This is a genomic window from Pseudomonas sp. SCT, assembly GCF_003864275.1.
Classification (GTDB): domain Bacteria; phylum Pseudomonadota; class Gammaproteobacteria; order Pseudomonadales; family Pseudomonadaceae; genus Stutzerimonas; species Stutzerimonas stutzeri_AE.
In genome coordinates, this window is record NZ_BDJA01000011.1 from 1 (window position 1) to 57,671 (window position 57,671).

Sequence of the window (57,671 nt, forward strand, 5' to 3'; positions counted from 1 at the left end):
CAGAACCAAGGCAGCAGCCTCGCGTTTGAACTCGGCGGAAAACGTACGTCGTTGCTTGCTCATCGAACACCTCTTGATGGCGAGGATTTTCGCCTAAATCGGTGTCCGGGATCAGTAGACCACTACAAGCAGGGATCAGCGTCGTTGGACTCGGTGTTCATGGATTGAGAGCAACGGCTGCCACAAACGCCCTAGAACATGAATCCGATATCGCCAAGGTGCAGCAGTGGCTGGGGCACGCCAATATCAGCACGACAAAAATCTATGATCGTCGCGGATCACGCCCAGAGGACTCGCCAACTTTTAAGGTGCGTTATTGAGTGTCGTGCATAGATGATGTTGGCGGAGCATTGGGGCCTCAAAAGGCGATACGTTCAGCGGACCATTTAATTGGCATGTAGCAGGCGAGCCGTTTGCGGGTCATATGCAAAATCGGTAATCGACCCATCCCGAATGCGCTCAACCGCTTCATCGATCACATGCAGGGGCACCAAGAACCACTCCTTTGGTTTAACCGGGTGACCGAAACGGTCTTCGATGCTCAAGTCCAGCTGCGCCGCACCGAACAGGCGGTGAAAGATGTTTTCCAGCCTAGTACGGTTCAGGTTGTGCAGCTTGTAGGTGGCCACCACTTCCACATCGGCCAGGAGGTAGGTGGCGTCTTTCGCCGCTGCAGCAATGCGTGTCTCTACCTTGCCGCCGGTTACGCCGATCTTGTGGATCAGCTCGCGGTGCTCGGCTACGAAGGGGTGGTTGGACTGGCTGCGCAGTACATAGATAGTGCCGCTCTCTATGTCGTCTGGCTCGGCGCTGTCGCTGAACAGTGGGCCGGAATCTACTTTGATAAGCCGAGATCCGGCACGCCCCTCACTGTCCTTGTAGAGCGCCCGCTGTAAGGATCGTAGTAACAGATCGCTTTCCGTCTCATTGGAGTAGATAACGCGCAAACGCCCATTGGTCTCCGCATTCGGCGTTTTGTAGGTTTCTCCGACTTCGGCGACGTAGGCAATGAGCCCGCTCAGAATGAAGAAGTCTCCAGCCTCAATACTGGCATTCTTGCCAAAAGGCTTGGTCACCCAGCGTTTTTGCTTCAGGCCTGCTTCCACTTCATCAAACAGCGGCTTGAACTTCTCGAAGTCCTTACATGGGTTCCGAGCGGCAATTTCTTCTGCCGCCTTGATTGCTGCGCTGGAGCGCACATGCCGCAGCACGGTGATATCGTCCTGGCTGGCGGGCTCGCTGCCGATGCCCAGCTCGGCGAGCAAGGCGTCTTCATCCAGGTCATCCACATTAACCGTGGCGACGGCAGCACCTGACAGTAGGTCGTGACTATCCAAGCCGGCCAGTAGGGTTTGTGCCTCCGGCAGCCTGCGCAGCTGATCCAGGCGTACGGCATACAAGCGTTCGAAGATGTCGCGGTCTTCGCCATGCAGTGGGGCGCGGCCGTGGGCCTGATAGAAGCGCTGAATGTCCTCGAAGCCAGCGATGATGCGTTCTTCGCGAGGGGTTCGAGTGGCTGTCTTGAGCGTGGGGACTTCTACCCCCAGCGCATCTAGCAGGTCGTCATCGTTCATTTCAGCCATTGGCGGATTCCCCCTGCGCCGCTTTGGCTTGGGCGCGGTAGCGAGCCAACGCTGCTACGCCTTCGGCCATACGCTTTTCCCAGGCATCGGCGGAGTTGATATCGGGCAGGCGGCCACGCTCGTTTTTGAACTGCAGGGCACGCTTGGCCAGCTCTCGCGCCTCATCTTCGGGGATGCTCACCTTCTTGGCTGCAATGCTGGCCTGCACCTGGCGCAGAGATTTTTCATCCATCGCCTTCGCCAGCACCGCATAGGCGGCATCGAAGGGGTTGATCCGGTCTATCAGGTCAATATCCAGTTCGCGCACGTTAACGAACTTGCGCACGCCATCCAGCAATGCCGTGCTGCCCTGCACGTTGTCGCTACCGTTAGCATCGACCTGCGCCAGTGCCAGCTTGGCCTGCTGGGTAATGTTCATGGCGGCGATGGCGTGTTGGCGAATGGCTTCCTGGTCAACGTCGCTCAAGTCCGGGTAACGCTCGCGCACGATCTTGCCCATGCGCAGTTGGGTCAGCTCTTCCGGCAAGGTGTTTTCCTTGTCGAACAGGCCGCGCTCCAGCACGGTTTTATCCTGCAGGAAGCTGGTCACCACTTCGTTCAAGTCTTCTTTGCAGATGCGCGTGGCTTCTGTGCTTTGCGGTGTGGTCAGTCCGTTGATCTCGACATGGAACTGGCCCGTGGTTTCATTCACACCCAGGTTGGTGCCACCCGGCTGATACCCGTCCGGCCCGTAATTGAAACCTTCTTTCTTTCCGGCATCTTTCGGGGTGAACTCATAGCGCGGGGCCAGCACCTGTTCCATCAGCAAGCTGGCGGAAATGGCCTTGAGCATATCGTTCACCGCCTCGGCAACGGCAGCTTGATCGGCCATAGGCTCGGCGATCAGGTTGGTGAAGCGCGAACGCTCCTTGCCCTCGGCGTCGCGGGTGGCTCGGCCAATGATCTGCACGATTTCGGTCAGGCTCGAACGGTAGCCGATAGTCAGCGCGTGCTCGCACCAGATCCAGTCAAAGCCTTCCTTCGCCATGCCTAACGCGATGATCACATCCACGTTGTCGCGATTGTTCTTCTGAGTCGGGTCTTTCAGCGCGCCGAGCACTTTGGAGCGTCTGGCCGCGTCGCTGTCATCCACCAGGTCGGCCACTTTCAGCGTACGGCCGTCTTTGGCCTTGATCAGGTGAAAGCCGGTGGCCGGGTCGACACCCTGCCAATCGCCCAGCGAACTCATGATCTCGTTGACCTCGCGCTCCTTGTCTTTGAGGCTCTCGCGGGCATTTACGTTGGGGATATGGACGATGGTTTTCAGCGCCGGGTCCAGCACCTTGGCCACCGCATCCACGTATCTCCCGGTGTAAAAGAAGTAGCCAATATCCAGCGACTTGAGCCAGCGATAGCCGTTGAGCTGCTCGTAGTAGGTGTATGTCACCGTCTCAAACTTGTTCTCTTCCGACGGGGCCAGCACGGCCTCGCTGTCACCACGGAAGTAGGAGCCGGTCATGGCCACCAGGTGCACTTTGTCGCGGTTGATAAACGCACTCAGCTGACTGCCCAGCTTGTTATCCGGGTTGGCGGAAACGTGGTGAAATTCATCTATGGCAATCAGGCGGTTATCGAAGGCGTCGATGCCCAACTCTTCCACGGCAAAGCGGAAGGTGGCGTGGGTGCAGACCAGCACCTTGTCACCACTGCTCAGGAAGGCGCGCACGGCGTCCACTTTTGACTTGGCCACCCGCGGCTCATCGATGCCTGGGGCATTACACAGGTTCCACTGTGGGGCCACCTGCCAGTCCCAATAGAAGCCATACTGGCTCAGTGGTTCATCGGCAAAGCTGCCGCCAATGGAGCGTTCTGGCACCACGACAATGGCCTGCTGCAGGCCCTGATTATTCAGCTTATCCAGCGCGATAAACATCAGGGCGCGGGATTTTCCCGATGCCGGGGGCGATTTGATCAGCAGGTACTGCTCGCCGCGTTTGGCATAGGCGCGCTCCTGCATGGTACGCATGCCCAGCTCATTGGCCTTGCTGGATGCCCCGGTGTGCGCTGTAGCAATGGATACCGACGGCACCGTGTAGCTATTGGTTGGGTTGGTCTGTTCTGTCATGGCGATTCACTGCTCATCGGTGAGCTAGCGTCCTTAATTCGTCCAACAGCCTGCTGGAAAAATGGGGTTTCTAGCGAATATATGCACGTCTCATAGGCTGTCACAGCCTGCTGAGCAATTGGCTCAGGGCTTCTCCACCCGATGTTTGATGCTGTGTTCGAGCTGCTCAATTTCCTTGAGGTCGTCAGTATCGGCTTGCGCACGTTCGGCCTCCTTTCGCTGCTGGTCAAACAGCTCATAGCGCTCATGAGCAACTCGCTCCATTCGTTCTCGGCTGACCGCCCCAGCGCCCTCAAGAATGGGTTGGTCATTAAACGCCAGCATCTTGTCCACATTGTTGCGCCAGAACGCCAGGCTCAAGTCTTGGCGCTGCTTGACCCGCAGCTCGGCCTGTTCCAGGAAGATCACCACCAGGCGATTGAGGGTGTCGATTTCATCGGCCGTAAGGTAATTCTTGGCGATGATCACATCCTGCTTACGCACGCGTGAACCGCTCCAGGTGGTCAACGCCATATTCGGCTCACTGGGGTTGGCGCGTTTGACCACCAACTCAGCAGCGGTGTGGCCGGTTGTGGCGTAAAGCAGCTTGTTCTGCACCTCGGCAAAGAACAAGGCGGTTTCCTGCTCGTGTGCCCGATAGTCGGTACTCAGGGCAAACAGCTCGCGAACCTTCTGATAGAAGCGTTTTTCCGAGGCACGAATATCGCGGATGCGTGCCAGCAGCTCGTCGAAGTAATCCCAGCCAGCGGGGTTCTTGAGGCGCTCGTCATCCAGCACAAAGCCTTTGAGCAAAAACTCTTTGAGATGAGCGCTGGCCCACTGGCGGAACTGGATGCCGCGCGGGGAACGCACGCGGTAGCCGATGGCCAGGATCAGGTCGAGGTTGTACTGGATCAGCTTACGGCGTACCTGGCGTCCGCCCTCGGCTTGAACTGTCAAGGATTCCTTGACAGTTGCTAGCGGGCTCAACTCGCCGTCCTCGAAGATGTTCTTCGCGTGCAGCGAGACATTCTGCTTGGTGGTGTTGAACAGCTCGGCAAGCTCCTGCTGGCTCAACCAGACGCTGTCGCCCTCTACCCGCAGATGCAGTCGGGTCTGGCCATCCTCCGAAGAGTAGAGAATCAGCTCACTCATGCCTTTTCCCCCCGTGGCTTTTTCGGCGCGGCCTTCGCTGTATCTGCTGTCATCTTGGTGTAGAGGTCAAACAGCTTTTCCAGTCGTTCGGTATCGTTTCTAAAACGACGACCGATATAGATACGCTCCAGCACCTCATCGTTGCGCTCATGGGCGTGGCGCAAGTTCTCTGGCATGGTGTCCGGGTCGTACAGGTCGGCAATGGTGGCAGGAAAATGGGTTTCGCGGGCCAGCAGGATTTCCTCAGCGCACCGGGTAAGATCGGCCTTGTTCTGTTCGGTGAGTAGCGGTACGGGGAAAGTGTTCCAGCCGAGGGTATTGGAGTAACGGTAGTCCGTTTTGATCTTGCCGCAAACTGTAGCGATCCAAATCAAATGCAGGCGCGAGGCGAGCAGGGCCAAATTCAAGAGCGATGCGTCATAAATCGCAAATGCTGCATTCGAAACTATGCTTCCCCTCGGCAGCAAACCAACTGGCAGGAATTGGCGTGACTCGCTGGAGTGAATGGGTACGATGATGGACTGATTGCCCGGCGAACCCTGTATTTGGCGGAACCTATGCGGGAACTTGCTGGCCGGCCTCGTCTCCTTAGCTTTGCTTTCCAGACGAAAATCCCTGACTCGGTCAAATCGTTCCTGCAAGTTGTCTATCGAAGCAGCCCTCTCTAGTTCCGAATCTTCGACCCATACACAAACCCTCGGTTTGCCACCGATAAATTCCTGTGAGCCATAGAACGGACGCAGGAACGGTACAGCCAGCGGCTCAGCTGTTGCTAGCTCACGCGCGTCATCCACAGACATCAGCAGGTTCCCGCCATCAACTGGCTTATTCCCCCAATACATCACGGAAACATCAAATAAGGGCTTAGTCTCAGCATCGATATAGATGTCCGGCCCAGACACAAGATAGGCATTGATATTGGAGATGGTTGCCTGCGTAACTTCACCGCTACCACTCAAGGAAAACAAGCGGGCATTCTTTTCATTTGATGTTGAAAGACCAATGACGGCAACGGTTACGCCAGCATTATTAGCAGCCAAGTTCTGCCACTTGAACGATGTGTGCGCAAAGAAAATCTTCGAGCCATCTTTCAGAAGTAGAGGCCAAAACATTGGAACCAACTGGCCTTGACAAATAGAATTTGTCGTGACGAAAGCCACCTTTGCCAGTTGCCCACGCATGAAACGATGAGCTTTCCAAAACCATGCCATCACATAGTCAAATGACTTCCAATAATCACTCTTCCCGTCAAATAGGGTGCGAAGATCATCTTTCTGCGAATCGGACTGCGAACTCAAGCCTGCATAGGGTGGGTTGCCGCAGATGTACGTTTCACCCCCTTCATTCTCAAAGTCGATTTCCGCCTGATCCAGCGGCGTGCCGAATAAATCGTCGGCTAGCACCTTCACGCCTGTGCCGGTAGGTGGGCAGATGCTCAGCCAGTCCAGCCGCAGCGCGTTGCCGCAGACAATCCAGTTTTGCGAGTCCAGTGGCAGGAACTCAGCCAGCGCATCCTGTTGACCGCGATACAGCACGTCGCATTGGAACTCGGCAATGATCAGCGCCAGGCGCGCAATCTCGGCCGGGAAGTCGCGCAGCTCGATGCCGCGAAAATTGGTCAGCGGTATTTCCGATTTATTGTGGGACTCGCCGCGGCGACGATTGATCTCTGCCTCAATCTCGCGCATTTGCTTGTAAGCGATGACCAGAAAATTGCCGGAGCCGCAGGCCGGGTCGAATACGCGGATATGTGCCATGCGTTTGCGCAGATTAAGCAGTTTGGCCTTGTTGTCGGCTGCTGCGTCCAATTGTGCGCGCAGGTCATCCAAAAACAGTGGATTTAGCACCTTGAGGATGTTGGGCACGCTGGTGTAGTGCATGCCCAGTGCGCCGCGCTCTTCATCATCGGCCACGGCCTGGATCATGCTGCCGAAGATATCTGGGTTGATTTTTTGCCAGTTCAGATTGCCGGCGTGCAGCAGGTAAGTGCGAGCCATGCGGGTGAAGCACGGTACGTCAGTGCTACCAGAGAACAAGCCGCCATTCACATACGGGAATTTGTTGGCCCAGCCAGGCAAGCGCGGTTCGGCACTGGCACGCTCGGCCAGCTTGATGTTCATGGCGCGGAATATTTCCGACAGCACCTGGGCAGTATTGGAGCCGTCGCGCTCGCTGTACTGCTCAACAGTGGTGGTAAACAGCCCATCGCCAGTGAAGATGTCGGTGTCTTCAGCAAAAAAGCAGAACACTAACCGAGACATAAAGTGGTTCATGTCATGGCGGCGTTCGGCCTTGGCCCAGTCCGGATTCTCGTTCAGCAGTTCGACATACAGCTTGTTCAGGCGGCTGGTGGCGCGCACGTCGATGGGGTTGTCCTTGATCTCCTTAATGGTGGAGATACCGGCCAGCGGTAGCAGGAAACCGAAGTGGTTGGGAAAGTCAGGGTAGTCGCAGGTGATGGTTTCACCCGTGATCAGCTCTTCGGCCTCCAGCGTTTGCCCGTCTGTGGCAAGGATGAACTTGGCTTTGGCTTTGGTGGTGGCCGGGCTGGCGCGCAAAGCCTTGAGTGTGTCGCCTACGGTGCCAGGCTCGCAGGTGGCGATATGAATATTGCTGCGCAGTAGTACGCCGCCCGGTACGTCCGAGGCGTTGTTGTTGCCGGCGCGCAGGCGCTTGAGCGCGGTTTCCTTGTTGCCGAATGCGGCCAGGAAAGTGAACGGAAACTCCGCCGCGTTAAAGGGCTCTAGGGCCAGGTCAGAAATGGCGGACTCAATTTCTACTGCATTCATGGCTTACCACTGTTCAGATCGCGTTTGCGCGAGAGCGACTTTAGCCGCTGAGTTTTTTCGGTGAGGATCACTGCTGGGTTGGCACATGAGCTGTATTGGCTAGGCTTCAACATCAGACTACGTCGCTGTTACAGCTGCACCGTCGGCTCAAGAGTCAGTGACCAAGCAATCGACCATCACATAGTGGCGGTATGATAAGGGAGGCGCCGACTTAATGCGAAAAACAAGGGTTGAGGTCCTGAGCGAACGAGACAGGTCGTCATCTTCCTGGTTGGGTAAAGGCCTGCATGACATCTCGCGTTTCCGGTTGTTCTATAAAGATTTTTTCTCTCTCTCTTTAGTAGCTCAGGGTGAGCTGGGTTTAGCCTCTATTGGGCGCTGAGAGAGCCCCTTCAGGTGCGCACACAGCTCAGAGTGATCCGTATCACTCTGAGCTGTGTATAACTTCATTGCGACCGGTTGAGATGTTTGCGTAGCGTTTTAGCGATGCTGGGGTTAAGTTGGTCCAGGTTGATGCTTCGGGTGTCCTCGATCTGAGAATTACCTCCGGCTAGGTTGATTTGTATATTTAGACGCTCGATGTTCAGGATCTGAGTGCCTGCGAAATCGCCGGTGAGCATTGTCTTTTTGAGCTCGGAAACGGCATGTTGAGTACGGCTTGGCACGTAGTCCCAGGTTGCTAGGTCGGCCTCAGTGATCTGGACCTTTTCGCGTAGGGTGTAGTGATTGGATCGACCGGTTTTTGTCTTTGTGATGAGGCCTGCAGCTTGGAGCACTCCCAGCGCACGTTTGACCTGTGCTGGGCTGACACCGGATTTTTCAGCGATCAGGTCGATGCCCGGATACGCTATGCCGGAGTGATAATTGGCATGGGCCTTAATCACGGCATAAACCGTAAACGCGTAGGGTCCGATTCGGGCCACCTCACCGTGATCGACCATTGCTTTGAACAAATGAAACCACTGGGTCTGCGCGCGCAGTGGGGATGGTGGGTTAGTCATTGTTATGCCCCCCACGCAGCTGTACGCGCGGCCGACTCAGGATCCAGGCAGATATTTCGGTGCTGAGCCAGCCGACTGACCTGCTGCTGCCCAGATCATATGGCGCGGGGAACCTGCCAGAGGCAATATCACGGTAAATGGTGGAACGTTTTTTGCCCGTGGCCTTTTCCACCTCGGGTAAACGCAAAAAACGGAGTTCCTCAACCTCAGGTGCGGTACGTTGTGCCATTTTTCAGTACTCAAACGGTTGCGCCGCAGCGTCCTCATGGCTGCGATACGTAATGTTTTAGGGATGTAGAAGGTGTCCTCCCGGCTGCAGAACAGCAAAATTTTCAGGAGAACTTATTTTGAGGATTTTTTATCCGGCTCAGCTATGAGCTGACGCGGGGGGAGCCTGGCGCACCTGCGGAGAGGCTGAGCAAAACTCTGTTAGCAGGATGTAGGCGCAACAATGCCTAGGATGTCCTGCGCTATGTTGGAGTCCACTGCTGGGGGAGCTAATTGAACTCAATTAACCGCCTAATGCGGTATTTATGCCGTGACGTCCAATGAACGCCCGTGGGATTTTTATAGCATCATCATGCTGCGATGTGCAACCCCCCAACCTGGGAGGCCGTTGTCGCTGGTCGAGGCGCCGATTCAGGCCTTTATTGCATCCAGGTAATCCGACCAACGCTGCATCATGTCGCGGCGTTCAGGCAGAAACGAGGTTCGGTCGTACGCTCGTCCCAGCGGGTTTTTGACTGTGTGTGCCAGTTGGTGCTCCAGAAGGTCGGGGCGAAACCCCAGCACCTCTGCGCCGATGGTTCTGGCTGTCGCTCGAAAGCCGTGCCCTGTCATCTCGTCGCTGCCGATGTCCATACGGCGTAGGGCGCTGAGGACTGCATTATTGGACATCGGCCTATCACCGCCCCGGGCTGATGGGAAAACATAACGGTGCTTGCCAGTCAGTGGTTGCAGTTCGCGTAGCACGGAAACCGCCTGCCGGCTGAGTGGAACCAGATGATCTGGTCGATCCAGCCTGGTGGTCGTGAGGCCTTTCATTTTATGCCCGGGAATGATCCATTCGCCGCCATCCAGGTTGAGTTCAGACCATTCCATGTGTCGTAGGTCGCCAGGTCTGCAGAATAGAAGAGGTGCCAGTTTTAGCGCACAGCAAACAGGCAAAGTACCTGTGTAGTTATCCAAGGCTTTTAGCAATTCGCCGAGTTTTTCTGGATCGGTCACAGCTGAAAAGTGTTTTACCCTCTTGGCTGGGAGCGTGCGCGACAGATTCCCAATCTGGTTGGGTGGTGTGATGCCTGCAGCCTCGGCAAATTCGAAAATCTGTTTGTAGATCTGCGCTACACGGCGCGCCGTCTCTGATGCGCCGCGCTTGATGATACGTTGAAGATTTTCGACCAGCATGGGGGTGCTGATGCTGCTAATCGGAAGTTTCCCCAGCCAAGGGTAAGCATTGAGTTCAAGGCGCTGCCTAACCGTGCGGGTGTACTCCGGGTCCCAAGAACCCTCCCGAATAGTGAGCCATTGCGTCGCGACCGATTCGAAGGTGTGTTGGTGGTCGAGCTGGCTGACCACCTTGGCCATACGCCGTTGCAGTGAAGGGTCTTGACCGCCGGCAAGCTGGGCACGAGCGTCATCGCGTTTTCGTCGAGCTTCCTGCAAGCCGACCTCGGGGTAAACGCCAAGAGCTAGGCGTTTTTCCTTTCCCAGAAAACGGTACTTCAATCGCCAATAACGGCCTCCGTTGGGCTGTACTTCCAAGTACAGGCCCTGTTCGTCATACAGGCGGTATGGCTTGTCCTGAGGCTTGGCGTTGCGACAGTTGGTGTCTTTCAGGGGCATTGGGGGCACATCCTCTCCGAGCGAGCTGAAGAGTGTTTTATGCCCCCATATATGCCCCCGTCAACTGTGGGATGCCCCGGGATTACGTGGGATGATATGGGTAATAAAAAAGCCGTAAAGCTTTGATTTCTCTATGCTTTACGGCTTTTCTGGGTCTTCCTGGGAAGACAAATTGGTGGAGCCGGGGGGATTTGAACCCCCGTCCGCCAGCTCTCCGCTATCGGTTCTACATGCTTAGCCAGATCTACTGAGTTAACTCCGCGCCGCCCGATTGGCAGGGTGCTTGGAGCGAGCTGTATGAGTTTTAGCCGTTACGTCTACAGCGAACTTGGCGGCGATCCTGTTCTGTCTGACAGTCATTTCGGGTTTACAGGCATCCCCTAGTGACCGCTGGAGCCGAAGCTACCAGATGAAGGTTAGGCGGCTAGCGCGTACCCTTCGTAGTTGTCGTCGTTGGCAACTATAGGTTTGCAACAGTTTATTTACGAGTTCTGTTACCAACTCGGCATGCCCCTCAAGTTTTGTTACCGGCGTCGAATCCTAATCGGCCCCTGGTGACGCTTGTGGTGCTGGGGCGGGAGTGTACGGCGATCCTTTCGGGATGTCGATCACTTTTTAATCATGCTGGTTAAAAAATATACAGGCAACTGCGGCAGGATCGCTCGCACGATCCCGCCGCCTTGACTCAGTTGCCGGCGCCGGAGCCGGAGCCTGCGGTGCCGCCGCTACCGGAGCTGCCAGGGCCTTTCAGCTCTTGCAGGGCTTTGGTTGAGTGAGCGATGCAGGCCTCGGTATCGCCGGACTGTTGAGCTTGGCGTGCCTGCTGGACGTATTCCTCGACTTTGCTCTTGGCCGGCTCACCCAGGGTCGCGGTGTTGGTGGCCATGTTGTCATCGATTTCCTGCAGGTTGGTCTGGCACAGGTCGTTCTGGGCGAAGACGGCGGGGCTGGCGAGCAGTACCGCGGATGCGAGCAATGCGTGAACTTTCATGGTGGGTCCTCCAGTCTTGTGGACTTCCCGGGCCTGCCTGATAACTGCTGAAACGGCGGCGCCGAGTCGAATCGAACCCGTCAGGGGCTCTAAAATTCCGACTGCGATTGCGCGTGAGCGTTCATCGAAGCGACACAAACGAAACGGCCCCGCTCCGCTGAACAGGGCCATAACGCCTGTGCTAGAGCGTTGGCGTCGCTGTTTTACTGCGGGTTACGCGATCCACCAGGTAGACCAGTCCGTGATAGTCGATCTCGCCATGGCGGGACAAACCAATCTCGCAGGTGCGGCTGGTGGAGATGCCTTCATCGCATATCTGCACCGCATCTTTAAGGCTGCGCAGGGCGTGACTGTTGAGTTCCGGCGTGGTGAAGCCTTTGTCACCGGCGAAACCGCAGCAATGAATGCCCTCCGGAACCACGACTTCCTTGGCGCAGCGGCGGGCGATATCGATCAGTGCCTGTGCTTCCCCAAGGTGCTGGGTGCTGCAGGTGACGTGCACGGCAATCGCTTTTTCCTGCGGCACGAAGTCCAGCTTGTCGAGCAGGTGCGTGCGGATGAAGCGCACCGGATCGTACATGTCGAGGCGCTGATCGGTCAGGCCCTGGACCAGGCGCAGGGTGCAGGGGCTGGTGTCGCAGTAGATCGGGTCGAGCCCGCCGCGACTGGCTTTGAGCAGCGCGTCGAGCATCTCCTGGCGCTTGCGTTCGCCCTGTTCGGCATAGCCCTTGGAGGCGAACGGCTGGCCGCAGCACAGATCGTTCAGCTGCTCGGGGAAGATCACCTGGTAGCCGGCCTTTTCCAGCAGGCTGCGGGTCTTGTCCAGTAGCGGCTCCTGCTCTTGGTCGCGTGCGGCCGGCGCCATTGCTCGGGAAACGCAGGCGGCCAGGTAGACCACGCGCGGACGCTCATCCTGAGCGGTGGGCTTGGGCAGATGCAGGCGTTGCAGCGGCTGCGGCGTGGCTGGGGTCCATTGCGGCACGCGGCCCTTGCTGGCGTTGGTCATGGTCGCGGACAGCTTGGCCAGGCGCTTGGTGCCAAGAATGATGTGCGCGCCATTGGCGGCATGCAGCATGAAACGGGTGCCCTGCACGGCTGTGGCGAAATGGTCGGCCAGCCAGTTGGCGGCGCCGGTTTTGCTCGCTTCACGCCCGCGCAGTTTACGTACCAGGTCGCCGGTGTTGATGCCCACCGGACAGCGCTGGGCGCAGAGGCCGGTGGCGGCGCAGGTTTCGACGCCGTGGTAGTGGTAGAGGCGCTCGATCTCGGTGGTATCGACACCGGCGCGCTTGCGTGCCTGGATGTCGCGCCAGATGACGATGCGCTGGCGTGGGGTGAGGGTCAGGCCGTTGGACGGGCAGACCGGCTCGCAGAAACCGCACTCGATGCACTTGTCGACGATCTCGTCGGCAGCCGGCATCGGCTTGAGGTTCTTCAGGTGGATGTCCGGGTCTTCGGAGAGCACCACGTCCGGGTTGAGGATGCCGGTGGGGTCGAGCAGGCGCTTGATCTTCCACATCAGCGCGTAGGCTTCGCTGCCCCATTCCAACTCGACGAAGGGCGCCATGTTGCGCCCGGTGCCGTGCTCGGCCTTGAGCGCGCCGCCGAATTCGACTGCGACCAGCTGCGCCACTTCGCCCATGAAGGCTTCGTAACGGGCGACCTGCGCCGGATCATCGAAGCCCTGGGTGAAGACGAAGTGCAGGTTGCCCTCCAGCGCGTGGCCGAAGAGGATCGCCTCGTCGTAGCGATGCTTGTCGAGCAGCTCGATCAGCCGATTGACGCCCTCTGCCAGGCGCTCGACGGGGAAGGTCACGTCCTCGATGATCACCGTGGTGCCGGTCTGGCGCACGGCGCCGACCGCCGGGAAGGTGTCCTTGCGGATCTTCCACAGCTGGTTGTAGATCAGCGGGTCTTCGCTGAAGTCGACCTGCTTCTCCACCGGGAAATGCGCGATGGACGTCATGATCAGGTTGATCTGCTCGTGCAGCAGCGACTGGCTGGCGGCGCGCGATTCGATCAACAGTGCGCAGGCGGTCGGTGACAGTTCCTTCACCCACTCGGGCATGCCGGCCTTGTGCTCGACCGAGCGCAGGCTGCGACGGTCGAGCAGCTCCACGGCGGACACCGGTTGCTGCTTGAGCACCGGTACGGCGAGGCAGCAGGTTTCCACGTCGGGAAACACCACCAGCGCGCTGGCCTTGTGCGGATGGTCCGGCACGGTGTCGTAGGTCACCGCGCTGATGAAGCCCAGCGTGCCTTCGGAACCGACCATCAGGTGGTTGAGGATATCCAGCGGCTCGTCATAGTCGACTAGCGCATTGAGCGAGAAACCGGTGGTGTTCTTCAGGCGGTACTTGTGACGGATCTTCGCCGCGAGTTCGGCGTTGGCGCGGGTCTCGCGCCCTAGTTCGGCCAATTGATCGAGCAGTGCTGCGTGGCTCTGGCGGAAGGCGGCGACGCTGGCGGCATCTTCGCTGTCGACCACGGTGCCATCGGCCAGTACGACACGCAGCCCGGCGAGGGTCTTGTACGTGTTCTGCGCAGTGCCGCAGCACATGCCGCTGGAGTTGTTGGCAACGATGCCGCCGATCTTCGCTGCGTTGATCGAGGCCGGATCAGGACCGATCTTGCGCTGAAACGGCGCGAGTACGGCGTTGGCGTTGGCGCCAATGACGCCGGGTTGCAGGCGGATCTGCTCACCGCCGTTGCGAATCTCGCGGCCGTTCCAGTTGTCGCCGAGCACGATCAGCACCGAGTCGCTGATCGCCTGGCCGGACAGGCTGGTGCCCGCGGCGCGGAAGGTCACCGGGACGTTTTCCGCATGGGCCAGTTTTAGCAGCGCGATCACCTCGGCTTCGGATTCGACGCGCACCACCAGTTTGGGAATCAGCCGGTAAAAGCTGGCGTCGGTGCCGAAGGCGAGGGTGGAGAGCGGATCGTCGAAGCGCCGCTCGACCGGAATCAGGCGCTCGACTTCGCGGAGGAACTCGCCCGGCAGCGGCGCGCGTTCGAGCTGCGCGGCCGCGTTCATGCGTCCTCCAGGATCAGCAGGATCAGATCCTTCGGCCCGTGGGCGCCGTAGGCCAGCACTTGCTCGATGTCGGCGGTTTTCGACGGGCCGGAGACCAGCAGCGCATTGGTCGGCATGCCGGCGGCCCACTGGAACTTCTGCTGGATCTCGTAGAAGTTGTCGTGGATCTCACTGGCCTTGAGGATGGCGAAGTGCACCGGCGGCACCAGGCTCATCAGGCGCGGCTCCTCGCGGGTCGGCCACATGATCAGGCTGCCGGTGGAGGCGATGGCGCCGAGGGTGCCGGTGAGGCTCGCCGGGGTGTCGTTGAACAGCTCGTCCTTCCAGTCCTCGACCGGGCGGTCGTAGGCCTTCAGCGTCGGCAGGCCCTCGCGGCCGGCGCAATGCGCGGTGAAGCGCTGGCCGTACGGCGTGGTCGGGGCGATCAGCAGGCTCGGCAGCTGGCGGTCGTGCAGCAGCTGTTCGAGCAGGGCGGGCCAGCCGGCGTCCGTGGTCAGGTGGATCTCGGTGTGCACCGCTTCCATCAGCTGGCGCAGGCGGGCGATACGCTGCTCGGGCGCGTAGCTCCAGGGTTGGGTGACCAGCGATACGTCGTAGTCATCGACGATAGGCGTGGTGCCCTCCAGGCTTTTCTTCAGCTTGGCGAGGATATTGGCCTTGGCGCTCATCGCTTGCCCTCCAGGTGCTCGCGGGCCAGCTCGTGCAGCGAGCGGGCGGCAGGTTTCGGTGCGCTGTGGTTCTGCGTCCAGGGGCCGATGTTCGATGGCGTCAGACCGCGCAGGCGTGTGGCGAAGAAGCCGAACACGCGGTACAGCGTCGGGCTGGTGTTGAGCAGGCGCCAGCCGGCCCACATCAGTCGTTCTTTCTTCGAGTATTTGCTGCCCTGGCCGCGCATGACCTTGTGCGGATCGTCCGGTGCCTTGATGTTCTCCTCACGCAGGCGCCGCAGGATGGACGGGATCGGGATCTTCACCGGGCAGACTTCGCCGCAGGCGCCGCACAGCGACGAAGCGCTGGGGTGATCCGGCACCTTGTCCAGGCCGACCATGTGCGGCGTGATGATCTTGCCGATCGGTCCCGGGTAGACCTCGCCGTAGGTGTGGCCGCCGACGCGGGTGTACACCGGGCAGTGGTTCATGCAGGCGCCGCAGCGGATGCAGTTCAGCGTCTGGCGCAGCTCGCTGTCGGCGAAAGCCTGGCTGCGGCCGTTGTCCAGCAGGATCAAATGCACTTCCTGCGGGCCGTCGAGCTCGTCGGCCTTGCGCGGGCTGGAGATCATGTTGACGTAGGTGGTGATCGGCTGGCCCAGTGCCGAGCGGGTCAGCAGCGAGAGCAGCGGGACCACGTCACGCAGGTTCTCGACTACCTTCTCGATGCCGGTGACAGCGATATGTACCGGCGGCACGCCGGTGGACATGCGCCCGTTACCCTCGTTTTCCACAAGCAACAGGGTGCCGGTCTCAGCCACCGCGAAGTTCACGCCGGAGACGCCGATATCGGCCTCGAAGAACTTCTGGCGCAGGGTGCGGCGGCCGATCTGAATGAGTTGGTCGACGTCCTTGGTGTACTCCACGCCGAGTTTCTCGTGGAACAGGGACGCGACCTGGCCGGCGTTCTTGTGGATTGCCGGCATGATGATATGGGAAGGCTTTTCGTGGTCGAGCTGGACGATGTACTCGCCCATGTCCGATTCCAGGCATTCGATGCCATGGCCTTCGAGGAAATGGTTCATCTCCATCTCTTCGCTGACCATCGATTTGCCCTTGATCACTTGGCGCGCCTCATGAGCGCGGGCGATCTCGAGGACGATGTTGTTCGCCTCTTCAACCGTCTCCGCCCAGTGCACGTTCACACCGTTACGGGTCAGGTTGGTTTCCAGCCGCTCGAGCAGTTCGGGCAGCTTGGACAGTGCGCGGGCGCGGATACGGTTGCCCATCTCGCGCAGCCGCTCGCGTTCGTCGGCATCGCTGAAGGCCACGGCGCGCTTGGTCATCAGCGAGTCCATGGCGGTGCGGAAGTTGCGCCGCAGCTGGTCGTCCTTCAGGGACTTGCGCGCGCGGGCGCGGAAGTCCGGGTCACCGGCGTTCTCGATCTGTATCGCGGGAATACGCTGTTCGGCGTTCATCGGGCACCTCCGGTGCGTTGCCAGAGGAAGCTCGCCAGATGCTGGCCGCGCAGGGCTTCACGCTGCTTTTCCAGCGAACCATTGATGTTCATCAGGCAGCCGCAGTCGGCGCTGATCACCTGATGCGCGCCGGATTCCTTCAGTGCGCGGGTCTTGTCCAGCACCATGGCGCCGGAGATATCGGGCATGCGCACGCTGAAGGTGCCGCCGAAGCCGCAGCATTCGCTTTCGTGGTCGTGCTCGACGCGCTCGACCTGGCCCAGCTGGGCAAGCAGGGCGCGGCCGTGCAGGTGGGTGTTCATTTCGCGGCGGGCCGAGCAGGAGGTATGCAGGGCAACCTTGGTCGGCGTGCCGGCGTCCTTGAATTCGACCTTGCAGACATTGAGCAGGAACTCGGCCAGCTCGAAGGTGCGCTCGGCCAAGGCCTGCGCCTTCTTCAGCGTGGCCGGGTCGTCCTTGAACAGGTCCAGATAATGGTGGCGCAGCATGCCGGCGCAGGAGCCGGACGGCACCACCACTGGCCAGTCGTTGGCGAACAGGTCCAGTTGCGCGCGTGCGACGTTGCGGGCCTCGTCGGTGTAGCCGCTGGTGTAGGCCGGCTGACCGCAGCAGGTCTGGCCCTGCGGGTAGTGCACGGTCAATCCATCGCGTTCGAGCAGGCGGATGGCATCCAGGCCGGCCTCGGGATAGAACAGGTCGACCACGCAGGTACCGAACAGATAAACCTGGCTTGGCTTGGCGGGGTATTCGCGCGGCTTTGGCAGCGGCGGCGCGACGCGGGTAGCGTTCGGCGCAGCATCGTAGAAGAGTTCGCTCATCGGCTTGGTCTCCGGGTTGGCCCGGTTATCCGCAAATGCGGTTTCTGGAATGCAACCGTGCCCCCAAGCGGGGGCACGATTCCTGTTTCTTACACTCCGACCAGTGGGTCGGTCACGCCTAGCACGTAGATGGCGATCAGGCCGATCACCCCCGTGAACAGCACGTAGTACAGCGTAGGCCATATGGTCTTGCGCAGCGTGGAGCCTTCACGACCGAGCAGGCCGACGGTGGCGGAAGCAGCCACCACGTTGTGGATCGCAACCATGTTGCCTGCAGCAGCGCCAACCGCTTGGGTGGCAACTACCATCGCTCCGGAAATTCCGAGCGACTGGGCAACACCAAACTGGAACTGGCTGAACATCATGTTGCTGACTGTGTTGGAGCCGGCGAGGAACGCACCCAGTGCACCGACAGCTGGCGCCAGCAGCGGGTAGATGCTGCCGACGCTATCGGCGACGTAGCGCGCCATGACGATCGGCATGCTGGCCAGCTCGGCACCGTTGACGCCGGAGTTGATCAGGATGCGCACCATCGGCACGGTGAACAGCAGTACGAATCCGGCGCTGAGCAGTACGCCGCTGGATTCCTTCACCGCCGCCTTGAGCTCGGAAACGCGCATGCCATGCAGGAAGAAGGTAATCAGCACCACCATGACGAGGATGCCGCCCGGCAGGTACAGCGGCTCGATGCCCGCATTGATACCGGTTTCGCCGAGGATGTTGGCAAAGGCGATGGATACCGATTTCAGCGCAGCGGTGACCTGCGGGAACACCCGGCTGATCACCAGGATCGCACCGACCAGCACGTAGGGCAGCCAGGCACGGAAGGCGCTCATCGGGCGGGCGGCCATCTCGTCCAGCTTCATTTCGATGGTGCCCAGCCACTCGGCCGGCCATTCCTTGGCGTCGGCGAAGTCCCAGGTGGTCTTCGGCGTCAGGAACTTGAAGCGGGCAGCGGTGGTGACGATCGCCAGGCCAACCAGACCACCCAGCAGCGACGGGAATTCCGGGCCGAGGAAGATGCCAGTGGCCGCGTAGGGCAGGGTGAATGCCAGGCCGGCGAAGATCGCGAACGGCAGCACCTCGAAGCCGGCTTTCCAGCTCTTCTCCTTGCCAAAGAAGCGGGTCAGCATCAGCACCATGATCAGCGGCATCACGGTGCCGACGATGGCATGGGTGATCGCCACGCTGCTGGTGATCTGCTGCAGGTAAGCGTTCCAGCTGGAACCCTGCGCGACCAGTTGCGCGCCGATGGTGGCGGTATCCAAGCCGCTATTGATGCCAACGACGATCGGCGTACCGACCGCACCGAAGGACACCGGCGTGCTTTGTACCAGCATGCCGAGCAGGACTGCGGCCATCGCCGGGAAGCCAACCGCAACCAGCAGCGGCGCGGCGATGGCGGCCGGAGTGCCGAAGCCGGAGGCGCCTTCGATGAAGCAGCCGAACAGCCAGGCGATGATGATGGCCTGGATACGGCGGTCAGGGCTGATGGTGGTGAAGCCAGCGCGAATGGCGGTAATGCCGCCCGAATGCTTGAGGGTGTTCAGCAGCAGGATCGCGCCGAAGATGATCCACAACAGACCAAGGGTAATTACCAGGCCTTGCAACGTCGAGGCGATGATGCGGTTGACGCTCATGTCCCAGACGAACAGCCCGATTGCTGCGGTGAACAGGAAGACCAGCGGCATGGCGCGGCTGGCGGGCCAGCGCAGGCCGATCAGCATGATTGCTGCGAGCAGAATGGGTGTGAAGGCGAATAGTGCGAGCAGTCCGTTGGACATGTCAGGCTTCCCCTGCGGTTCGGTTCAGATGGGGCCCTGAGCGGACCGTGGAGTTGTTGTTGTGCGCAGATCTCATGCTGAGTCCTCTTATTTTTAGACCACTCTGTAAAGTGGTAAGACCAATTAACAGAAGGGAATGGCCAGCGTAAGAGCTGTGTATAGGGGCGTCAATTAGCTAGCTATAGACTTTGGTCGCAACAGCCGCACTTGTGCGGATGCGCGGTCATGGCTAGCATTTCTCGATTGGTAAGACCATTTGGGGGCTGCTATGGATGTGGGCATGGTGCGGCAGCGGCGGCTAGCAGACGACATCGTCGCGCAGCTGGAAACCATGATTCTCGAGGGCACGCTCAAGGCCGGTGAGCGTCTCCCTGCCGAGCGCGCCCTGGCTGAAAGCTTCGGGGTTTCCCGGCCTTCACTGCGTGAAGCGATTCAGAAACTGGCGGCCAAGGGCTTGCTGGTCAGTCGGCATGGCGGGGGCACGTTCGTTGCCGAGTCGCTGGGCTCCACGTTCAGCGATCCGTTGCTGCACTTGCTGGAAAACAACAGCGATGCGCAGCGCGACTTACTGGAGTTTCGTCACACGCTCGAAGGCAGCTGTGCTTATTACGCGGCCTTGCGTGCAACCGAGGTGGACCAGAAGCGCCTCACCGAAGCCTTCGTGGCGTTGCAGGATTGCTATACCCGAGAAGGCAAGGTGAGCCGAGCGGAGGAGGGCGCAGCCGATGCCCAGTTCCACCTGGCCATTGCCGAAGCCAGCCACAACGCGGTGCTGCTGCACACCATTCGTGGTCTGTTCGATCTGCTCAAGCGCAACGTGGTGACCAACATCGGCGGCATGTACGCCCTGCGTGACGAAACGCGGGACATGCTGATGAGTCAGCATCGCGAGTTGTACGAGGCGATCATGGCCAGGCGGGCAGTGGAAGCGCGCGAGGTGATTCACCGGCACATCAATTATGTGCAGGAAGTGCTGGCCGAAGGTCAGCAGGAAGCCCAGCGGCTGGCGCGTGCGCAGCGTCGGCAGGGTGAAAGGATACAGAAGGAAGGTTGAGAGCGGAGCCGGCATTGGCTGCCGGCTCGGTATTAGCTTGGGCTGATCAGCCCAAGAGTCGGGTGCAGCTCAGTCGTCTTTGCCCTTGGTACGCATGGCGCGCTGAATCTCCCGATCGGAATCACGTTCCTTCTCGGTGTGGCGCTTGTCGTACTCCTTTTTGCCTTTGCCGAGGGCGATCTCGCACTTGATCATGTGCTTCTTCCAGTACAGCGAAAGCGCCACGCAGGCGTAGCCCTTCTGCTGCACGGCACCGAACAGCTTGCCCAGCTCGCGCTTGTTCAGCAGCAGCTTGCGGGTGCGGGTCGGGTCGGCGATGACGTGAGTGCTGGCGCTGGTCAGTGGCGTGATGTGCGCGCCCATCAACCAGGCTTCGCCATCCTTGAGCAGGACGTAGCTGTCCACCAGCTGTGCCTTGCCGGCACGCATGCTCTTCACTTCCCAGCCGGCCAGGACGAGGCCTGCCTCGAATTTCTGTTCGATGAAGTAATCGTGTAGCGCTTTCTTGTTCAGCGCGATGGTCCCGGGGGACTGTTTCTTCTGTTTGGCCATAGGGGGCGCATTATAGGGAGTCCCGTTGCGGCTGGCGACAGCCCTCGACAGTGGCGGCGCCAGAAACTTGAGGGGCGGCCGTTAATCCCCGACAATGTGCGCGCTTTGCCGCCGCCTTGACTCTTCATGACGTCAATTGTGCGGTTGCGGGCTGGCTGCGTCGGATGCTTTCGATCGGCGCGCAATGAAATGACGACGTAGAAGGTCCGCATGACGACGCACATTCAACGTTCCGCGCTGCTGCCGTATCCCGCGCAGGCGCTGTTCGACATGGTCAATGATGTAGCCAGCTATCCGCAGTTCCTGCCCTGGTGTTCTGCGACCGAGGTGCTTTCCAGTAGCGAGACCGAAATGCACGCCAGCATGACGGTGGCGAAGGCTGGGTTGAGTCAGCGCTTCATGACGCGTAACGCGCTGGAGTTCGGCAAGCGGATCGAGATGACGCTTGAGGAAGGCCCATTTAGCCATCTACATGGCATCTGGGAGTTCAAGGCGCTGGGTGAAAAGGCCTGCAAGATCAGCCTGGACCTGACCTTCGATTACGCCGGGCCGCTGGTCAAGGCGACGCTCGGGCCGCTGTTCAACCAGGCCGCCAACACCTTGGTCGATGCCTTCTGCGAACGGGCGAAGCAGCTTTATGGATAAGCCATCGATTGCGGTCGAAGTGGTCTATGCGTTGGCGGACAAACAGAAGCTGCTGCAGATGACTGTGCCCGCCGGCACTACCGTGCGCGAGGCCGCCTTGCGCTCGGGGCTGGACGCGCATTTCCCCGGTCTCGACCTGGGCAGTGCGCCGCTCGGGATCTTTGGCAAGGCGGTGCCCAGGCCTGAGGAAAGAGTGCTGGAGGAGGGTGAGCGAGTCGAGATCTACCGGCCTCTGATTGCGGACCCGAAAGAGGTGCGCAAGCAACGGGCGGCGAAGGCTGCGAAGAACAAGGCCGATGATGCGTAACAGGTAGATACAAAAACGCCCGGGCTAGCCGGGCGTTTGTTTATTCGGTTTCCAGAGGTTCCGGAATCGGCACCGGGACCGGTTCGGCCTGGTCCACTTCACGCTGAATCTGCTCCAGTAGCGATCCCGGCGCGGGGCGCTCTTCGGGCTGGCGTGGTACAGCGGCTGGAGTCGTGCTGGTGCCCTGCGGCTGGCGGCCAAGGATCTGCTCGTCACGGCTCACGCCGGGCATGAAGTCACCGGCCAGACCGGCCAGTTGATCATTCGCGTTGAATACCAGGCTGACGCGTTCCTGCTGGCGCTGGCTGCCGCCGGGCTGGATGCTGTACAGGTAGTCCCAGCGGTTGGCGTGGAAGGTGTCGGTGATCAGCGGGTTGCCCATGATAAACCGCACCTGCTGGCGGGTCATTCCGGGGCGCAACTGGTCTATCATGTCCTGCGTGACGACATTGCCCTGTTGAATGTCGACCTTGTAAACCCCGGGAAATGAACAACCGGCGAGTGCGAACAGACCCACGAGGGTGAGGCTGGTCAGCATGAGCTTGGTGTTTTGCATCGGTGGGTGACTTCCACTATCTTGGCTGGGCAAAGAACCCGGATCATACCCGTATTGAAGGAGGCTGCGAAACAGCAGCAGCGAGAAAGCCAACCATGGTCGAAAATAGCGAACTACGTAAAGCTGGGCTCAAGGTAACTCTGCCGCGGGTGAAGATCCTGCAGATGCTGGACACTACCGATCGCCGTCACATGAGTGCCGAAGACGTCTACAAGGCGTTGATGGAAGCGGGTGAGGATGTCGGTCTGGCGACGGTCTATCGCGTGCTGACCCAGTTCGAGGCGGCCGGCCTGGTAGTTCGGCACAACTTCGATGGTGGTCATGCCGTCTTCGAGCTTGCCGACAGCGGGCACCATGACCACATGGTCTGCGTCGACAGTGGTGATGTCATCGAGTTCTTCGATCCCGAGATCGAAAAATTGCAGAAAGAGATCGTCAAGCGCCACGGCTACGAACTGGTTGATCACAACCTTGTGCTCTACGTGCGCAAGAGGGACTGATCTCCCGTGCATGAAAAAGGCGGCCGCGGCCGCCTTTTTTGTGCCTGTCAGCCGGGCTCAAGCCTGGGCGGAGGTGACCATCTGCCGTGCATGCGCCAGCGATTGTTCGGTAAGGTCGACGCCGCCGAGCATTCGGGCGATCTCCTCGACACGGCCGTTCTGATCCAGTTCGGCGACGGCCGTGCGGGTTTCATCTGCCCCGCGAGCCTTGTGCACGAACAGGTGGTGATGCCCTTGGGCGGCGACCTGCGGTAGGTGGGTTACGGTCAGTACCTGTCCGCGTTCGCCGAGGCGGCGCAGCAGTTGCCCAACGATCTCCGCGGTGGGGCCGCCGATGCCAACGTCGACTTCGTCGAATACCAGCGTCGGTACGTGAGACGTCTGAGCGGTGATGACCTGGATCGCCAGGCTGATGCGTGATAACTCACCGCCCGAGGCGACCTTGGCTAGCGGTCGCAGTGGCTGGCCTGGGTTTGCGCTGACCAGAAACTCCACCTGTTCGAACCCGTAGGGCATCAGTTCGCCTTCGACTGCGGGCTTGAGCTGCACGCTGAATCTGCCACCGGGCATGCCGAGGCGCTGGATCTCAACTTCCACCGCGCTTGCCAGCTGATCCGCCGCGGCCTGGCGCATGCGGCTGAGCTCGCTGGCTTTTTCTTCATAGTGCCGGGCGTAGGCCGCCAGCTCTTCGCCGAGTCGTTCGACTGCTTCGTCGTCGGCGTTGAGCCCTTCGAGTTCTTCCAGCAGTTGCTGATGCAGCGAAGGTAGCTCGGAGGGTTGGACGCGGTGCTTGCGGGCAAGGGTGTAGATGGTGTCCAGGCGCTCCTCCAGCGTCTGCTGCCGCTCGGGATCGGCGTCGAAATGATCGACGAAACGGTTGAGTTCGCCGATGGCTTCTTCGACCTGAATCTGCGCGCTCGCCAGTAAGTTGACCGCTTCGCTGAGGGCTTGCGGCTGGTTCTGGAAAGCCGTCAGACGTTGCAGGCTGCTGGTCAGCGCCGACAGCACGTTACCGGCATCGCTTTCGCTGCACAGCTCCATGACCTGACGGCAGGCGCCGAGCAGTTGCTCGGCGTTGGCGAGGTTCCTGTGTTCCTGCTCCAGTTGCTCCAGCTCGTTTTCGCCAAGCGCGAGATTTTCCAGTTCTTCGAGCTGGTAGCTGAGCAGCTGATGACGGGCGCGTTGTTCGTCGCCGCTGTTACTCAGTCGTTCCAGCGTCTGGCGGGTCTGTCGCCAGCGTTGCGCAGCCAGTTGTACCTGGCGCGCCAGTTCCTGGCTGCCGCTGAACTCATCGAGCAGGCGTCGGTGGGTGTCCGTCTTCAGCAGCGACTGATGCTCGTGCTGGCTGTGAATGTCGATCAGGAGCTCGCCCAGCGCCTTGAGATCACCCTGGGGGCAGGGCGTGCCATTGATGTAGCCGCGCGAGCGCCCTTCGGCCGTGATCACTCGCCGCAGGATGCAGGGGCCGTCGTTGTCCATGTCGCGCTCGGCGAGCCAGGTGCGGGCATCGGGAATGTCCTCCAGATCGAAGCTGGCAAGGATGTCGGCTTTGTCGGCGCCGATGCGCACCACGCTGCTGTCGGCACGGTCGCCCAGCGTCAGGCCGAGGGCATCGAGCATGATCGATTTGCCTGCGCCGGTTTCACCGCTGATGACGCTCATGCCGCGTTTCAGCTCGAGGTCGAGATGCTCGACGATGGCGTAGTTGTGTACCGACAGATGAACCAGCATGGCAAGGCTCCCGATATTTGCGTGGCTGGCTATTTATACAGTGGTTTTCCTTGCAGCTACAAGCGCGAGTGGATGAATGTGCGGTCGCTCGTCATTTCGCGCGCTGCACTTTGCTCCGCGCCCCTTGAAGCCGGTTTTCGCGCCCCCATATAGCGGCACAAGCGCGGGTTTGCTGCCCGCTGATCGTATAGAGAGGAGGACTCATGGCCGACGAGCAGAACCTGGATAACCAGAACCCGGAAACGCCCGAGCATTCGGAAGCGGACGTAGCCGAGGACCTGGCTGCACGCGTGCAATCGCTGGAAGAGCAGCTGGCAGCGGCGCAGGACCAGTCCCTGCGCGTGGCGGCGGAGCTGCAGAACATCCGTCGGCGCGCCGAACAGGATGTCGAGAAGGCCCACAAGTTTGCGCTGGAGAAGTTCGCTGGTGACCTGTTGGCGGTTGCCGACAGCCTTGAGCGTGGACTTGAGTTGTCCAGCCCCGATGATGATGCGGTCAAGTCGATGCGTGAAGGCGTCGAGCTCACCCTCAAGCTACTGCTGGACACCCTTGCGCGTCACCAGCTCGAGCAGCTCGATCCGCATGGCGAGCCGTTCAACCCTGAGCATCACCAGGCCATGGCCATGGAAGAGAGCACCCATGTCGAGCCGGGCAGTGTGCTCAAGGTGTTCCAAAAAGGTTACCTGCTCAACGGTCGCCTGCTGCGTCCGGCGATGGTCGTCGTCAGCAAGGCGCCCGCCGATGCGCCGCCTTCGATTGATGAGAAGGCTTGAAATCCGGTTGCCGACCCCCATCTGGTAGCCAAGCGTTTTTGTGTTACCCGCAGCCGGTAAAACAGGCGCGGACCAATCGAAATTTGGAGAGCGAATTAAATGGGCAAGATCATTGGTATCGACCTGGGAACCACCAACTCCTGCGTCTCGATTCTGGAAAACGGCAAGGCCAAGGTTATTGAGAACGCCGAAGGCGGCCGTACCACTCCGTCGATCATCGCGTATGCGAACGACGGCGAAATCCTGGTTGGCCAGTCGGCCAAGCGCCAGGCAGTGACCAACCCGCACAACACCCTGTATGCGGTGAAGCGTCTGATCGGTCGTCGCTTTGACGAAGACGTCGTGCAGAAAGACATTCAGATGGTCCCTTACAAGATCGTCAAGGCCGACAACAGCGACGCCTGGGTCGAGGTGAATGGCCAGAAAATGGCGCCGCCGCAGATCTCCGCTGAAATTCTGAAAAAGATGAAGAAGACTGCCGAGGATTACCTCGGTGAGCCGGTGACCGAGGCGGTGATCACCGTTCCGGCCTACTTCAACGACAGCCAGCGTCAGGCCACCAAGGATGCCGGACGCATCGCCGGTCTGGACGTCAAGCGCATCATCAACGAACCGACCGCGGCTGCGCTGGCTTACGGCATGGACAAGGCCAAGGGCGACCACACCGTAATCGTTTATGACCTGGGCGGCGGTACCTTCGATGTTTCGGTGATCGAGATCGCCGAAGTCGATGGCGAGCACCAGTTCGAAGTACTGGCCACCAACGGCGACACTTTCCTCGGCGGTGAGGACTTCGACATCCGCTTGATCGACTACCTCGTCGACGAATTCAAGAAAGAAAGCGGCATGAACCTCAAGGGTGACCCGCTGGCGATGCAGCGCCTGAAGGAAGCGGCCGAGAAGGCCAAGATCGAGCTGTCCTCCAGCCAGCAGACCGACGTCAACCTGCCGTACATCACCGCCGACGCCACCGGGCCGAAGCACCTGAACGTGAAGATCTCCCGTGCCAAGCTGGAGGCGCTGGTCGAGGATCTGGTGCAGCGCACCATCGAGCCTTGCCGCATCGCGCTGAAGGATGCCGGCGTCGACGTTTCGAAGATCGACGACGTGATCCTGGTCGGTGGTCAGACTCGTATGCCGCTGGTGCAGCAGAAGGTCGCCGAGTTCTTTGGCAAGGAAGCACGCAAGGACGTCAACCCGGACGAAGCCGTAGCCATGGGCGCTGCCATTCAGGGCGCGGTTCTGGCTGGTGACGTCAAGGACGTGCTGCTGCTCGACGTATCGCCGCTGACGCTGGGTATCGAGACCCTCGGTGGCGTGATGACTCCGCTGATCGAGAAGAACACCACCATCCCGACCAAGAAGTCGCAGGTGTTCTCCACTGCCGACGACAACCAGAGCGCGGTGACCATTCACGTGCTGCAGGGTGAGCGCAAGCAGGCAACCGGTAACAAGTCGCTGGGCCGCTTCGACCTGGCCGAGATCCCGCCAGCGCCGCGAGGCATGCCGCAGATCGAGGTCACCTTCGACATCGACGCCAACGGCATCCTGCACGTGTCCGCCAAGGACAAGGCTACTGGCAAGCAGCAGTCCATCGTGATCAAGGCCAACTCGGGTCTGTCCGAGGAAGAAATCGAGCAGATGGTGCGCGACGCCGAGGCGAATGCCGAGGAAGACCGCAAGTTCGAGGAGTTGGCGACTGCGCGTAACCAGGGCGACCAGCTGGTGCATGCCACTCGCAAGATGCTCGTCGAGGCTGGTGACAAGGCCAGCGATGACGACAAGGCTGCCATCGAGAAGGCGCTGGGCGAGCTGGAGCTGGCCATTAAGGGCGACGACAAGGCCGAGATCGAAGCGAAGATCGCTGCCGTCTCCCAGGCTTCCACTCCGGTCGCGCAGAAGATGTACGCCGAGCAGGCTCAGGCGGGCGAAGGTCAGCCGGCCGACGAGCAGGGCAAGCCGGGTGACGACGTGGTCGACGCCGAGTTCGAAGAGGTCAAGGACAACAAGTAAGCCCTGGCTTGCTTCCGCTCCAGCCCGTCCCGACTTCCTTCGGGCGGGCCCGACCGCTGCGCGGGGGCTTGCTCCCGCGTCGGCGTGTCTGGAAGGCATGAAATTGAGGGTTCAGGATAGTTATGGCCAAACGCGATTTTTATGAGGTGCTGGGCGTCGAGCGCGGCGTCAGCGAGGCGGAGCTGAAAAAGGCTTACCGGCGCCTCGCGATGAAGCATCACCCGGACCGCAATCCGGGCGACAAGGCTGCCGAGGAAGCTTTCAAGGAGGCCAACGAGGCCTACGAAGTACTTTCCGATCCGAGCAAGCGTGCTGCCTACGATCAGTACGGGCATGCCGGCGTCGATCCGCAGATGGGTGCTGGCGCAGCGGGCGCCGGCTATGGCGGAGCGAACTTCTCCGACATTTTCGGCGACGTATTCAGTGATTTCTTCAGTGGCGGTCGTGGCGGCGGACGTGGCGGCGCGCAGCGCGGCAGCGATCTGCGCTACACGCTGGAGCTCGACCTGGAAGAGGCGGTGCGCGGCACCACGGTGACCATCCGTGTGCCGACGCTGGTTGAGTGCAAGACCTGCGATGGCTCCGGTGCGAAGAAGGGCACCAGTCCGGTGACCTGTACCACCTGTGGCGGCATCGGTCAGGTGCGCATGCAGCAGGGCTTCTTCTCGGTGCAGCAGACCTGCCCACGCTGCCATGGCAGTGGCAAGATGATTTCCGACCCGTGCGGCAGCTGCCATGGGCAGGGGCGCGTCGAAGAACAGAAGACACTCTCGGTCAAGGTTCCGCCAGGCGTTGATACCGGCGACCGCATTCGCCTGTCCGGTGAGGGGGAGGCGGGCACTCAGGGTGGTCCGGCCGGCGATCTGTATGTCGTGGTCAATGTGCGCGAGCATGCGATCTTCCAGCGCGATGGCAAACATCTGTACTGCGAAGTGCCGATCAGCTTTGCCGATGCGGCACTGGGTGGTGAGCTGGAAGTGCCGACCCTGGATGGTCGCGTCAAGTTGAAGATCCCCGAAGGCACGCAGACCGGCAAACAGTTCCGCCTGCGCGGCAAGGGTGTCGCGCCCGTTCGCGGCGGTGCCGCGGGCGACCTGATGTGCCGCGTGGTGGTCGAAACGCCAGTCAACCTGAGCAAGCGCCAGCGCGAGATGCTTGAGGAGTTCCGTGGCACCCTGCAGGGCGACACTTCTCATTCACCCAAGGCCAGCGGCTGGTTCGAGGGTGTGAAGCGCTTTTTCGGCGATGTATGACAAGGGCTGCGGGTGGCGGGCGACAGGCTGCATGCCTTCGTCTGCTGTCTGAGGCCCACAGCCTGGAGCTGATTTGATGCGACGTATTGCAGTGACCGGCGCCGCCGGGCGCATGGGCAAGACCCTGATCGAGGCGGTCCAGCAGACCGGCGGCGCGGCCGGCCTGACGGCAGCCATCGATCGACCGGACAGTACGCTTGTCGGTGCAGATGCCGGTGAGCTGGCAGCCATCGGTCGTCTTGGGGTGCCGCTGACAGGTGAGCTTGCTCGAGCCGTCGATGAGTTCGACGTGCTGATCGATTTCACCCACCCCTCGGTGACCCTGAAGAATCTGGAGGTCTGTCGGCGCGCCGGCAAGGCCATGGTGATTGGCACCACCGGCTTCTCGCCGGAAGAAAAGGAGCGCCTAGCCGCGGCGGCCAGAGAAATCCCGATCGTCTTTGCGGCCAACTTCAGTGTTGGCGTCAATCTGTGCCTCAAGCTGCTGGATACGGCGGCGCGGGTGCTGAGTGACGATGTGGATATCGAGATCATCGAGGCACATCACCGGCACAAGGTGGACGCGCCTTCGGGGACCGCCCTGCGCATGGGCGAAGTCATCGCCGAGGCGCTGGGGCGTGACCTGCAGAAGGTTGCGGTGTACGGCCGCGAGGGGCAGACGGGGGCGCGTCAGCGTGAAACCATCGGCTTCGCCACGGTGCGTGCAGGGGATGTGGTTGGTGATCACACCGTGCTGTTCGCCGCAGACGGCGAGCGCGTCGAAATCACTCACAAGGCCTCCAGTCGCATGACCTTCGCCAAGGGGGCAGTGCGTGCCGCGCTCTGGTTGGATGAGAGGCCCGCTGGGCTTTATGACATGCAGGATGTGCTTGGTCTGAAATGAGTTTTTGCGCCGCTTGGCAGCGCGGTGCTCGTTCCGGGTGCGCTTGTCGGGCATTTTGGCTGGACCCTAAACAGGGTTTTCTGTAAGCTACTCGCTTTAGTGTGTCCACTAAAAGTTGCGCAGAAATGAATCAAACAAAAAGCGGGATGACCTTCACACGTCATCCCGCTTTTTTACAATCTGCGTCTGCTCCAGCCTTGATCTACGGGAGGTCTCTTGACTAAGCCAGCCCTTACGCCAGCCATTCTGGCTCTTGCCGATGGCAGCATCTTTCGCGGCGAATCCATCGGCGCCGATGGGCAAACCATTGGTGAGGTGGTGTTCAACACCGCCATGACCGGCTATCAGGAAATCCTCACCGATCCTTCCTACGCCAAGCAGATCGTTACGCTCACCTACCCTCATGTTGGCAATACCGGCACGACGCCGGAAGATGCCGAGTCCTGGAAAGTCTGGGCTGCGGGTCTGGTTATTCGCGACCTGCCGCTGATTTCCAGCAACTGGCGCGACAAGCAACCCCTGCCCGACTACCTCAAGGCCAATGGCACCGTTGCCATCGCTGGCATCGATACTCGCCGCCTGACCCGTATCCTGCGTGAGAAGGGTGCGCAGAACGGCTGCATCTTGGCTGGTAGCGATGCGACCGAAGAGAAAGCGCTGGAGCTGGCGCGCAGTTTCCCCGGCCTCAAGGGCATGGATCTGGCCAAGGAAGTCAGCGTCAAGGAGCGTTACGAGTGGCGCTCCAGCGTTTGGTGCCTGAAGGATGACGGCCATGCCGAGATTCCCGCCAGCGAGCTGCCCTACCACGTCGTCGCCTTCGACTACGGTGTGAAGTACAACATCCTGCGCATGCTGGTCGCCCGCGGGTGCCGCGTCACCGTGCTGCCCGCACAGACGCCTGCCAGCGAAGCCCTGGCGCTCAATCCGGACGGCATCTTCCTGGCCAATGGGCCGGGTGACCCCGAGCCGTGCGACTACGCCATCAAAGCGATTCAGGAAGTGCTCGAGACCGACATTCCGGTATTCGGTATCTGCCTCGGTCACCAGCTGCTGGCGCTGGCCTCCGGTGCCAAGACCGTGAAGATGCCCAACGGCCACCATGGCGCGAACCATCCGGTTCAGGATCTGAAGACCGGCGTGGTGATGATTACCAGCCAGAACCATGGCTTTGCCGTGGACGAGGCGAGCCTGCCGGCCAATGTGCGCGCGACGCACAAGTCGCTGTTCGACGGCACTCTGCAGGGTATCGAGCGTACCGACAAGGCTGCCTTCAGCTTCCAGGGCCACCCGGAAGCGAGTCCTGGCCCGCACGACGTCGCGCCGCTGTTCGACCGTTTCATCGAAACCATGGCCAAGCGACAGTAAACGAGTCGTCTTGAGAGTGTAGCGAGCGCGGTCTGGGCAAGGCGCCCGGAACGCAACGACGAGACAGTACAGGTAGTACGGCGAGGAAGTGAGACCGCGCAACGCAGCCCAGGCGGCGCGCAGTAACTCTAAAGATGACTCGCCGACTGACCTAAGGATTCGAGTAACGAAAATGCCAAAACGTACAGATATCAAAAGCATCCTCATCCTCGGCGCCGGCCCCATCGTCATTGGCCAGGCCTGCGAGTTCGATTACTCCGGTGCTCAGGCTTGCAAGGCGCTGAAGGAGGAAGGCTTCCGCGTCATCCTGGTGAACTCCAACCCGGCCACCATCATGACCGACCCGTCGATGGCGGATGCCACCTACATCGAGCCGATCAAGTGGGCCACTGTGGCCAAGATCATCGAAAAGGAGCGCCCTGACGCGCTGCTGCCGACCATGGGTGGCCAGACCGCGCTGAACTGCGCACTGGACCTGGAAAAGCATGGCGTGCTGGCGAAGTTCGGCGTCGAAATGATCGGCGCCAATGCCGACACCATCGACAAAGCCGAAGATCGTTCGCGCTTCGACAAGGCGATGAAGGACATCGGCCTGGCCTGTCCGGTATCCGGCATCGCGCACAACATGGAAGAAGCCTATGGCGTCCTCGACAAGGTCGGCTTCCCCTGCATCATCCGTCCGTCGTTCACCATGGGCGGCACCGGCGGCGGCATCGCCTACAACCGTGAAGAGTTCGAAGAGATCTGTGCCCGCGGCCTCGATCTGTCACCGACCAGTGAGCTGCTGATCGACGAGTCGCTGATCGGCTGGAAGGAATACGAGATGGAAGTGGTCCGCGACAAGAAGGACAACTGCATCATCGTCTGCTCCATCGAAAACTTCGATCCGATGGGCGTGCACACCGGCGACTCCATCACTGTCGCCCCGGCGCAGACCCTGACCGACAAGGAATACCAGATCCTGCGTAACGCCTCCTTGGCGGTGCTGCGCGAGATCGGCGTGGAAACCGGCGGCTCCAACGTGCAGTTCGGCATCTGCCCGAACACCGGGCGCATGGTGGTGATCGAGATGAATCCGCGGGTGTCGCGTTCTTCGGCACTGGCTTCCAAGGCCACGGGCTTCCCGATCGCCAAGATCGCGGCGAAGCTGGCTGTGGGTTATACCCTCGACGAACTGTCCAACGACATCACTGGTGGTCGCACCCCGGCATCGTTCGAGCCGGCCATCGACTATGTCGTTACCAAGATCCCGCGTTTCGCCTTCGAGAAATTCCCCAAGGCTGATGCCCGCCTGACCACCCAGATGAAGTCGGTCGGTGAAGTAATGGCCATCGGCCGCACCTTCCAGGAGTCCATGCAGAAAGCCCTGCGTGGTCTGGAAGTTGGTGCTACCGGTTTCGATCCGAAGCTGAATCTGGCTGATGCCGAAGCTGAGAGCACTCTCAAGCGCGAGCTGACCGTGCCGGGCGCCGATCGCATCTGGTTCGTTGCCGATGCGTTCCGTGCCGGTAAAACGGTCGCCGAAGTGTTCGAGCTGACCCGGATTGACGAGTGGTTCCTGGTGCAGATCGAGGATCTGGTCAGGGACGAGGAACACGTCAAGACACTGGGTCTGTCCAGTATCGACCGTGATCTGATGTACAAGCTCAAGCGCAAGGGTTTCTCCGATGCGCGTCTGGCCAAGCTGCTGGGCGTCACCGAGAAGAACCTGCGCAGCCACCGCCACAAGCTCAAGGTGCTGCCGGTCTATAAGCGCGTCGATACCTGCGCCGCCGAGTTCGCCACCGACACGGCTTACATGTATTCGACCTACGAGGAAGAGTGCGAGGCCAACCCGTCGAGCCGCGAGAAAATCATGATCCTCGGCGGTGGGCCCAACCGTATCGGCCAGGGTATCGAGTTCGACTATTGCTGCGTGCACGCCGCGCTGGCGATGCGTGAGGACGGTTACGAGACCATCATGGTCAACTGCAACCCGGAAACCGTCTCCACCGATTACGACACCTCGGATCGCCTGTACTTCGAACCGGTAACCCTGGAAGACGTACTGGAAATCGTCCGTGTCGAGCAGCCCAAGGGCGTGATCGTGCAGTACGGCGGCCAGACCCCGCTGAAAATCTGCCGTGCGCTGGAAGAGGCGGGCGTGCCGATCATCGGTACCAGTCCGGACGCGATCGACCGCGCTGAAGACCGTGAGCGTTTCCAGCAGATGGTGCAGCGTCTGAATCTGCGCCAGCCGCAGAACGCCACCGCGCGCAGCGAAGAAGAAGCCATCGCCGCCTCCAAGGCGATCGGTTATCCGCTGGTGGTGCGTCCGTCCTACGTGCTGGGCGGCCGCGCGATGGAGATCGTCTACGAGGAAGAAGAGCTCAAGCGCTACATGCGTGAAGCGGTGCAGGTGTCCAACGACAGCCCGGTGCTGCTGGATCACTTCCTCAACTGCGCCATTGAAGTGGATATCGACGCCGTGTGCGACGGTACCGATGTCGTCATCGGCGGCATCATGCAGCACATCGAGCAGGCCGGTGTTCACTCCGGCGACTCGGCGTGTTCGTTGCCGGCCTACTCGCTGCCGCAGCACATTCAGGACGAGATCCGCGATCAGGTGCGCAAGATGGCCCTGGAGCTCGACGTGATCGGCCTGATGAACGTGCAGATGGCCGTGCAGGGCGAGGACATCTACGTGCTCGAGGTCAATCCGCGTGCTTCGCGTACCGTGCCATTCGTATCCAAGTGCATCGGCGAATCGCTGGCCAAGGTCGCGGCGCGCGTGATGGCGGGCAAGACGCTCAAGGAAATCGGCTTCACTCGCGAAATCATCCCGACCTACTACAGCGTCAAGGAAGCGGTATTCCCGTTCGCCAAGTTCCCTGGCGTCGATACCATTCTTGGCCCGGAAATGAAGTCCACCGGTGAGGTGATGGGTGTCGGCGACAGCTTCGCCGAAGCGTTCGCCAAGGCTCAGCTGGGAGCCAGCGAAATCCTGCCGACCTCAGGCTGCGCGTTCCTCAGTGTGCGTGAAGACGACAAGCCCTACGTCGAACAGGTGGCCCGCGATCTGGTCGGCCTCGGTTTCGAAGTGGTGGCTACCGCCGGTACTGCGCGCATCATCGAAGCGGCAGGGCTGCCGGTGCGTCGCGTGAATAAGGTGACCGAAGGTCGTCCTCATGTGGTCGACATGATCAAGAATGACGAAGTCACCTTGGTCATCAACACCACCGAGGGGCGTCAATCCATCGCCGATTCGTATTCCATTCGTCGCAACGCCCTGCAGCACAAGATCTGCATCACCACCACCATCGCGGGCGGTCAGGCGATCTGTGAGGCGCTCAAGTTTGGTCCCGAGAAGACCGTGCGCCGGCTACAGGATCTCCATGCAGGAATCAAGGCATGACAAAATTCCCAATGACCATCCAGGGCGCTCGCGCCCTGGAAGACGAACTCAAGCATCTGAAGACCGTGCTGCGACCACAGATCACTCAGGCAATCGCCGAGGCGCGGGAGCTGGGTGATCTCAAGGAAAACGCCGAGTACCATGCCGCGCGCGAGCAGCAGGGTATGGTCGAGGCGCGTATCCGCGACATCGAGGGCCGCCTGCAGAACGCTCAGGTCATCGATATCGCCAACATCACGCCCACCGGCAAAGTGATTTTCGGCACCACGGTGGATATCGCCAACGTCGAAACCGACGAGCAGGTGACTTATCAGATCGTCGGCGACGATGAAGCCGATATCAAGCAGGGCAAGCTGTCGGTAAGTTCGCCGATTGCGCGCGCGTTGATTGGCAAGGAAGAAGGCGACGTTGTGGCCGTCAAAACGCCCAGCGGGCTGATCGAGTACGAGATTGTCGAGGTCCGTCATATCTGATCGGCAGCCCGCACGGGCCGGCATCATCACTTGGCAGCTGGCCCAGACGTTCTGGGTTGGCGGCCTGTGGCTGCTGCAGTTCATGGTCTTGCCTGCCCTCGGGCGTATCGGACTGGCGCCGTTGTTGGTCGAGGAAATCGCAGGCAGCCTGAAGCCATTGCTCGTCGGCTTCGCTGCGTTCTGTAGTGCGCTACAGGCGCTGGTGCTGGTTCAGGTGACGGGGCTGCGCGGCTTGTGGCGCGATGTGCGGGGGCAACTGTTGCTGGCGGTGGGGCTGCTGGCGGGTAGTCAATTGCTGATGCAGGCGGGTTGGTTCGAATCGCTCTACTGGGCCAGCTTCAGCTATTTGGTCATGGCGCTGTGTGGCTTGATGCTGGTCTTGCAGCCGGCTCCGGGGCGCGAGCACTGACCTTGCGCGGCAGACCTCGGTCTGCCGCAGCGATTTCAAGCCTGGAAGCGGTGAATGTTGGACAGTTGCTTGTTCGGTTTCGGGTTTTTGCGATACACCAGTGCCATCTTGCCGATTGCCTGCACCAATTCGCACTTTGCGATCTTGCACAGTTCTTCCATCAGGGCGCGGCGGTCCTCTCGCTCGGTGATGCGGAACTGGATCTTGATCAGTTCATGATCATTCAAGGCTCGCTCGAGCTCGGCTTGAACGCCTTCGGTCAAACCGTTATCGGCCACGATCAGAACCGGCTTCAGGTGGTGACCGATGGATTTGTACTGTTTCTTTTGCTCGTTGGTGAGCGGCATATTTCGACCCTTGCGTCAGAAGCCTTGAAAATGGCGGCTAGTGTACCCGACAGGTTAAAGGTCGCCCAGCGGAGGCATCGGCCGGGCACATTCCGGTGTCAGCTGGTCTGCCCTGGCGCAGCGCACGGTTAGCTTGGCGCTGCGCATATGCGAGACGGCGTATTCGGCGAGTAAGGCATGGGCCTTGTGATTTCCAGCGTGGCCCCAATATCGGTGTAAGAATGCTTAATTGCTGTGGTGTTTAAGGGCGCGAAGCCATTCATTTCGATTCTTGAACGTGCTCCGCTGTACGCGTCAGTTCGATAGTAGTTTGTAGTGGAGGCGTTGCGTGCGGTGCAGAACGCCGGGTTTCGCGGTCTATCGGGACAGGCTTCAGTCGAATGGACGGCCGCGCAGGACAAGGGCTACGCTGTTTCATAGGGTTACAGACCGGCTGCCAGTTTCAGTGCGTTGTGTAGTAAGTTAGGCCGAGCAACCAATCGGCCGTCATGCGGGCCCGCAGACAACGGGTTTGCTCCAGAGGGTAGTTAATTTGAACGACATGGCAAAAAACCTGATCTTGTGGCTGATCATCGCCGCCGTCCTGGTCACGGTGATGAACAACTTCTCCAGCCCGAGCGAGCCGCAGACGCTGAACTACTCGGATTTCCTCGAGCAGGTCAAGCAGGGGCGCGTCGAACGCGTAACGGTCGACGGCTTCGTCATCATCGGCAAGCGCAGCGAGGGCGATACCTTCAAGACCATTCGTCCGGCAATTCAGGACAATGGCCTGATCGGCGATCTGCTCGACAACAACGTGCTGATCGAAGGCAAGCAGCCCGAACAGCAGAGCATCTGGACTCAGCTGCTGGTGGCGAGCTTTCCGATTCTCGTGATCATTGCGGTGTTCATGTTCTTCATGCGCCAGATGCAGGGTGGCGCGGGTGGTAAAGGTGGTCCCATGAGCTTCGGCAAGAGCAAGGCGCGCCTGCTCTCGGAAGATCAGGTCAAGACCACTTTTGCTGACGTGGCCGGCTGTGATGAGGCCAAGGAAGAAGTGCACGAATTGGTCGAGTTCCTCCGTGATCCGGGCAAATTCCAGCGTCTGGGTGGCCGCATTCCACGCGGCGTGCTGATGGTTGGCCCGCCCGGTACTGGCAAGACCCTGCTGGCCAAGGCTATCGCCGGCGAGGCCAAGGTGCCGTTCTTCACCATTTCCGGCTCGGACTTCGTGGAAATGTTCGTCGGTGTCGGCGCCAGCCGCGTACGCGACATGTTCGAGCAGGCTAAGAAGCACGCGCCGTGCATCATCTTCATCGACGAGATCGACGCCGTCGGCCGTCATCGTGGCGCCGGCCTCGGCGGTGGGCACGATGAGCGCGAGCAGACGCTGAACCAGCTGCTGGTCGAAATGGACGGCTTCGAGATGAATGACGGCATCATCGTCATTGCTGCGACCAACCGTCCCGATGTGCTGGATCCGGCATTGTTGCGCCCAGGTCGTTTCGATCGCCAGGTTGTAGTCGGTCTGCCGGACATTCGTGGCCGTGAGCAGATTCTCAAGGTGCACATGCGCAAGGTTCCGATAAGCGAGAACGTCGAGCCTGCGGTGATTGCCCGTGGTACTCCGGGTTTCTCCGGTGCCGATCTGGCCAACCTGGTGAACGAGGCATCATTGTTCGCTGCGCGCTCCAACAAGCGCATCGTGGAAATGCGCGAGTTCGAACTGGCCAAGGACAAGATCATGATGGGCGCCGAGCGCAAATCCATGGTCATGTCCGAAAAGGAGAAGCTCAATACGGCCTATCACGAGGCCGGCCATGCCATCGTCGGTCGTGTGGTGCCTGAGCACGACCCGGTGTACAAGGTTTCCATCATTCCCCGTGGGCGGGCGCTGGGCGTCACCATGTTCCTGCCGGAAGAGGATCGCTACAGCCTGTCGAAGCGGGCGCTAATCAGTCAGATATGTTCGCTGTTTGGTGGCCGGATCGCTGAAGAGATGACGCTGGGTTTCGAAGGTGTCACTACTGGTGCGTCGAACGACATCATGCGCGCCACGCAATTGGCGCGGAACATGGTCACCAAGTGGGGGTTGTCGGAAAAGCTCGGGCCGTTGATGTATGCCGAAGAGGAAGGCGAGGTCTTTCTCGGTCGCAGCGCCGGCAGTCAGCACTCCAACGTCTCTGGAGAGACGGCCAGGCTGATCGATGAGGAAGTACGCAGCATCATCGATCACTGCTATGGCACAGCCAAGCAGATCCTGACCGACAACCGCGACAAGCTGGACATGATGGCTGAGGCGCTGATGAAGTACGAAACCATCGATGCGCCGCAGATCGACGACATCATGGCTGGGCGTACGCCGCGTGAGCCGCGTGATTGGGAAGGCGGCTCGGGAGCTTCCGGCACGCCGGTCGTTCCAGATGACAGTCGTCCGCAAACCCCTATCGGTGGGCCGGCTGGCGAGCACTGAGATCGCCGTCCTGCGGGTTTGCCGCTTGCAGAGTAGATGGCTGTAACCAGAAGGGGCGCATAGGCGCCCCTTCTGGTGTAAATTGTTCACCCCGTTGTGCCATGGTGGTGCAATCGGATGGACGCCCGTTTAGAGCGTCCGGCCTGAACGCTCAAGGCTTGTGAATGATAGATTCGTTTTCTCCCTCTCGGCTGGTGTGTGGCAGCCGGGTTCTTGATCTATCCCGTCCGCATGTGATGGGGATTCTCAACGTCACTCCCGATTCCTTCTCCGATGGTGGTCGCTTCGCCGGGCTTGATGCCGCTCTTCGGCACGCGGAGGCCATGGCTGCAGCCGGGGCTACGCTGATCGACGTTGGTGGTGAGTCCACGCGCCCGGGTGCGCGCGCCGTGTCGCCGACCGAGGAGCTGGAACGGGTGGCGCCAATCGTTGAGGCGGTCGCTCGCGAACTGGACGTGGTGGTTTCAGTGGATACTTCCACTCCCGCGGTTATTCGCGAAAGCGCTCGCCTGGGTGCCGGACTGATCAATGATGTGCGCTCGTTGCAGCGCGATGGTGCGCTGGACGCAGCTGCTGACACCGGCTTGCCAGTCTGCCTGATGCACATGCGAGGTGAGCCGGGTGACATGCAGGTCGATCCGCATTACGAAGATGTCACGTCCGAGGTCTGTTCCTTTCTCGAGCAGCGCATGGCGGCCTGTGCCGCCGTTGGTATCCCGCTCGAACGGATAGTTCTTGATCCCGGCTTCGGGTTTGCCAAGACGCTGACCCATAATCTGGTGCTGTTCCGGCATATGGAGGCGCTTCACCGTCTCGGTCGTCCGTTGCTGGTCGGCGTGTCTCGCAAGAGCATGGTGGGGGCGGTTTTGGGGCGCCCGGTTGATCAGCGCTTGTACGGCAGTTTGGCGCTTGCTGCACTGGCAGTGAGCAAAGGCGCTCGGATAGTTCGCGTTCACGATGTCGCCGAGACGGTTGATGTAGTTCGAATGATTGCTGCAGTGCAGGCGGCGGAATAGGGAAGACACCATGACTAGAAAGTATTTCGGCACCGATGGTATCCGTGGGCACGTCGGGCAGGCTCCGATCACTCCGGACTTCATGCTCAAACTGGGATGGGCAGCTGGCATGGCCTTTCGCAAACAGGGAAAGTGCCGGATTCTTATTGGCAAGGACACGCGTATCTCGGGCTACATGTTCGAGTCAGCATTGCAGGCGGGATTGTCCGCAGCTGGCGCGGACGTACTCTTGCTTGGGCCTATGCCGACACCCGCAGTCGCCTATCTGACGCGTACCTTCCATGCTGAGGCGGGCATCGTGATCAGTGCCTCGCACAATCCGCATCACGATAACGGAATCAAGTTTTTTTCCGGTCGCGGCACCAAGCTTCCCGATGAAGTTGAGCTGATGATCGAGGAGTTGATCGATGCGCCGATGACCGTGGTCGAGTCGGCCCAGCTGGGCAAGGCGTCGCGTATCAATGATGCGGCAGGGCGTTACATCGAATTCTGCAAGAGCAGCGTGCCGACCAGCACGGATTTCTCCGGGCTGAAGCTGGTGATCGACTGCGCACATGGTGCGACCTACAAGGTTGCACCCAGCGTATTCCGTGAGCTGGGTGCCGAAGTGGTCGTGATAGGTGCGCAGCCGGACGGTCTGAATATCAATGCCGATGTTGGATCCACTCATGTCGGTCAGCTGCAGAAGGCGGTCGTCGATCATGGGGCGGATCTTGGCATCGCCTTCGATGGCGATGGTGATCGGGTGATGATGGTCGATCACACCGGCGCCGTGGTTGATGGCGACGAACTGCTTTACATCATCGCAACCGATCTGCAGGAGCGCGATCGGCTTTCCGGCGGAGTGGTGGGCACGCTAATGAGTAACCTCGGGCTCGAGCTTGCTCTCAAGGCGCGCGACATCCCGTTCACTCGGGCAAAGGTTGGCGATCGCTATGTGATTGCGGAAATGCTCGATCGCTCATGGGTTCTGGGTGGCGAGAACTCCGGGCATATCGTTTGTGCGCAGCACACTACTACGGGCGATGCGATTATTGCGGCTTTGCAGGTGGTTCTGGCGCTTCGTCGACGCGGGCAAACACTCGCCCAGGAGCGGTTGGCGTGGCACAAGTGTCCTCAGGTGCTGATCAATGTGCGTTTCTCCGGGGATCGGGATCCCATATCCCATCCGAGCGTGCAGGCTGCTTGCGACAGTGTTACCGAGCGTATGGCGGGGCGAGGTAGGGTGCTTCTGCGCAAGTCCGGGACCGAGCCGCTGGTGCGGGTGATGGTCGAGGGCGATGACGAAACTCAGGTGCGGGGTATGGCAGAAGAGCTCGCCAAGATCGTTACTGAAGTTTGTGCGTAATCGCGCTTGCCAGAGCGTTTTCTGTTGAGTAACATCTGCGCCCACTTTGACCGATGAGGTAAAGCATGCGTCGCCCCATGGTAGCTGGTAACTGGAAGATGAACGGTACCCGCGCTAGCGTCGCAGAGCTTATCGAGTCTCTCCGTATGCAGGCATTGCCTGTAAGTGTCGAGATTGCGGTGTTCCCCTCCTGTCTGCATGTCGCTCAGGTTTTGGGTGGTGTCGATAGCAAGCATGTTGCCGTCGGAGCCCAGGACTGTGCAGCGCAGAACGGCTTCGGGGCGCTGACCGGCGAAGTGTCAGCCGAGCAGTTTGCTGAGGTTGGTTGTGAGTGGGTTCTGGTTGGTCACTCGGAGCGTCGCCTGGTTCTAGGTGAGACGGATGAAGTGGTCAGTCGCAAGTTTTTGGCGGCGCAGGTAGGTGGTTTGAAACCTGTGCTGTGTTTGGGTGAAACGCTCGAGGAGCGTGAGGCTGGTCGGACGCTGGAAGTGGTCGGGCGCCAGTTGGCGCAAGTGCTGGATGATCATGGTATTGCAGTTTTCGAATCGGCGGTCATCGCTTACGAGCCTGTTTGGGCGATTGGTAGTGGCTTGACCGCGACCCCTGAGCAGGCCCAGGAAGTACATGCTGCCATACGCGAGCAGCTGTCGCGTCAAGATCGCCAAGTCGCCGCAGGCGTTAGGCTTTTGTACGGCGGTAGCGTCAAGGCGGACAACGCCGCTGAGCTGTTCTCAATGGCGGATATTGACGGGGGGCTGGTTGGTGGGGCCTCTCTGAAAGCGAATGAATTTGGTGCGATCTGTCGCGCCGCGGGGAACTGATCAGATGTTGCAGACTGTCGTGATTGTGGTGCATCTGCTGGTTGCTCTGGGTGTTGTTGCGCTGGTGCTTCTGCAGCAGGGCAAGGGTGCGGATGCTGGTGCTTCTTTTGGTTCGGGTGCTTCGGCAACTGTTTTCGGAAGCCAAGGTTCTGCTACCTTTTTGAGTCGTCTTACTGCTATACTTGCCGGCGTTTTTTTCGTGACTAGTCTCGGCTTGGCGTTCTTCGCGAAGCAGCAGGCTGATCAGTTGTCTCAGGCGGGGTTGCCGGATCCAGCGGTACTGGAAGTCCCGGTCAGCAAGCCAGCGGTAGAAGATGTGCCTGTGCTCGAGCAGCGCAAGCCGGCAGATACTGCTAGTGATCTGCCTGAGGTAGAAAAAGGGCAATAAGCTTTTTGCCGAGGTGGTGGAATTGGTAGACACGCTACCTTGAGGTGGTAGTGGCCATAGGCTGTAGGGGTTCGAGTCCCCTCCTCGGTACCAAACAAGCAGGCCCGCCTAGTGCGGGCTTTCTTGTGTTTTAAGGGTTTTAAGTTGACCTGTATTAGGCGCGAGTCGTATAATTCGTGCCCAGTTTGACGCGGGGTGGAGCAGTCTGGTAGCTCGTCGGGCTCATAACCCGAAGGTCGTTGGTTCAAATCCAGCCCCCGCAACCAGTCAATAAAGAGCCCCTGTACAGGGGCTTTTTATTAGCTTGAGGCCAGGTCGCCGGCATTTACAGGCGGTCAAAGGGATGGGCGTTTCGCCCATTTTTCATTTGTACAGCATGCGCGAGGGACTTCGATGTCGAGCAAGCTAGAACAGTTGCAGGCCTTGTTGGCCCCGGTGGTTGAGGCGCTTGGCTATCAGTGCTGGGGTATTGAGTTCATTTCCCAGGGGCGGCATTCACTGCTGCGAGTCTATATCGACCATGCCGATGGCATCCTCATCGACGACTGCGAGAAGGTCAGCCGTCAATTGAGTGGTGTGCTCGACGTGGAAGATCCGATCAGTGTGGATTACACCCTTGAGGTTTCTTCTCCCGGTATGGATCGGCCCCTGTTCACCATTGAGCAGTACACCGCCCATGTCGGTGATCAGGTAAAAATAAAGCTGCGCTCGCCCTTCGAGGGCAGGCGCAATTTCCAGGGTCTTCTCCGTGGGGTGGAAGAGCAGGATGTCGTGGTGCTGGTAGATGACCATGAGTATCTGCTGCCGATCGACATGATCGATAAGGCCAACATCATTCCCCGTTTTGACTGAGAACGGATCCCGCGGACCCCAATGGATTGCGAAAGGCGAGGCGTACGATGAGCAAAGAAGTACTGCTGGTTGTGGAGTCGGTGTCCAATGAAAAGGGCGTACCGGCTAGTGTGATTTTCGAAGCGCTGGAGCTGGCCTTGGCCACGGCTACCAAGAAGCGTTACGAAGACGAAGTTGATCTGCGTGTGGAAATCAATCGCCAGAACGGCAGTTACGAAACGTTCCGTCGCTGGACCGTGGTCGATGATGAGCATTTCGATGATCCAGCCCATCAGCTGGCTCTGGATCAGGCTCAGGAACGCAATCCTGACGCCAAGCTCGGAGATGTGTTCGAAGAGAAGATCGAGTCGATCGAATTCGGCCGTATCGCCGCGCAGACCGCCAAACAGGTGATCGTGCAGAAGGTCCGCGAGGCCGAGCGCGCGCAGGTGGTAGAAGCCTACCGCGATCGTTTGGGCGAGATCATTTCCGGTACGGTCAAAAAAGTTACCCGCGACAGCGTAATCGTCGATCTGGGCAACAACGCCGAAGCATTGCTTGCCCGAGAAGACATCATCGCGCGTGAGACCTTCCGCGTTGGTGCTCGTGTCCGCGCGCTGCTCAAGGAGATCCGCACCGAGAATCGTGGGCCGCAGCTGATTCTGTCGCGTACCGCGCCGCAGATGCTGATCGAGCTGTTCCGTATTGAAGTACCGGAAATTGCCGAGGGCCTCATCGAGGTCATGGGTGCGTCTCGTGATCCTGGCTCGCGGGCCAAGATCGCCGTTCGCTCCAAGGACAAGCGCATCGATCCGCAGGGCGCCTGCATCGGTATGCGTGGTTCGCGCGTACAGGCAGTCTCCGGCGAAATTGGTGGCGAGCGAGTGGATATCGTCCTCTGGGACGAGAACCCCGCGCAGCTGGTCATCAACGCGATGGCGCCTGCTGAAGTTGCGGCGATCATCGTCGACGAAGATGCCCATGCGATGGATATCGCAGTCGCCGAGGATAATCTGGCGCAAGCGATCGGCCGTGGCGGTCAGAACGTTCGGCTGGCCAGTCAGCTGACTGGTTGGACGCTCAATGTCATGACCGAAGCGGACATCCAGGCCAAACAGCAGGAAGAAACTGGCGACATCCTGCGCAACTTCATCGACGAGCTTGACGTTGACGAAGAGCTGGCGCAGGTGCTGGTTGAAGAGGGCTTCACCTCCCTCGAAGAGATTGCCTATGTCCCCATGGAGGAAATGCTTGGCATCGAAGGCTTCGACGAAGACATCGTCAATGAGCTGCGTACGCGGGCCAAAGATCGCCTGCTGACCAAGGCCATCGCCAACGAGGAGAAGCTTGCGGATGCTCAGCCGGCTGAAGATCTGCTGGCACTCGATGGCATGGATAAAGAACTGGCGGTCGAGTTGGCCGTGCGGGGAGTCATCACCCGCGAAGACCTGGCCGAGCAGTCGATAGACGATCTGCTCGACATAGACGGCATCGATGAAGAGCGTGCCGGCAAGCTGATCATGGCCGCCCGAGCCCATTGGTTCGAGTAAGTAATTAGCGGCCTGAGGAGAGAAATGCATGACGCAAGTCACGGTGAAAGAACTGGCCCAGGTGGTCGACACACCGGTCGAGCGACTGCTTCAGCAGATGCGTGAGGCAGGACTGTCGCACACCAGCGCCGAGCAAGTAGTGACCGATAACGAGAAACAGGCCCTGTTGGCCCATTTGAAAAGCACCCACGGGGCGAAAGTGGACGAGCCGCGCAAGATTACCTTGCAGCGCAAGACCACTACCAAGCTCAAGGTGGGTGGCAGCAAGACCATCAGCGTCGAAGTGCGCAAGAAGAAAACCTTCGTCAAGCGCAGCGCCGAAGAAATCGAAGCGGAGCAGCGCCGCGAGCTCGAAGAGCAGCGTGCGGCGGAAGAAGCTGCCCGTCTGAAGGCGGAGCAGGAAGCGCGCGCGCGTGCCGAGGAAGAGGCTCGCCGTAAGGCCGAGTCGAACCAGCCGCAGGCCGACGTGACCGCCCCGGCCGCAGTCGAGCCGGTGGTCAATGCAGAGCCGACACCGGCCGCAGTCGAGCCTGCCGCTCCTGCACCGGAGCGCAAGAAAGAAGAGCCGCGTCGTGTCGAGAAGCCACGCAGCGACGATGACGAGCGTCGTGATCGCAAGCATGCGCAGCATCGCCCGTCGCTCAAGACCAAGGCTCCATTGGCGCGTACCGTACGTACCGGCGAAGACGAGGCCGATGGCTTCCGTCGCGGTGGTCGTGGCAAGTCCAAGCTCAAGAAGCGTAACCAGCATGGGTTCCAGAGCCCAACAGGACCTGTCGTGCGCGAAGTGTCGATTGGCGAGACCATCACTGTGGCTGAGCTGGCCCAGCAGATGTCGGTTAAAGCGGCCGAAGTCATCAAGTTCATGTTCAAGATGGGCTCGCCTGTCACCATCAACCAGGTGCTGGATCAGGAAACTGCTCAGCTGGTTGCCGAAGAGCTGGGCCACAAGGTCAAGCTGGTCAGCGACAACGCCCTGGAAGAGCAGCTGGCCGAGCTGCTGAAGTTCGAAGGCGAGTCGGTCTCGCGTGCGCCGGTCGTGACCGTGATGGGTCACGTCGACCACGGTAAGACCTCGCTGCTCGACTACATCCGCCGCGCCAAGGTTGCAGTCGGCGAAGCCGGCGGTATTACCCAGCACATCGGTGCTTATCACGTCGAAACCGAGCGGGGCATGGTCACGTTCCTCGATACCCCTGGTCACGCTGCGTTTACCGCCATGCGTGCTCGTGGTGCCAAGGCGACCGATATCGTGATCCTCGTGGTTGCTGCCGATGACGGTGTAATGCCGCAGACGCAGGAAGCCGTCCAGCACGCCAAGGCTGCCGGCGTTCCGATCGTGGTAGCGGTGAACAAGATCGACAAGCCGGATGCCAACCCGGACAACATCAAGAATGGCCTGGGTGCACTTGACGTGATCCCGGAAGAGTGGGGTGGCGACACCCCGTTCATTCCGGTCTCCGCGAAAATGGGTACCGGCGTCGATGAGCTGCTCGAAGCCGTTCTGCTGCAGGCCGAACTGCTCGAACTCAAGGCCACGCCTTCGGCGCCTGGTCGCGGTGTGGTAGTCGAATCGCGTCTGGACAAGGGGCGTGGCCCGGTTGCCACTGTGCTGGTTCAGGACGGTACGCTGCGTCAGGGCGATATGGTGCTGTGCGGCGTCAACTTCGGTCGCGTTCGCGCCATGCTCGACGAAAACGGCAAGCCTGTTAAGGAAGCCGGCCCGTCGATTCCGGTCGAGATCCTCGGCCTGGATGGTACGCCGGAAGCCGGTGACGACCTCACCGTTGTGGCCGACGAGAAGAAGGCCCGTGAAGTTGCCCTGTTCCGCCAGGGCAAGTTCCGCGAAGTGAAACTGGCTCGCGCCCATGCCGGCAAGCTGGAAAACATCTTCGAGACCATGGGTCAGGACGAGAAGAAGACGCTCAACATCGTGCTCAAGGCGGACGTACGCGGCTCGCTCGAGGCGCTGCAGGGCTCGCTCAACGGCCTGGGTAACGACGAAGTGCAGGTTCGTGTGGTCGGCGGCGGTGTCGGTGGTATCACCGAGTCCGATGCCAACCTGGCGCTGGCCTCCAACGCCGTGCTGTTCGGCTTCAACGTCCGTGCCGATGCTGGTGCGCGCAAGATCGTCGAGGCCGAAGGCCTGGATATGCGCTACTACAACGTCATCTACGACATCATCGAGGACGTCAAGAAGGCGCTCACCGGTATGCTCGGCAGCGACGTTCGCGAGAACATCCTCGGCATCGCCGAAGTACGTGACGTGTTCCGTTCGCCGAAGTTCGGCGCGATTGCCGGTTGTATGGTCACCGAGGGTATGGTGCACCGCAATCGTCCGATCCGCGTCCTGCGCGACGACGTAGTCATCTTCGAGGGCGAGCTGGAGTCGCTGCGTCGCTTCAAGGATGACGTTGCAGAAGTCCGCGCTGGCATGGAATGCGGTATCGGCGTGAAGAGCTACAACGACGTCAAGGTCGGCGACAAGATCGAAGTGTTCGAGAAGGTCGAAGTGGCGCGTTCGCTGTAAGCAAGCGTCAATCTGAAAGCTGGGAGCAAGGAGTCGGTGATCGCCTGGGTGCGGTTACCGCTTCGAGCTTCCAGCTTTCGGCTTTTAATCGGGTAGAAATTTATGGCCAAAGAATTCAGTCGTACCCAGCGTATCGGCGATCAGATGCAGCGCGAGTTGGCGCTGCTTATTCAGCGTGAGATCAAGGATCCGCGTCTGGGCCTGATTACCATCACCGCGGTCGACGTCAGTCGCGATCTGTCCCATGCAAAGATCTTCATCACGATCATGGGGCAGGACGACGATCAGGAAGCAATCAAGGGCAACCTGCGCATCCTCAACGATGCTGCCGGATTCCTGCGCATGCAGCTGGGCAAGAGCATGAAGCTGCGTACTGTTCCGCAGCTGCACTTCAACTACGACGCGAGCATTCGTCGCGGTGTCGAGCTGAGCTCGCTGATCGAGCGTGCGGTGGCGGAAGATCGCAAGCACAGCGACGAGCGCGGAGAATAAGCGTGGCACAGGTCAAGCGTGTACGGCGCAACGTCAACGGTATCATCCTGCTCGACAAGCCGCGTGGGTTCACCTCCAATGCGGCCTTGCAGAAGGTTCGCTGGCTGCTGAATGCGGAGAAGGCCGGACATACCGGGAGTCTCGATCCGCTCGCCACAGGTGTGTTGCCGCTGTGTTTTGGAGAGGCGACCAAGTTCTCGCAGTACCTGCTGGACGCGGACAAGGCTTACGAAACGGTCATGCAGCTTGGGGTCACCACGACCACCGCCGATGCCGAAGGCGAGGTCCTGGAGCGCAAGCCGGTCGCGGTCACCGTCGAACAGCTGGAGGCGCTGCTGCCGCAGTTTCGTGGTGACATCCTGCAGGTGCCGCCGATGTATTCGGCGCTCAAGCGGGACGGCCAGCCGCTGTACAAACTGGCGCGTGCCGGAGAGGTGGTGGAGCGCGAGCCGCGTTCTGTTAATATTGCGCGCTTGGAGTTGCTCTCGCTCGAAGGCGATAAGGCACGCCTCGCCGTTTCATGCAGCAAAGGCACCTATATCCGGACGCTGGTCGAAGACCTTGGTCATTTGCTTGGTTGCGGTGCGCATGTTGCCGAGCTGCGACGAACTCAGGCCGGACCGTTCGACCTTTCGCAGACGGTGACGCTCGAGACCCTTGAGCAGCTGCACAGCGAGGGTGGCGCCGAGGCGTTGGATGCGCTTTTGCAGCCGGTAGATAGCGGGCTTGAGCATTGGCCGCTGTTGCAGCTGTCCGAGCACAGCGCTTATTACTGGCTGCACGGACAGCCGGTGCGGGCCCCGGAAGCTCCCAAGTACGGCATGGTGCGTGTGCAAGATAACAATGGTCGCTTCATCGGTATCGGTGAAGTGAGCGAAGACGGGCGCATCGCGCCACGTCGGTTGATTCGGTCGGAATGACCGTTACGCAGCGCGTTCGCGCGTTGCGTCAGAGGGTGGCTGTCAGCAGGCACGGTCATTTCTCTTTATTAAACACGGGATGATTCCCGGCCTGTTCACTCAAGGAGTCCTATCATGGCACTGAGCGTTGAAGAAAAAGCCCAGATCGTTAACGAGTACAAGCAAGCTGAAGGCGATACCGGTTCTCCGGAAGTGCAGGTAGCCCTGCTGACCGCCAACATCAACAAGCTGCAGGACCACTTCAAGGCCAACGGCAAAGACCACCACTCGCGTCGTGGTCTGATCCGTATGGTTAACCAGCGCCGCAAGCTGCTGGATTACCTGAAGGGTAAGGACACCACTCGTTACAGCACCCTGATCGGTCGTCTGGGTCTGCGTCGCTAAGACGCGCCCGCGCTGGAAGCCGGAAGCTGGAAGCCTGAAGTTGAAAGTGGGATATCCCTCGATCAGCTTCGGTCTTCCAGCTTTTGGCTTTCTTGCAGGTCGTTTCGGGCCGACTCCCGAACGTTCTGCCAATTTCCCCAAGGCAACAAAGAGAAGGAAAAACCGTGAATCCGGTAATCAAGAAGTTTCAATTCGGTCAGTCGACCGTAACCCTGGAAACGGGTCGTATCGCCCGCCAGGCCTCCGGCGCAGTGCTGGTCACCGTCGATGACGACGTGACCGTACTGGTCGCTGTCACCGGCGCCAAGACCGCCGACCCGAGCAAGGGCTTTTTCCCGCTCTCGGTCCACTACCAGGAAAAGACCTACGCAGCCGGCAAGATCCCTGGCGGATTCTTCAAGCGTGAAGCGCGTCCTTCCGAAAAGGAAACCCTGACCTCGCGTCTGATCGATCGTCCGATCCGTCCTCTGTTCCCGGAAGGTTTCCAGAACGAAGTGCAGGTCATCTGTACCGTCGTTTCCACCAGCAAGAAGACTGACCCGGACATCGCCGCGATGATCGGTACTTCGGCCGCTCTGGCTGTTTCCGGCATTCCGTTCGACGGCCCGATCGGTGCCGCACGCGTGGCTTTCCACCCGGAAACCGGCTACCTGCTGAACCCGAACTACGAGCAGCTCAAGGCCTCCAGCCTGGACATGGTCGTAGCCGGCACCAAGGACGCTGTACTGATGGTCGAATCGGAAGCCAAAGAGCTGACCGAAGACCAGATGCTGGGCGCCGTCCTGTTCGCCCACGACGAGTTCCAGGCTGTGATCAAGGCGGTCGAAGAGCTCGCCGCTGAAGCCGGCAAGCCGCGCTGGGACTGGACCGCTCCGCAGGCCAATACCGCACTGCTGGACGCCATCCGTGCCGAGTTCGGCGAAGCCATCTCCCAGGCCTACACCATCACCATCAAGCAGGACCGCTATGCGCGCCTGGGCGAGCTGAAGGACCAGGTCGTTGCCAAGTTCTCCGGTGAAGAAGGCCAGCCGTCTGCTGGCGAAGTGAAGGATGCTTTCGGTGAGATCGAATACCGCACCGTTCGCGAGAACATCGTCAATGGCAAGCCGCGCATCGATGGTCGCGACACCCGCACCGTCCGCGGGCTGAACATCGAGGTCGGCGTACTCGACAAGACCCACGGTTCGGCGCTGTTCACCCGTGGTGAAACCCAGGCTCTGGTAGTTGCCACTCTCGGCACCGCCCGTGACGCACAGCTGCTCGACACCCTGGAAGGCGAGAAGAAAGACCCCTTCATGCTTCACTACAACTTCCCGCCGTACTCGGTGGGCGAGTGTGGTCGCATGGGCGCTACCGGTCGCCGTGAAATCGGTCATGGTCGCCTGGCCCGTCGTGGCGTCGCCGCCATGCTGCCGAGCGCTGACGAATTCCCCTACACCATCCGTGTAGTGTCGGAAATCACCGAATCCAACGGTTCGTCCTCCATGGCTTCCGTCTGCGGTGCTTCCCTGGCCCTGATGGACGCTGGTGTGCCGATGAAGGCTCCGGTGGCCGGTATCGCCATGGGTCTGGTCAAGGAAGGCGAGAAGTTTGCCGTTCTGACCGACATCCTTGGTGACGAAGATCACCTGGGCGACATGGACTTCAAGGTTGCCGGTACCGCCAAGGGCGTCACCGCGCTGCAGATGGACATCAAGATCCAGGGCATCACCGAAGAGATCATGGAGCAGGCGCTGGAGCAGGCTCTGGAAGCTCGCCTGAACATCCTCGGCCAGATGAACCAGGTCATTGCCCAGTCGCGCAGCGAGCTGTCGGCCAACGCGCCGACCATGATCGCCATGAAGATCGACCAGGACAAGATCCGCGACGTGATCGGCAAGGGCGGCGCTACCATTCGCGCCATCTGCGAAGAGACTAAGGCCTCGATCGACATCGAAGACGATGGCTCGATCAAGATCTTCGGCGAGACCAAGGAAGCGGCAGAAGCGGCCAAGCAGCGCGTGCTGGGCATCACTGCCGAAGCCGAGATCGGCAAGATCTACGTCGGCAAGGTTGAGCGCATCGTCGACTTCGGCGCGTTCGTAAACATCCTGCCTGGCAAGGACGGCCTGGTGCACATCTCGCAGATCAGCGACCAGCGGATCGAGAAAGTCACCGACGTGCTGAAGGAAGGCCAGGAAGTGAAGGTTCTGGTACTGGACGTGGACAACCGCGGACGTATCAAGCTGTCCATCAAGGACGTAGCCGCCGCGGAAGCGTCTGGCGTCTGAGCCGGGCAACGTAGCTAACAGAAAGGGCCTTCGGGCCCTTTTTGTTTGCCTTCAATAATTGCGCTGGGCTCCGCGGAAGATTGCAAGATGCACGCAATGGGACGCCAAAACATGCATAGTGCATGTGCTCGAGCAAGGTCTGATTTTTCAAGTCATTGTTTTTTAAGGAGAAAAATAACGGCAATAGTTGGCACACCGCTTGCGCTGTTATCTGTGCATCTGAGGCCGGAGTCATGCCCCAGAAACCATGAGAACAGGAGTGACATCTATGAAGACTACTCAGACCCTTACCGCTGCCGCCATTGCCGCTGCTCTTAGCCTGCCGTTCGCCGGCGCTGCCCTGGCTGATACCACCCCTGCCATCGACAAGACCGATACCGTGATGTTGGCCGCCAACACCATGGACGACGCCGGTGATGCCGCATCCGATACCTGGATCACCACCAAGGTGAAATCCACTCTGCTGGCTGAAGACGCCACTCCAGGCATGGACATCGAAGTAGAGACCAAGGACGGCGTCGTCTCTCTGTCCGGCACAGTAGCCACCGAGGCTGAGAAAGAGGCCGCTATCGCCAAGGCCAAAGGCATCAAGGGCGTCCGCGATGTCGCCGCTGACGGCCTGAAAGCTGGCAACTGATGGTTCTCTCCCGCCAGTTATTGGCGGCATGAGTAAAAAACCCCGCTTCTCAGCGGGGTTTTTTATGGGCTAATTGCCGCGTTGGCTATCGATCTGCCGCAACCGGCTGCCCTCGAAGCGCAAGAAGTGGAGCATTCCATGGTTCGGCCCATAGACCCACTCCTCGACCGGAACCTCCTGCCGGTAGCCGTACTCGTCGATGATTCCCTTGTAACCCGCCATCGAGCTGCTGACGGGCTCGCCACACTTGCTGCGGACCTCCGCCGTGGTGGCATCCAGGCTCACCAGGCGGCTGTTGCAGCGATAGGTCGACGATGCCTCGGCGTGCAGAGTACTTAGCGACAGGCAGAGCAGTAGGGCGGATACGCGTCGATTCATCAGCTGACTCCAGGTGTTCAATTGGCCCGGCGGGTTTCGATACGAACCAGACGGTTGCCTTCGAAGGTGAGAATGCTGAGCATCCCGTTGCGAGGGCCGTAAACCCACTCTTCCAGGGCGAACTCTTGTCGGTCGTTGCGGCTCAGGGTGTAGCCCACCAGATCGCGATGTTCCGGTGTTCCGCATTTGCGTTCGACTTCAAATGTCCGATCGCCGGTGGTGACCAATTGGCTGCCGCAGCGCATGGTGTCGGCCTGAGCATTGCTAACGGCGGCCAGCAACATACCGGCGACGAGGTATTTCATCATTCTCATCAGTCGCTCCCCAAGTGCAGTGCAGTGACTACCTTGCCATCGCTCGGCTGTTCTGCGGTGCCGGTGTCCAATAGATAGACCCGCTCGGAATCCAGGCCGGCGTCGACCAGATAGCCTTTGATCGCCGCGGCGCGATCACGGCTGAGGCGACGCAGTAGTGCTGCATTGTCTGCCCAGGACTCGAGTACCGCCTGACGCATCTGCTGCGTGCGTTGTTCGGCATCCATTTTGGCCCACGCGGATGGCGGTTGATGGCCGAGTCGGCTGCGGTAGATGCCCTCCAGCAGCGGCGCTTCGTCCTCAGCCTCGATGCGTATCAGCGAGGGATCGGCAGGCACCTTGTCGCCTCGACGCTGCAGGATCCGGTACTGGGTTTCGCGATACTCCTGCTGCAGACGCTGTTCGGCCAAGAGCGGCCCATCGACTGCACCGGCGCTCATACCCTCCACTTCCAGGCGCAGGCCTGGACGCTGCTTCAATGCCGATGCGAGGGTGTCGAGAACCTTGCGCGCTTCGCCGTCCAGCGTGCTGCTGGCCGGTTCGAAGCCGATGTGGCTGAGGTCGGTATCGTCACCGCCGACCAGGCCCGCAATGAACTTGAAGGGCGCCTGCGCCGCGCGAACCACCAGGTTGCGTAGCGTCTGCCAAACGATCGGCATGACACTGAATTGCGGGTCGTTCAGGTTGCCCTGCACCGGAAGCTCGATGGAGATGGTGCCCTTGCTGTCCTTGAGCAGTGCCACCGCCAGGCGCACGGGTAGATCCACCGCGTCCGGGCTGTCGACTTTCTCACCGAGCTGCAGTTGTTCGAGGACTACCTTGTTCTCTGCGTTCAAGCGGCCCTGCTCGATCCGGTAGTGCAGATCCAGGTTGAGACGGCCCTTGCGGATGCGATAACCGGCGAACTTGCCGGAATAGGGCGTCAGGGTGGTCAGTTCGACCTGGCGGAAGCTGGTCGCGATGTCCAGGCTCTGCAGCGGGTCGAACGGCGTCAGGTTGCCCTTGATGCTGACTGGCGCGTACTGATCCACCTTGCCGGTGATATTCACCGAAGCAGCCTTCTGTTCGCGATTGTCGAGCGTGCCGATATGGCCGTTTAGCGACTGGATAGCGGTAACGAAGGGCGGGCGCAGGCTGAAATCGGCGAAGTTCGCCGAGCCGTTGGCGATACCGATGCCGCCGATGCGAATGGCTAGCGGCTCGCTCGCCGGCGTCGATTGTTGTTCTGCAGCGCCCGGCGGATCGCTGCGCTCGACCAGCAGGTCGTTGATGTTGGTGCTCAGGTCGGGGTTGATGATGAAGCGGGCATACGGCTGGCTCATATCGATGCGGTCGATCGCCAGGCTGCTTGGGTGACGGTAATCCAGGCCGCTGAGCTGTAGCCGCTGCCATTTGACGAAGTCGCGGTTGTTGATCGTGTCGAGGGTATGCAGTTGCGTGGCGTCGACGCTGCCACGCACGCTGAAGGCCAGCGGCTCGGTGCCCAGCAGGTCGATGTCCAGTTCGCTGGCGAGCATTCCGCTGCGCAGTTCGAGATGGACCAGCGGGCTGAGGTAGGCCTGGGCAATGCGCAGGTCGATGTCCCGCGTGGTTACCGCCAATTTGCCGCTCATGGGGCTCAGCTGCAGCTGTCCGCTGGCCTGGACCGCACCCTGCTTGCCGATGCCGGTGTCCAGCTTGAGAGCGAAGGGGCTGCTGCCGAGGCTGTCGAAATCGCGGACGTCGAGATTCAGCGGGCCCAGCGCCAGCTCAACCTCTTCGTCCGGAACGCGATCGGCCAGATGTACCCGGTAGTCGCGTAGCTGTGCGTCGCGTAACAGCACCTGCCAAGGCTCTCCGGCGGGCCGTGGCTGTTCTGCGGCTGCGGCCTTGGTGGCATCCGCCTTCGCCGGCGCCGAGGCGAACAACTTCTGCCAGTCCAGCTCGCCGTCTGCTTCACGGGCGGCCCAGGTTTCCAGGTTACGGCTGCGCAGCTTGCCGATGATGACCTGCTGCTTGGCGAGGTCTAGCGCAGTTTCGCTCAGCTCCAGCCGCTCCAGGCGCACAAGTTTGCGTCCATCCGGGCTATCCAGCGCCAGTTGGGCTACCGCCGCGCTGGCGTTGTCCAGCGTAAGCGTGAAGCCGTCGTCGAGATCGAGGCGATAGCCCGTGCTGAGTTCGAGGCTGCCATCCTTGACCACCAGTGGCGCAGCGTCGCGCACATAGGGCCAGAAGTCCTTGAGCTGCAGTTTGCTCACTTGCAGGGAGCCGCGGGAAGCCAGCGGCTGCAGGCTGAGATCGCCCTGCCAGTCGATGCGTCCGCCACTCGGGCCGCTGGCGGTGAGACGCGCATCGGCGCTGCCGTCACTGCGCGTCGCAAGATTATGCAGTTCGAAATCCAGCGAATCGTAGATCAGAACGATGGGCTCGCTCGGGCGCTTGTCCTCGAAGCCGAGATGCCCGCGCATCAGTTGCAGCCGGTCGATACGCAGCGGAAAGAGTTCGCCCGCTTCGCTGGTTGTCGGCTCTGCCTCTGGCACTTCGAACAGCTGAGCAAGGTTGAGCGCGCCATCCCTGGCGAAGCGCGTCTCGACATGCGGTGCCGACAATTCGACTGCAGCCAGGTGCAGGGTCCGCTGCCAGAGGCTGTCCCATTGCAGGTCGAGGTAGAGCCGCTCGAAGGCCAGCTGGCGGTCGTCCGGCTCGCCGATGCGCAGGTCGAGCAGTGAAAGCTCAAGGCTGAATGGGTTGAATTCGATGCGTTGCAGGTTGGCCGGTACGGTGGCGTAGTTGGCCAGCTGCTGATTGGCGACGCGCTGGGCGATACCCGGCAGTATCAGAAAGCCAAGCAGGCTGTAGCAGATCAGCACGAGTGCCACACCGGTGAACGCACGCTTCATTCCATTGGGCATGACCGGAAGTATTCCTGGCGGATGGATGCCTTGGAGTATGGCACGGGCATGCGGTTCCCCGAATCGAGCGATGCCGGCAATGCGCTCAGAGCCGCAGAATCAGCGTCTTCAACGGTGCCAGTCCATCGAGGGAGGGGAAGTCGGCAGCCGGCGTCAGCACCTGCCATTCGCGTACCGGCCGGCCAGCTTTCTCCGCGCAGCGCAGTACCTGGGCTCGCCAGTCTTCCATCGATACTTTTGCCAGGTTGTTGCAACAGATCAGCACGCCATCTTCGGCGGTGGCCAGCAGTGCGGGTTTGAGCAGGCTCTGGTAGTCGCGCAGCAGGTCCACCGTGCCGAACGCGCTGCGCGCCCAGGCCGGCGGGTCGAGCAATACCAGATCGAATTGGCGTTGGTCCAGGCGTGGGTACGCCGGCAACGTCCGGCCACGGCGCGCACTCACCGGCAGGCCGGCCAACTGGCGAATAGCCGGGAAATAGTCGGAGTGGACGAAGTGCATTGGCGGCAAGGAAGGATTCAACTCACCGTTCTCCCGCCCAACCGCCAGGTTGCGCTCGGCGAAGTCGACGTTCCAGATTTCCGCCGCGCCTCCTGCAGCTGCGCACAGGCCGACGCCGCAGGTATAGGAAAACAGATTGAGCACCGACTTACCGGCGCTGTGTTGCTTGACCCAGCCGCGGGCGTTGCGCAGGTCGAGGAAAAGCAGCGGATCCTGACCGGAGTGACGCGCGCGTACGCGGTAGCGCAGCCCCCACTCGTGGCCGACCTGATCCTCGAGTGCGGCATCGTCTGGCTGATGTCCCGTAGCGCTACGGTCGATACGCGAGTTGCTCTGCGAGCGGTCGTTGTAGACGAACTGCAGCGGCTCCCCGAGGAACTCGCAGGCCGCATTCCGAATGCTCTCCAGCGACAACGCATCGACCGGCTGGTGGAAACTCTGCACCATCAGCTGCGGACCGTAGCGATCGACCGTCAAGCCGGCCGCGCCTTCCTGGCTGCCATGGAAAAGCCGGTAGCAATCGGTGCCCTGTTGGTGCAGCTCCTCGAGCAGCGGGCGACGGGTTTCAAGGGCGGCGCGCAGCGCCTGGTCTAGAGATGGCATGCGCGGCGGCTCGAAAATAGGAGGGCGCGCAGTTTACCAAGAAACGCTGCGCTGGTTGATCGGTGCTAGCGTGGCGGCAGGCCCATGCGTCGCCGCGCGCGATGCACCGAGCCGCTGCGCACGGCCCAGCGAAGCACCGGTGCGGTACGGCGAACCCCGGCGCGGATCAGCTGGCGACGACTTTCGCTCAGCGACAGGCCAAGCATTGCCGGGGCCCATTCGGGCAGGAGCTCGACACCCGCGTGCAGCATCAACGTTCCGAAGGGCCTCAGCAGCGGGCTCGGCGCCGGGGCGCTACGCAGTATCTGAAGTATTTCCAATGCGCGGTCGTCACTGCGCAGCTGCGGGCGGACCCGCTCCAGATAGTCCGCAATCTGCGCGCGCGAACGCGGCACGTCCTGGGCGCCGAGCCGTTCGGCAATCAGCGCGACTTCGGCGTAATAGCGATCCTGCTCGCCAGCCGGGAGGGCGGGGTTCAGGTAACGCAGGTGTGATTTGAGAAAACTGCTGACTTCCGCGACATGGACCCAGGTCAGCAGGTCGGGGTCGGAGGCGGCATACGGCCGGCCATCCGGCGCCGTGCCGGTCACTCCGGCGTGAATGCGTTGGACCCGTTCGATCAACCGGTCGGCATCGGCTCGGCTGCCGAATGTCGTGGCAGAAATGAACTGGCCGGTGCGTCGCAGCCGGCCGAGCAGGTCCTGGCGGAAATTCGAGTGATCCCAGACGCCGGCCAAAGCCAGGGGGTGCAGGGCCTGCAGCAGTAGCGCGGAAATGCCACCGACCATCATCGAGGTGAAGTCGCCATGCACCCGCCAGCAAACTGACTCAGGCCCGAACAGGCCGGGATCGCCCGGAGGGTTTTCGTAGTCGACACCGCCGATTGCCAGGCCGGTGAGGCTCAGCACGCGGGTTTCGATCTGGCGGCGGATGAATTCCATGGCAATGGCGCTGCTGGCTTGCGAAGCGACCGATAGTACCTGAGGAGACGATCATTGCTTGTGGTTGCAAGCAGGTTCGGACGAGGGGGCATGGCAAGGCGGAGTGACCGGACAGCGTTGCACTGTCCGGTCAGGTGGCGCAATCAGCCGCGATGGCGGCCACGGAAGAAGTCGATCAGACCTTGCGTGGACGCATCCTCGGCCGGCGCGGCATCGAAGCGGGTCATCTGGTTGTAGACGGCCTTGCCCAGATCCTTGCCGAGTTCCACGCCCCATTGATCGAAGGAGTTGATTCCCCAGATCACGCCCTGGACGAAAACCTTGTGCTCGTACAGCGCGATCAGTGCGCCAAGGCGGCCGGGGCTGATGGTTTCCATCACCACGGTGTTGCTCGGGCGGTTGCCGGGAATCACCTTGTGCGGGGCGAGTCGCTGCACCTCGGCTTCGTCGAGGCCCTTGGCGCGCAGCTCGGCTTCGGCTTCTTCGCGTGTCTTGCCGCGCATCAAGGCCTGGCTCTGCGACAGGCAGTTGGCGTAGAGCCACTCGTGGTGATCGGCGACCGGATTGTGGCTGACCACGGGCACGATGAAGTCGGCCGGGATCAGCGGGGTGCCCTGGTGCAGCAGCTGGTGGTAGGCGTGTTGGCCGTTACAGCCGACACCGCCCCAGATCACTGGGCCGGTAGTGCAGGACACGGGCGTGCCGTCCTGGCGCACGCTCTTGCCGTTCGACTCCATGTCCATCTGCTGCAGGTGTTTGACGAAGTTGCGCAGGTAGTGGTCGTAGGGCAGGAAGGCGTAGCTCTGCGCGCCCCAGAAGTTGTGGTACCAGATGCCCAGCATCGCCAGCAGCACCGGCATGTTGCTTTCGAACGGCTCGCTGAGGAAATGCTGGTCCATACTGTAGGCGCCGGACAGCAGGTCCTTGAAGTTGGACATGCCGA

General features: G+C 60.5%; 48 protein-coding genes, 2 tRNA genes, 1 other RNA gene and 1 pseudogene (1 of these 52 running past the window's edge). 28 read left to right on the plus strand and 24 right to left on the minus strand.

Annotation, left to right across the window (positions count from 1 at the left end):
- Positions 1–125 precede the first annotated feature (125 nt).
- Positions 126–320: pseudogene (locus BHD08_RS21160) on the plus strand (tyrosine-type recombinase/integrase); the annotation flags it as partial.
- A gap of 66 nt (positions 321–386) precedes the next feature.
- Here the strand turns inward: BHD08_RS21160 and BHD08_RS21165 are convergent.
- From BHD08_RS21165 to BHD08_RS21230, 14 genes are all read right to left on the minus strand, one after another.
- Complete coding sequence (locus BHD08_RS21165) at positions 387–1,583, minus strand: GIY-YIG nuclease family protein (protein WP_125024794.1); 1,197 nt, start codon at positions 1,581–1,583, stop codon at positions 387–389.
- A complete protein-coding gene (locus tag BHD08_RS21170; RefSeq protein WP_125024797.1) occupies positions 1,576–3,687 on the minus strand; it encodes a DEAD/DEAH box helicase in 2,112 nt (703 codons plus the stop codon). The genes BHD08_RS21165 and BHD08_RS21170 overlap by 8 nt, the downstream gene beginning before the upstream one ends.
- Positions 3,688–3,810: 123 nt before the next feature.
- Positions 3,811–4,821: a virulence RhuM family protein gene (locus BHD08_RS21175; protein ID WP_125024798.1), complete on the minus strand. Its 1,011-nt coding sequence runs from the start codon at positions 4,819–4,821 to the stop codon at positions 3,811–3,813.
- On the minus strand, positions 4,818–7,610 hold the full coding sequence (locus BHD08_RS21180) for a DNA methyltransferase (protein WP_125024800.1): 2,793 nt from the start codon (positions 7,608–7,610) through the stop codon (positions 4,818–4,820). The genes BHD08_RS21175 and BHD08_RS21180 overlap by 4 nt, the downstream gene beginning before the upstream one ends.
- Positions 7,611–8,056: 446 nt before the next feature.
- Positions 8,057–8,611 carry a helix-turn-helix domain-containing protein gene (locus BHD08_RS21185; protein WP_256678746.1) on the minus strand — a complete coding sequence of 185 codons (555 nt, stop codon included), beginning with the start codon at positions 8,609–8,611 and terminating at the stop codon, positions 8,057–8,059.
- Positions 8,604–8,840: an AlpA family transcriptional regulator gene (locus BHD08_RS21190; RefSeq protein WP_125024802.1), complete on the minus strand. Its 237-nt coding sequence runs from the start codon at positions 8,838–8,840 to the stop codon at positions 8,604–8,606. The genes BHD08_RS21185 and BHD08_RS21190 overlap by 8 nt, the downstream gene beginning before the upstream one ends.
- A gap of 410 nt (positions 8,841–9,250) precedes the next feature.
- Positions 9,251–10,456, minus strand: a complete 1,206-nt coding sequence (locus BHD08_RS21195; RefSeq protein WP_125024805.1) for an integrase arm-type DNA-binding domain-containing protein — start codon at positions 10,454–10,456, stop codon at positions 9,251–9,253.
- A gap of 173 nt (positions 10,457–10,629) precedes the next feature.
- Positions 10,630–11,008: a transfer-messenger RNA gene (gene ssrA, locus BHD08_RS21200) on the minus strand.
- Positions 11,009–11,141: 133 nt separating this feature from the next.
- Positions 11,142–11,447: a hypothetical protein gene (locus tag BHD08_RS21205; protein WP_015275862.1), complete on the minus strand. Its 306-nt coding sequence runs from the start codon at positions 11,445–11,447 to the stop codon at positions 11,142–11,144.
- A 181-nt stretch (positions 11,448–11,628) separates the two neighbouring features.
- Positions 11,629–14,481, minus strand: coding sequence for an FAD-binding and (Fe-S)-binding domain-containing protein (locus BHD08_RS21210; protein WP_125024807.1), 2,853 nt, complete (start codon positions 14,479–14,481; stop codon positions 11,629–11,631).
- Entirely contained in the window at positions 14,478–15,149 is a 672-nt protein-coding gene (locus BHD08_RS21215; protein ID WP_038663056.1) for a lactate utilization protein, read from the minus strand. Before BHD08_RS21215 ends, BHD08_RS21210 begins: the two co-directional genes overlap by 4 nt.
- Positions 15,146–16,606 carry a LutB/LldF family L-lactate oxidation iron-sulfur protein gene (locus BHD08_RS21220; RefSeq protein ID WP_125024809.1) on the minus strand — a complete coding sequence of 487 codons (1,461 nt, stop codon included), beginning with the start codon at positions 16,604–16,606 and terminating at the stop codon, positions 15,146–15,148. Before BHD08_RS21220 ends, BHD08_RS21215 begins: the two co-directional genes overlap by 4 nt.
- Positions 16,603–17,424, minus strand: coding sequence for a (Fe-S)-binding protein (locus BHD08_RS21225; RefSeq protein ID WP_125024811.1), 822 nt, complete (start codon positions 17,422–17,424; stop codon positions 16,603–16,605). Before BHD08_RS21225 ends, BHD08_RS21220 begins: the two co-directional genes overlap by 4 nt.
- A gap of 89 nt (positions 17,425–17,513) precedes the next feature.
- Positions 17,514–19,208 carry an L-lactate permease gene (locus tag BHD08_RS21230; RefSeq protein ID WP_038663049.1) on the minus strand — a complete coding sequence of 565 codons (1,695 nt, stop codon included), beginning with the start codon at positions 19,206–19,208 and terminating at the stop codon, positions 17,514–17,516.
- A gap of 268 nt (positions 19,209–19,476) precedes the next feature.
- Here BHD08_RS21230 and BHD08_RS21235 point away from each other — a divergent pair, with 268 nt between their 5' ends.
- Entirely contained in the window at positions 19,477–20,262 is a 786-nt protein-coding gene (locus BHD08_RS21235) for a GntR family transcriptional regulator (RefSeq protein WP_125024813.1), read from the plus strand.
- Between the two features lie 69 nt (positions 20,263–20,331).
- Here the strand turns inward: BHD08_RS21235 and smpB are convergent, their stop codons facing one another.
- Positions 20,332–20,814, minus strand: coding sequence for an SsrA-binding protein SmpB (smpB, locus tag BHD08_RS21240; RefSeq protein WP_003299438.1), 483 nt, complete (start codon positions 20,812–20,814; stop codon positions 20,332–20,334).
- 210 nt (positions 20,815–21,024) lie between these two features.
- Here smpB and BHD08_RS21245 point away from each other — a divergent pair, with 210 nt between their 5' ends.
- Together BHD08_RS21245 and BHD08_RS21250 are read left to right on the plus strand one after the other, a co-directional pair.
- The gene (locus tag BHD08_RS21245; protein ID WP_014819218.1) at positions 21,025–21,459 is read left to right on the plus strand and encodes a type II toxin-antitoxin system RatA family toxin; all 435 of its coding nucleotides are present in this window, start codon (positions 21,025–21,027) and stop codon (positions 21,457–21,459) included.
- Positions 21,452–21,766: an RnfH family protein gene (locus BHD08_RS21250; RefSeq protein ID WP_125024815.1), complete on the plus strand. Its 315-nt coding sequence runs from the start codon at positions 21,452–21,454 to the stop codon at positions 21,764–21,766. Before BHD08_RS21245 ends, BHD08_RS21250 begins: the two co-directional genes overlap by 8 nt.
- A 40-nt stretch (positions 21,767–21,806) precedes the next feature.
- Here BHD08_RS21250 and BHD08_RS21255 read toward each other — a convergent pair whose 3' ends face one another.
- Complete coding sequence (locus BHD08_RS21255) at positions 21,807–22,322, minus strand: outer membrane protein assembly factor BamE (RefSeq protein ID WP_015275870.1); 516 nt, start codon at positions 22,320–22,322, stop codon at positions 21,807–21,809.
- A 95-nt stretch (positions 22,323–22,417) separates the two neighbouring features.
- On the opposite strand from BHD08_RS21255, the gene fur reads away from it, so the two are divergent.
- The gene (fur, locus tag BHD08_RS21260; RefSeq protein ID WP_125024817.1) at positions 22,418–22,822 is read left to right on the plus strand and encodes a ferric iron uptake transcriptional regulator; all 405 of its coding nucleotides are present in this window, start codon (positions 22,418–22,420) and stop codon (positions 22,820–22,822) included.
- Positions 22,823–22,879: 57 nt separating this feature from the next.
- Here the strand turns inward: fur and recN are convergent, their stop codons facing one another.
- Positions 22,880–24,553, minus strand: coding sequence for a DNA repair protein RecN (gene recN / locus BHD08_RS21265; protein WP_125024819.1), 1,674 nt, complete (start codon positions 24,551–24,553; stop codon positions 22,880–22,882).
- Positions 24,554–24,756: 203 nt separating this feature from the next.
- On the opposite strand from recN, the gene grpE reads away from it, so the two are divergent.
- The 8 genes from grpE (at position 24,757) to BHD08_RS23095 (ending at position 35,116) form a co-directional block, all read left to right on the plus strand.
- Entirely contained in the window at positions 24,757–25,326 is a 570-nt protein-coding gene (gene grpE, locus BHD08_RS21270; RefSeq protein ID WP_125024821.1) for a nucleotide exchange factor GrpE, read from the plus strand.
- A 99-nt stretch (positions 25,327–25,425) separates the two neighbouring features.
- Positions 25,426–27,339, plus strand: coding sequence for a molecular chaperone DnaK (dnaK, locus tag BHD08_RS21275; RefSeq protein ID WP_015275874.1), 1,914 nt, complete (start codon positions 25,426–25,428; stop codon positions 27,337–27,339).
- Between the two features lie 122 nt (positions 27,340–27,461).
- The gene (gene dnaJ / locus BHD08_RS21280) at positions 27,462–28,592 is read left to right on the plus strand and encodes a molecular chaperone DnaJ (RefSeq protein ID WP_106157718.1); all 1,131 of its coding nucleotides are present in this window, start codon (positions 27,462–27,464) and stop codon (positions 28,590–28,592) included.
- A gap of 76 nt (positions 28,593–28,668) precedes the next feature.
- Complete coding sequence (gene dapB, locus BHD08_RS21285) at positions 28,669–29,475, plus strand: 4-hydroxy-tetrahydrodipicolinate reductase (protein ID WP_125024823.1); 807 nt, start codon at positions 28,669–28,671, stop codon at positions 29,473–29,475.
- Positions 29,476–29,691: 216 nt separating this feature from the next.
- The gene (gene carA / locus BHD08_RS21295) at positions 29,692–30,840 is read left to right on the plus strand and encodes a glutamine-hydrolyzing carbamoyl-phosphate synthase small subunit (protein ID WP_125024825.1); all 1,149 of its coding nucleotides are present in this window, start codon (positions 29,692–29,694) and stop codon (positions 30,838–30,840) included.
- A 172-nt stretch (positions 30,841–31,012) separates the two neighbouring features.
- Entirely contained in the window at positions 31,013–34,234 is a 3,222-nt protein-coding gene (carB, locus tag BHD08_RS21300) for a carbamoyl-phosphate synthase large subunit (protein WP_015275878.1), read from the plus strand.
- A complete protein-coding gene (greA, locus tag BHD08_RS21305) occupies positions 34,231–34,707 on the plus strand; it encodes a transcription elongation factor GreA (RefSeq protein ID WP_015275879.1) in 477 nt (158 codons plus the stop codon). The genes carB and greA overlap by 4 nt, the downstream gene beginning before the upstream one ends.
- Entirely contained in the window at positions 34,685–35,116 is a 432-nt protein-coding gene (locus BHD08_RS23095) for a DUF4149 domain-containing protein (protein WP_177412707.1), read from the plus strand. The genes greA and BHD08_RS23095 overlap by 23 nt, the downstream gene beginning before the upstream one ends.
- Positions 35,117–35,151: 35 nt before the next feature.
- Here the strand turns inward: BHD08_RS23095 and BHD08_RS21315 are convergent, their stop codons facing one another.
- A complete protein-coding gene (locus BHD08_RS21315) occupies positions 35,152–35,463 on the minus strand; it encodes a YhbY family RNA-binding protein (protein ID WP_015275881.1) in 312 nt (103 codons plus the stop codon).
- A 541-nt stretch (positions 35,464–36,004) separates the two neighbouring features.
- Between BHD08_RS21315 and ftsH the strand changes: the two genes are divergently transcribed.
- The 15 genes from ftsH to BHD08_RS21390 all read left to right on the plus strand — a co-directional run bounded on the left by ftsH (position 36,005) and on the right by BHD08_RS21390 (position 51,102).
- Positions 36,005–37,915: an ATP-dependent zinc metalloprotease FtsH gene (gene ftsH, locus BHD08_RS21320; protein WP_041756476.1), complete on the plus strand. Its 1,911-nt coding sequence runs from the start codon at positions 36,005–36,007 to the stop codon at positions 37,913–37,915.
- A gap of 164 nt (positions 37,916–38,079) precedes the next feature.
- A complete protein-coding gene (gene folP / locus BHD08_RS21325) occupies positions 38,080–38,931 on the plus strand; it encodes a dihydropteroate synthase (protein ID WP_015275883.1) in 852 nt (283 codons plus the stop codon).
- Positions 38,932–38,941: 10 nt separating this feature from the next.
- Positions 38,942–40,279, plus strand: a complete 1,338-nt coding sequence (glmM, locus tag BHD08_RS21330) for a phosphoglucosamine mutase (protein WP_015275884.1) — start codon at positions 38,942–38,944, stop codon at positions 40,277–40,279.
- A gap of 65 nt (positions 40,280–40,344) precedes the next feature.
- The gene (gene tpiA / locus BHD08_RS21335; protein WP_125024827.1) at positions 40,345–41,100 is read left to right on the plus strand and encodes a triose-phosphate isomerase; all 756 of its coding nucleotides are present in this window, start codon (positions 40,345–40,347) and stop codon (positions 41,098–41,100) included.
- 4 nt (positions 41,101–41,104) lie between these two features.
- The gene (gene secG / locus BHD08_RS21340; RefSeq protein ID WP_041756478.1) at positions 41,105–41,488 is read left to right on the plus strand and encodes a preprotein translocase subunit SecG; all 384 of its coding nucleotides are present in this window, start codon (positions 41,105–41,107) and stop codon (positions 41,486–41,488) included.
- Between the two features lie 7 nt (positions 41,489–41,495).
- Positions 41,496–41,581: transfer RNA gene (locus BHD08_RS21345), tRNA-Leu, on the plus strand.
- 96 nt (positions 41,582–41,677) lie between these two features.
- A tRNA-Met gene (locus BHD08_RS21350) sits at positions 41,678–41,754 on the plus strand.
- Positions 41,755–41,881: 127 nt separating this feature from the next.
- A complete protein-coding gene (rimP, locus tag BHD08_RS21355) occupies positions 41,882–42,340 on the plus strand; it encodes a ribosome maturation factor RimP (protein WP_015275886.1) in 459 nt (152 codons plus the stop codon).
- Positions 42,341–42,387: 47 nt separating this feature from the next.
- A complete protein-coding gene (nusA, locus tag BHD08_RS21360) occupies positions 42,388–43,869 on the plus strand; it encodes a transcription termination factor NusA (RefSeq protein WP_015275887.1) in 1,482 nt (493 codons plus the stop codon).
- Positions 43,870–43,897: 28 nt separating this feature from the next.
- A complete protein-coding gene (gene infB, locus BHD08_RS21365; protein WP_015275888.1) occupies positions 43,898–46,399 on the plus strand; it encodes a translation initiation factor IF-2 in 2,502 nt (833 codons plus the stop codon).
- A 102-nt stretch (positions 46,400–46,501) separates the two neighbouring features.
- Positions 46,502–46,891: a 30S ribosome-binding factor RbfA gene (gene rbfA / locus BHD08_RS21370; RefSeq protein WP_011914371.1), complete on the plus strand. Its 390-nt coding sequence runs from the start codon at positions 46,502–46,504 to the stop codon at positions 46,889–46,891.
- Between the two features lie 2 nt (positions 46,892–46,893).
- Positions 46,894–47,811, plus strand: a complete 918-nt coding sequence (gene truB / locus BHD08_RS21375) for a tRNA pseudouridine(55) synthase TruB (protein ID WP_015275889.1) — start codon at positions 46,894–46,896, stop codon at positions 47,809–47,811.
- A gap of 114 nt (positions 47,812–47,925) precedes the next feature.
- Positions 47,926–48,195, plus strand: a complete 270-nt coding sequence (gene rpsO, locus BHD08_RS21380) for a 30S ribosomal protein S15 (RefSeq protein WP_003293213.1) — start codon at positions 47,926–47,928, stop codon at positions 48,193–48,195.
- A gap of 164 nt (positions 48,196–48,359) precedes the next feature.
- Positions 48,360–50,465, plus strand: a complete 2,106-nt coding sequence (gene pnp, locus BHD08_RS21385; RefSeq protein WP_015275890.1) for a polyribonucleotide nucleotidyltransferase — start codon at positions 48,360–48,362, stop codon at positions 50,463–50,465.
- Between the two features lie 268 nt (positions 50,466–50,733).
- Positions 50,734–51,102: a BON domain-containing protein gene (locus BHD08_RS21390; RefSeq protein ID WP_015275891.1), complete on the plus strand. Its 369-nt coding sequence runs from the start codon at positions 50,734–50,736 to the stop codon at positions 51,100–51,102.
- Positions 51,103–51,171: 69 nt separating this feature from the next.
- On the opposite strand, the gene BHD08_RS21395 is transcribed toward BHD08_RS21390, so the two are convergent.
- From BHD08_RS21395 to pgi, 6 genes are all read right to left on the minus strand, one after another.
- Complete coding sequence (locus BHD08_RS21395) at positions 51,172–51,480, minus strand: DUF2845 domain-containing protein (RefSeq protein ID WP_125024829.1); 309 nt, start codon at positions 51,478–51,480, stop codon at positions 51,172–51,174.
- 17 nt (positions 51,481–51,497) lie between these two features.
- Complete coding sequence (locus tag BHD08_RS21400; protein WP_015275893.1) at positions 51,498–51,794, minus strand: DUF2845 domain-containing protein; 297 nt, start codon at positions 51,792–51,794, stop codon at positions 51,498–51,500.
- The gene (locus BHD08_RS21405) at positions 51,794–54,685 is read right to left on the minus strand and encodes a DUF748 domain-containing protein (RefSeq protein ID WP_125024831.1); all 2,892 of its coding nucleotides are present in this window, start codon (positions 54,683–54,685) and stop codon (positions 51,794–51,796) included. Before BHD08_RS21405 ends, BHD08_RS21400 begins: the two co-directional genes overlap by 1 nt.
- An 85-nt stretch (positions 54,686–54,770) precedes the next feature.
- Positions 54,771–55,787: a class I SAM-dependent rRNA methyltransferase gene (locus BHD08_RS21410; RefSeq protein ID WP_125024833.1), complete on the minus strand. Its 1,017-nt coding sequence runs from the start codon at positions 55,785–55,787 to the stop codon at positions 54,771–54,773.
- 65 nt (positions 55,788–55,852) lie between these two features.
- A complete protein-coding gene (locus tag BHD08_RS21415) occupies positions 55,853–56,728 on the minus strand; it encodes an oxygenase MpaB family protein (RefSeq protein ID WP_015275896.1) in 876 nt (291 codons plus the stop codon).
- A gap of 143 nt (positions 56,729–56,871) precedes the next feature.
- A protein-coding gene (gene pgi, locus BHD08_RS21420) for a glucose-6-phosphate isomerase (RefSeq protein WP_015275897.1) crosses the window boundary here: on the minus strand, positions 56,872–57,671 show its end. 865 nt of this gene lie beyond the right edge of the window; only the last 800 of its 1,665 coding nucleotides appear in the window; its start codon lies beyond the right edge, outside the window — the gene reads right to left on this strand; its stop codon occupies positions 56,872–56,874.

Excerpts from the sequence above, each read along its gene's own strand:
- BHD08_RS21165 (WP_125024794.1), bottom strand. The coding sequence starts at position 1,583 with ATGGCTGAAATGAACGATGACGACCTGCTAGATGCGCTGGGGGTAGAA.
- BHD08_RS21170 (WP_125024797.1), bottom strand. The coding sequence starts at position 3,687 with ATGACAGAACAGACCAACCCAACCAATAGCTACACGGTGCCGTCGGTA.
- BHD08_RS21175 (WP_125024798.1), bottom strand. The coding sequence starts at position 4,821 with ATGAGTGAGCTGATTCTCTACTCTTCGGAGGATGGCCAGACCCGACTG.
- BHD08_RS21180 (WP_125024800.1), bottom strand. The coding sequence starts at position 7,610 with ATGAATGCAGTAGAAATTGAGTCCGCCATTTCTGACCTGGCCCTAGAG.
- BHD08_RS21185 (WP_256678746.1), bottom strand. The coding sequence starts at position 8,611 with ATGACTAACCCACCATCCCCACTGCGCGCGCAGACCCAGTGGTTTCAT.
- BHD08_RS21190 (WP_125024802.1), bottom strand. The coding sequence starts at position 8,840 with ATGGCACAACGTACCGCACCTGAGGTTGAGGAACTCCGTTTTTTGCGT.
- BHD08_RS21195 (WP_125024805.1), bottom strand. The coding sequence starts at position 10,456 with ATGCCCCTGAAAGACACCAACTGTCGCAACGCCAAGCCTCAGGACAAG.
- BHD08_RS21205 (WP_015275862.1), bottom strand. The coding sequence starts at position 11,447 with ATGAAAGTTCACGCATTGCTCGCATCCGCGGTACTGCTCGCCAGCCCC.
- BHD08_RS21210 (WP_125024807.1), bottom strand. The coding sequence starts at position 14,481 with ATGAACGCGGCCGCGCAGCTCGAACGCGCGCCGCTGCCGGGCGAGTTC.
- BHD08_RS21215 (WP_038663056.1), bottom strand. The coding sequence starts at position 15,149 with ATGAGCGCCAAGGCCAATATCCTCGCCAAGCTGAAGAAAAGCCTGGAG.
- BHD08_RS21220 (WP_125024809.1), bottom strand. The coding sequence starts at position 16,606 with ATGAACGCCGAACAGCGTATTCCCGCGATACAGATCGAGAACGCCGGT.
- BHD08_RS21225 (WP_125024811.1), bottom strand. The coding sequence starts at position 17,424 with ATGAGCGAACTCTTCTACGATGCTGCGCCGAACGCTACCCGCGTCGCG.
- BHD08_RS21230 (WP_038663049.1), bottom strand. The coding sequence starts at position 19,208 with ATGTCCAACGGACTGCTCGCACTATTCGCCTTCACACCCATTCTGCTC.
- BHD08_RS21235 (WP_125024813.1), top strand. The coding sequence starts at position 19,477 with ATGGATGTGGGCATGGTGCGGCAGCGGCGGCTAGCAGACGACATCGTC.
- smpB (WP_003299438.1), bottom strand. The coding sequence starts at position 20,814 with ATGGCCAAACAGAAGAAACAGTCCCCCGGGACCATCGCGCTGAACAAG.
- BHD08_RS21245 (WP_014819218.1), top strand. The coding sequence starts at position 21,025 with ATGACGACGCACATTCAACGTTCCGCGCTGCTGCCGTATCCCGCGCAG.
- BHD08_RS21250 (WP_125024815.1), top strand. The coding sequence starts at position 21,452 with ATGGATAAGCCATCGATTGCGGTCGAAGTGGTCTATGCGTTGGCGGAC.
- BHD08_RS21255 (WP_015275870.1), bottom strand. The coding sequence starts at position 22,322 with ATGCAAAACACCAAGCTCATGCTGACCAGCCTCACCCTCGTGGGTCTG.
- fur (WP_125024817.1), top strand. The coding sequence starts at position 22,418 with ATGGTCGAAAATAGCGAACTACGTAAAGCTGGGCTCAAGGTAACTCTG.
- recN (WP_125024819.1), bottom strand. The coding sequence starts at position 24,553 with ATGCTGGTTCATCTGTCGGTACACAACTACGCCATCGTCGAGCATCTC.
- grpE (WP_125024821.1), top strand. The coding sequence starts at position 24,757 with ATGGCCGACGAGCAGAACCTGGATAACCAGAACCCGGAAACGCCCGAG.
- dnaK (WP_015275874.1), top strand. The coding sequence starts at position 25,426 with ATGGGCAAGATCATTGGTATCGACCTGGGAACCACCAACTCCTGCGTC.
- dnaJ (WP_106157718.1), top strand. The coding sequence starts at position 27,462 with ATGGCCAAACGCGATTTTTATGAGGTGCTGGGCGTCGAGCGCGGCGTC.
- dapB (WP_125024823.1), top strand. The coding sequence starts at position 28,669 with ATGCGACGTATTGCAGTGACCGGCGCCGCCGGGCGCATGGGCAAGACC.
- carB (WP_015275878.1), top strand. The coding sequence starts at position 31,013 with ATGCCAAAACGTACAGATATCAAAAGCATCCTCATCCTCGGCGCCGGC.
- greA (WP_015275879.1), top strand. The coding sequence starts at position 34,231 with ATGACAAAATTCCCAATGACCATCCAGGGCGCTCGCGCCCTGGAAGAC.
- BHD08_RS21315 (WP_015275881.1), bottom strand. The coding sequence starts at position 35,463 with ATGCCGCTCACCAACGAGCAAAAGAAACAGTACAAATCCATCGGTCAC.
- ftsH (WP_041756476.1), top strand. The coding sequence starts at position 36,005 with ATGGCAAAAAACCTGATCTTGTGGCTGATCATCGCCGCCGTCCTGGTC.
- folP (WP_015275883.1), top strand. The coding sequence starts at position 38,080 with ATGATAGATTCGTTTTCTCCCTCTCGGCTGGTGTGTGGCAGCCGGGTT.
- glmM (WP_015275884.1), top strand. The coding sequence starts at position 38,942 with ATGACTAGAAAGTATTTCGGCACCGATGGTATCCGTGGGCACGTCGGG.
- tpiA (WP_125024827.1), top strand. The coding sequence starts at position 40,345 with ATGCGTCGCCCCATGGTAGCTGGTAACTGGAAGATGAACGGTACCCGC.
- secG (WP_041756478.1), top strand. The coding sequence starts at position 41,105 with ATGTTGCAGACTGTCGTGATTGTGGTGCATCTGCTGGTTGCTCTGGGT.
- rimP (WP_015275886.1), top strand. The coding sequence starts at position 41,882 with ATGTCGAGCAAGCTAGAACAGTTGCAGGCCTTGTTGGCCCCGGTGGTT.
- nusA (WP_015275887.1), top strand. The coding sequence starts at position 42,388 with ATGAGCAAAGAAGTACTGCTGGTTGTGGAGTCGGTGTCCAATGAAAAG.
- infB (WP_015275888.1), top strand. The coding sequence starts at position 43,898 with ATGACGCAAGTCACGGTGAAAGAACTGGCCCAGGTGGTCGACACACCG.
- rbfA (WP_011914371.1), top strand. The coding sequence starts at position 46,502 with ATGGCCAAAGAATTCAGTCGTACCCAGCGTATCGGCGATCAGATGCAG.
- rpsO (WP_003293213.1), top strand. The coding sequence starts at position 47,926 with ATGGCACTGAGCGTTGAAGAAAAAGCCCAGATCGTTAACGAGTACAAG.
- BHD08_RS21390 (WP_015275891.1), top strand. The coding sequence starts at position 50,734 with ATGAAGACTACTCAGACCCTTACCGCTGCCGCCATTGCCGCTGCTCTT.
- BHD08_RS21395 (WP_125024829.1), bottom strand. The coding sequence starts at position 51,480 with ATGAATCGACGCGTATCCGCCCTACTGCTCTGCCTGTCGCTAAGTACT.
- BHD08_RS21400 (WP_015275893.1), bottom strand. The coding sequence starts at position 51,794 with ATGAGAATGATGAAATACCTCGTCGCCGGTATGTTGCTGGCCGCCGTT.
- BHD08_RS21405 (WP_125024831.1), bottom strand. The coding sequence starts at position 54,685 with ATGCCCAATGGAATGAAGCGTGCGTTCACCGGTGTGGCACTCGTGCTG.
- BHD08_RS21410 (WP_125024833.1), bottom strand. The coding sequence starts at position 55,787 with ATGCCATCTCTAGACCAGGCGCTGCGCGCCGCCCTTGAAACCCGTCGC.
- BHD08_RS21415 (WP_015275896.1), bottom strand. The coding sequence starts at position 56,728 with ATGGAATTCATCCGCCGCCAGATCGAAACCCGCGTGCTGAGCCTCACC.